At 73.6% G+C, this 56,528-nt stretch carries 50 protein-coding genes and 1 tRNA gene (1 of these 51 only partly in view); 21 read left to right on the forward strand and 30 right to left on the reverse strand.

Going from position 1 to position 56,528, the window contains the following annotated elements:
• Positions 1-369 precede the first annotated feature (369 nt).
• The 14 genes from PV410_RS10315 to PV410_RS10380 form a co-directional block, all read right to left on the reverse strand.
• A complete protein-coding gene (locus PV410_RS10315) occupies positions 370-3,234 on the reverse strand; it encodes an NHLP bacteriocin export ABC transporter permease/ATPase subunit (RefSeq protein WP_500323769.1) in 2,865 nt (954 codons plus the stop codon).
• A gap of 1 nt (position 3,235) precedes the next feature.
• The gene (locus PV410_RS10320; RefSeq protein ID WP_500323770.1) at positions 3,236-5,491 is read right to left on the reverse strand and encodes an NHLP family bacteriocin export ABC transporter peptidase/permease/ATPase subunit; all 2,256 of its coding nucleotides are present in this window, start codon (positions 5,489-5,491) and stop codon (positions 3,236-3,238) included.
• Entirely contained in the window at positions 5,488-6,294 is an 807-nt protein-coding gene (locus tag PV410_RS10325; protein ID WP_500323771.1) for a hypothetical protein, read from the reverse strand. Before PV410_RS10325 ends, PV410_RS10320 begins: the two co-directional genes overlap by 4 nt.
• Before the next feature lie 104 nt (positions 6,295-6,398).
• Positions 6,399-6,626 (reverse strand): type A2 lantipeptide, encoded by a 228-nt coding sequence (locus tag PV410_RS10330; protein ID WP_500323772.1) that lies wholly within the window; start codon positions 6,624-6,626, stop codon positions 6,399-6,401.
• Positions 6,627-7,042: 416 nt separating this feature from the next.
• Positions 7,043-7,741: a TetR family transcriptional regulator gene (locus PV410_RS10335; RefSeq protein WP_500323773.1), complete on the reverse strand. Its 699-nt coding sequence runs from the start codon at positions 7,739-7,741 to the stop codon at positions 7,043-7,045.
• Positions 7,742-7,820: 79 nt separating this feature from the next.
• The gene (locus PV410_RS10340; RefSeq protein WP_500323774.1) at positions 7,821-9,137 is read right to left on the reverse strand and encodes an ABC transporter substrate-binding protein; all 1,317 of its coding nucleotides are present in this window, start codon (positions 9,135-9,137) and stop codon (positions 7,821-7,823) included.
• 88 nt (positions 9,138-9,225) lie between these two features.
• The gene (locus PV410_RS10345; RefSeq protein ID WP_500323775.1) at positions 9,226-10,317 is read right to left on the reverse strand and encodes a branched-chain amino acid ABC transporter permease; all 1,092 of its coding nucleotides are present in this window, start codon (positions 10,315-10,317) and stop codon (positions 9,226-9,228) included.
• A gap of 7 nt (positions 10,318-10,324) precedes the next feature.
• A complete protein-coding gene (locus PV410_RS10350; RefSeq protein ID WP_500323776.1) occupies positions 10,325-11,170 on the reverse strand; it encodes a branched-chain amino acid ABC transporter permease in 846 nt (281 codons plus the stop codon).
• Positions 11,171-11,200: 30 nt separating this feature from the next.
• Positions 11,201-11,917, reverse strand: coding sequence for an ABC transporter ATP-binding protein (locus PV410_RS10355; protein WP_500323777.1), 717 nt, complete (start codon positions 11,915-11,917; stop codon positions 11,201-11,203).
• Positions 11,910-12,749, reverse strand: coding sequence for an ABC transporter ATP-binding protein (locus tag PV410_RS10360; RefSeq protein ID WP_500323778.1), 840 nt, complete (start codon positions 12,747-12,749; stop codon positions 11,910-11,912). Before PV410_RS10360 ends, PV410_RS10355 begins: the two co-directional genes overlap by 8 nt.
• 259 nt (positions 12,750-13,008) lie before the next feature.
• Positions 13,009-14,634 carry a sodium/solute symporter gene (locus PV410_RS10365; protein WP_499515121.1) on the reverse strand — a complete coding sequence of 542 codons (1,626 nt, stop codon included), beginning with the start codon at positions 14,632-14,634 and terminating at the stop codon, positions 13,009-13,011.
• Positions 14,631-14,999 (reverse strand): DUF485 domain-containing protein, encoded by a 369-nt coding sequence (locus tag PV410_RS10370; protein WP_500323779.1) that lies wholly within the window; start codon positions 14,997-14,999, stop codon positions 14,631-14,633. The genes PV410_RS10365 and PV410_RS10370 overlap by 4 nt, the downstream gene beginning before the upstream one ends.
• Positions 15,000-15,995: 996 nt before the next feature.
• Entirely contained in the window at positions 15,996-18,494 is a 2,499-nt protein-coding gene (locus tag PV410_RS10375) for a SpoIIE family protein phosphatase (protein WP_500323780.1), read from the reverse strand.
• A gap of 157 nt (positions 18,495-18,651) precedes the next feature.
• A complete protein-coding gene (locus PV410_RS10380) occupies positions 18,652-19,689 on the reverse strand; it encodes a polysaccharide deacetylase family protein (protein ID WP_500323781.1) in 1,038 nt (345 codons plus the stop codon).
• Between the two features lie 198 nt (positions 19,690-19,887).
• Here PV410_RS10380 and PV410_RS10385 point away from each other — a divergent pair, with 198 nt between their 5' ends.
• Together PV410_RS10385 and lpdA are read left to right on the forward strand one after the other, a co-directional pair.
• Positions 19,888-20,592 (forward strand): glycoside hydrolase family 75 protein, encoded by a 705-nt coding sequence (locus PV410_RS10385; RefSeq protein ID WP_500323782.1) that lies wholly within the window; start codon positions 19,888-19,890, stop codon positions 20,590-20,592.
• A 153-nt stretch (positions 20,593-20,745) separates the two neighbouring features.
• Positions 20,746-22,146: a dihydrolipoyl dehydrogenase gene (gene lpdA / locus PV410_RS10390; protein ID WP_500323783.1), complete on the forward strand. Its 1,401-nt coding sequence runs from the start codon at positions 20,746-20,748 to the stop codon at positions 22,144-22,146.
• 104 nt (positions 22,147-22,250) lie between these two features.
• On the opposite strand, the gene PV410_RS10395 is transcribed toward lpdA, so the two are convergent.
• From PV410_RS10395 to PV410_RS10425, 7 genes are read right to left on the reverse strand one after another with little or no spacing between them, the layout of a single operon-like run.
• Positions 22,251-22,883 (reverse strand): SRPBCC family protein, encoded by a 633-nt coding sequence (locus PV410_RS10395; RefSeq protein ID WP_500323784.1) that lies wholly within the window; start codon positions 22,881-22,883, stop codon positions 22,251-22,253.
• 14 nt (positions 22,884-22,897) lie between these two features.
• On the reverse strand, positions 22,898-24,010 hold the full coding sequence (locus PV410_RS10400) for an XdhC family protein (RefSeq protein ID WP_500323785.1): 1,113 nt from the start codon (positions 24,008-24,010) through the stop codon (positions 22,898-22,900).
• On the reverse strand, positions 24,003-25,139 hold the full coding sequence (locus tag PV410_RS10405; RefSeq protein WP_500323786.1) for a vWA domain-containing protein: 1,137 nt from the start codon (positions 25,137-25,139) through the stop codon (positions 24,003-24,005). Before PV410_RS10405 ends, PV410_RS10400 begins: the two co-directional genes overlap by 8 nt.
• 5 nt (positions 25,140-25,144) lie before the next feature.
• A complete protein-coding gene (locus PV410_RS10410) occupies positions 25,145-26,272 on the reverse strand; it encodes an AAA family ATPase (protein WP_500323787.1) in 1,128 nt (375 codons plus the stop codon).
• 16 nt (positions 26,273-26,288) lie between these two features.
• Complete coding sequence (locus tag PV410_RS10415; protein WP_500323788.1) at positions 26,289-27,146, reverse strand: FAD binding domain-containing protein; 858 nt, start codon at positions 27,144-27,146, stop codon at positions 26,289-26,291.
• Positions 27,143-29,536 carry a xanthine dehydrogenase family protein molybdopterin-binding subunit gene (locus PV410_RS10420; protein ID WP_500323789.1) on the reverse strand — a complete coding sequence of 798 codons (2,394 nt, stop codon included), beginning with the start codon at positions 29,534-29,536 and terminating at the stop codon, positions 27,143-27,145. The genes PV410_RS10415 and PV410_RS10420 overlap by 4 nt, the downstream gene beginning before the upstream one ends.
• Positions 29,533-30,075 (reverse strand): (2Fe-2S)-binding protein, encoded by a 543-nt coding sequence (locus tag PV410_RS10425; protein WP_500323790.1) that lies wholly within the window; start codon positions 30,073-30,075, stop codon positions 29,533-29,535. The genes PV410_RS10420 and PV410_RS10425 overlap by 4 nt, the downstream gene beginning before the upstream one ends.
• Positions 30,076-30,222: 147 nt before the next feature.
• On the opposite strand from PV410_RS10425, the gene abmR reads away from it, so the two are divergent.
• Positions 30,223-30,771 (forward strand): ATP-binding transcription factor AbmR, encoded by a 549-nt coding sequence (gene abmR / locus PV410_RS10430; RefSeq protein ID WP_500323791.1) that lies wholly within the window; start codon positions 30,223-30,225, stop codon positions 30,769-30,771.
• Between the two features lie 35 nt (positions 30,772-30,806).
• Here abmR and PV410_RS10435 read toward each other — a convergent pair whose 3' ends face one another.
• Together PV410_RS10435 and PV410_RS10440 are read right to left on the reverse strand one after the other, a co-directional pair.
• A complete protein-coding gene (locus PV410_RS10435; protein ID WP_500323792.1) occupies positions 30,807-31,781 on the reverse strand; it encodes a helix-turn-helix domain-containing protein in 975 nt (324 codons plus the stop codon).
• 83 nt (positions 31,782-31,864) lie between these two features.
• A complete protein-coding gene (locus PV410_RS10440; protein ID WP_500323793.1) occupies positions 31,865-35,629 on the reverse strand; it encodes a S8 family serine peptidase in 3,765 nt (1,254 codons plus the stop codon).
• Between the two features lie 335 nt (positions 35,630-35,964).
• Between PV410_RS10440 and PV410_RS10445 the strand changes: the two genes are divergently transcribed.
• A complete protein-coding gene (locus PV410_RS10445; RefSeq protein WP_500323794.1) occupies positions 35,965-36,687 on the forward strand; it encodes a hypothetical protein in 723 nt (240 codons plus the stop codon).
• Positions 36,684-37,214: a SixA phosphatase family protein gene (locus tag PV410_RS10450; RefSeq protein WP_500323795.1), complete on the forward strand. Its 531-nt coding sequence runs from the start codon at positions 36,684-36,686 to the stop codon at positions 37,212-37,214. Before PV410_RS10445 ends, PV410_RS10450 begins: the two co-directional genes overlap by 4 nt.
• 36 nt (positions 37,215-37,250) lie before the next feature.
• Here the strand turns inward: PV410_RS10450 and PV410_RS10455 are convergent, their stop codons facing one another.
• Positions 37,251-38,180: a helix-turn-helix transcriptional regulator gene (locus tag PV410_RS10455; protein WP_500323796.1), complete on the reverse strand. Its 930-nt coding sequence runs from the start codon at positions 38,178-38,180 to the stop codon at positions 37,251-37,253.
• A 288-nt stretch (positions 38,181-38,468) separates the two neighbouring features.
• Between PV410_RS10455 and PV410_RS10460 the strand changes: the two genes are divergently transcribed.
• Both PV410_RS10460 and PV410_RS10465 read left to right on the forward strand, forming a co-directional pair.
• On the forward strand, positions 38,469-39,515 hold the full coding sequence (locus tag PV410_RS10460) for an NAD(P)-dependent alcohol dehydrogenase (protein WP_500323797.1): 1,047 nt from the start codon (positions 38,469-38,471) through the stop codon (positions 39,513-39,515).
• 122 nt (positions 39,516-39,637) lie between these two features.
• Complete coding sequence (locus PV410_RS10465) at positions 39,638-40,000, forward strand: hypothetical protein (protein ID WP_500323798.1); 363 nt, start codon at positions 39,638-39,640, stop codon at positions 39,998-40,000.
• Here the strand turns inward: PV410_RS10465 and PV410_RS10470 are convergent.
• On the reverse strand, positions 39,946-40,557 hold the full coding sequence (locus tag PV410_RS10470; RefSeq protein ID WP_499515141.1) for a TetR/AcrR family transcriptional regulator: 612 nt from the start codon (positions 40,555-40,557) through the stop codon (positions 39,946-39,948). The genes PV410_RS10465 and PV410_RS10470 overlap by 55 nt on opposite strands.
• Before the next feature lie 146 nt (positions 40,558-40,703).
• Between PV410_RS10470 and PV410_RS10475 the strand changes: the two genes are divergently transcribed.
• The 4 genes from PV410_RS10475 (at position 40,704) to PV410_RS10490 (ending at position 44,149) form a co-directional block, all read left to right on the forward strand.
• The gene (locus tag PV410_RS10475) at positions 40,704-41,621 is read left to right on the forward strand and encodes an ABC transporter permease (RefSeq protein WP_500323799.1); all 918 of its coding nucleotides are present in this window, start codon (positions 40,704-40,706) and stop codon (positions 41,619-41,621) included.
• Positions 41,614-42,384 (forward strand): ABC transporter ATP-binding protein, encoded by a 771-nt coding sequence (locus PV410_RS10480; RefSeq protein WP_500323800.1) that lies wholly within the window; start codon positions 41,614-41,616, stop codon positions 42,382-42,384. Before PV410_RS10475 ends, PV410_RS10480 begins: the two co-directional genes overlap by 8 nt.
• Before the next feature lie 95 nt (positions 42,385-42,479).
• The gene (locus PV410_RS10485; RefSeq protein WP_500323801.1) at positions 42,480-43,271 is read left to right on the forward strand and encodes a VOC family protein; all 792 of its coding nucleotides are present in this window, start codon (positions 42,480-42,482) and stop codon (positions 43,269-43,271) included.
• An 83-nt stretch (positions 43,272-43,354) separates the two neighbouring features.
• Complete coding sequence (locus PV410_RS10490) at positions 43,355-44,149, forward strand: VOC family protein (protein WP_500323802.1); 795 nt, start codon at positions 43,355-43,357, stop codon at positions 44,147-44,149.
• A gap of 15 nt (positions 44,150-44,164) precedes the next feature.
• Here PV410_RS10490 and PV410_RS10495 read toward each other — a convergent pair whose 3' ends face one another.
• Together PV410_RS10495 and PV410_RS10500 are read right to left on the reverse strand one after the other, a co-directional pair.
• Positions 44,165-45,076: a YceI family protein gene (locus tag PV410_RS10495; protein WP_500323803.1), complete on the reverse strand. Its 912-nt coding sequence runs from the start codon at positions 45,074-45,076 to the stop codon at positions 44,165-44,167.
• 44 nt (positions 45,077-45,120) lie between these two features.
• Positions 45,121-45,750: a TetR family transcriptional regulator gene (locus tag PV410_RS10500; RefSeq protein WP_500323804.1), complete on the reverse strand. Its 630-nt coding sequence runs from the start codon at positions 45,748-45,750 to the stop codon at positions 45,121-45,123.
• Between the two features lie 142 nt (positions 45,751-45,892).
• Here PV410_RS10500 and PV410_RS10505 point away from each other — a divergent pair, with 142 nt between their 5' ends.
• Positions 45,893-46,051, forward strand: a complete 159-nt coding sequence (locus tag PV410_RS10505; protein ID WP_500323805.1) for a hypothetical protein — start codon at positions 45,893-45,895, stop codon at positions 46,049-46,051.
• Positions 46,052-46,080: 29 nt separating this feature from the next.
• A complete protein-coding gene (locus PV410_RS10510) occupies positions 46,081-46,377 on the forward strand; it encodes a DUF4190 domain-containing protein (protein WP_499515149.1) in 297 nt (98 codons plus the stop codon).
• A gap of 130 nt (positions 46,378-46,507) precedes the next feature.
• On the opposite strand, the gene PV410_RS10515 is transcribed toward PV410_RS10510, so the two are convergent.
• Complete coding sequence (locus PV410_RS10515; RefSeq protein WP_500323806.1) at positions 46,508-47,911, reverse strand: helix-turn-helix domain-containing protein; 1,404 nt, start codon at positions 47,909-47,911, stop codon at positions 46,508-46,510.
• 208 nt (positions 47,912-48,119) lie between these two features.
• Between PV410_RS10515 and PV410_RS10520 the strand changes: the two genes are divergently transcribed.
• Positions 48,120-48,746: a hypothetical protein gene (locus tag PV410_RS10520; protein WP_500323807.1), complete on the forward strand. Its 627-nt coding sequence runs from the start codon at positions 48,120-48,122 to the stop codon at positions 48,744-48,746.
• Between the two features lie 85 nt (positions 48,747-48,831).
• Here PV410_RS10520 and PV410_RS10525 read toward each other — a convergent pair whose 3' ends face one another.
• Complete coding sequence (locus PV410_RS10525; RefSeq protein WP_500323808.1) at positions 48,832-50,445, reverse strand: ABC-F family ATP-binding cassette domain-containing protein; 1,614 nt, start codon at positions 50,443-50,445, stop codon at positions 48,832-48,834.
• 270 nt (positions 50,446-50,715) lie between these two features.
• On the opposite strand from PV410_RS10525, the gene PV410_RS10530 reads away from it, so the two are divergent.
• Together PV410_RS10530 and PV410_RS10535 are read left to right on the forward strand one after the other, a co-directional pair.
• Complete coding sequence (locus PV410_RS10530) at positions 50,716-51,105, forward strand: hypothetical protein (protein WP_500323809.1); 390 nt, start codon at positions 50,716-50,718, stop codon at positions 51,103-51,105.
• A 15-nt stretch (positions 51,106-51,120) separates the two neighbouring features.
• Positions 51,121-51,194 (forward strand) — tRNA-Met (locus PV410_RS10535).
• A gap of 73 nt (positions 51,195-51,267) precedes the next feature.
• Here PV410_RS10535 and PV410_RS10540 read toward each other — a convergent pair.
• The gene (locus tag PV410_RS10540; RefSeq protein ID WP_500323810.1) at positions 51,268-51,537 is read right to left on the reverse strand and encodes a DUF6343 family protein; all 270 of its coding nucleotides are present in this window, start codon (positions 51,535-51,537) and stop codon (positions 51,268-51,270) included.
• 138 nt (positions 51,538-51,675) lie between these two features.
• Here PV410_RS10540 and PV410_RS10545 point away from each other — a divergent pair, with 138 nt between their 5' ends.
• The 5 genes from PV410_RS10545 to PV410_RS10565 form a co-directional block, all read left to right on the forward strand.
• The gene (locus tag PV410_RS10545) at positions 51,676-52,776 is read left to right on the forward strand and encodes an MFS transporter (RefSeq protein ID WP_500323811.1); all 1,101 of its coding nucleotides are present in this window, start codon (positions 51,676-51,678) and stop codon (positions 52,774-52,776) included.
• A gap of 35 nt (positions 52,777-52,811) precedes the next feature.
• Entirely contained in the window at positions 52,812-53,336 is a 525-nt protein-coding gene (locus tag PV410_RS10550; RefSeq protein WP_500323812.1) for a SigE family RNA polymerase sigma factor, read from the forward strand.
• 62 nt (positions 53,337-53,398) lie between these two features.
• Positions 53,399-54,616, forward strand: a complete 1,218-nt coding sequence (locus PV410_RS10555; RefSeq protein ID WP_500323813.1) for a hypothetical protein — start codon at positions 53,399-53,401, stop codon at positions 54,614-54,616.
• 157 nt (positions 54,617-54,773) lie between these two features.
• Positions 54,774-56,246 carry an FAD-binding protein gene (locus PV410_RS10560; RefSeq protein WP_500323814.1) on the forward strand — a complete coding sequence of 491 codons (1,473 nt, stop codon included), beginning with the start codon at positions 54,774-54,776 and terminating at the stop codon, positions 56,244-56,246.
• Between the two features lie 29 nt (positions 56,247-56,275).
• Positions 56,276-56,528, forward strand: the start of a protein-coding gene (locus PV410_RS10565; protein WP_500323815.1) for a tyrosine-protein phosphatase. It continues 479 nt past the right edge of the window; 253 of the gene's 732 nt are visible here — the first part of the coding sequence; it begins with the start codon at positions 56,276-56,278; the stop codon falls past the right edge of the window.

A 56,528-nucleotide genomic window follows, 5' to 3' on the forward strand; every position in this document is an offset into this window, starting at 1 on the left:
GACCGATTACGAGAAGATCACGTTCGAATGACGATCCGTCCCGCCCGGCGTTGCCACGCCCGCCTGTTGGGGGCATTTCACCGCCGCGGGCGCGGTGGGTTCCCCGCGACGGGAACGGCGCCCGGTCGCTCGCCGAAGTGCGGGTGACCGAGCCTCGCAAAGCCCTGAGCAGCGCGAACTCGGATACGGGTGGTGGCGGTTCGGTCCGCGCTCCTGGGTGCTGATCGCGGGGTTCCCGGGAGGCGGCACGTTGCCGCGGCCCTGAGCGACGTCCGCACCCAACTGCCTGTCGTTTTGCAGACAGGTGTCGGGATGCCGACACCGCGAGCACCTTCACGGGTGACCGAGTGAACCAGCAGAGCGCCTGATCTAGCTCATCTGACGCCGGACCAGCTCGTGCAGCCGGCCGCCGGGGTCCGCCAGCAGGTCGGAGGGGCGGCCCTCCTCGACGACGCGGCCGTCCTCCATGACGACGACGCGGTCGGCGTCCATGACGGTGGAGAGCCGGTGGGCGATCACGACACGGCTGGCGCGCAGCCGCCGGGTGCTGTCGATGACGGTGCGCTGGGTCTCGTTGTCGAGGGCGCTGGTGGCCTCGTCGAGGAAGAGGATGCGGGGCCGCCGGATCAGGGCCTGGGCGATCATCAGGCGCTGGCGCTGGCCGCCGGAGATGGTGCTGCCGCCCGCGATCATGGTGTGCAGGCCCATGGGCATGCGCTTGATGTCCTCGGCGAGACCGGCCATGGCGGCGGCCTCCATCGCCTCCTCCTGGGTGTGGACCTCGGCGCCGCAGATGCAGTCGAGGATCGAGCCGGTGAACGGCTGGGCGTTCTGCAGCACCACGCCGCACTGCCGGCGGACCGCGCCCTGGTCGAGCGCGGCCAGGTCCTGGCCGTCGTAGAGGACGCTGCCGGACGCGGGTCGGTCGAAGCCGATGAGCAGGCGCAGCAGGGTGGACTTGCCGCAGCCGCTGGGGCCGACGATCGCCACGAACTCGCCGGGCCCGACCCGCAGGGAGACGTCGTCGAGGACGAGCGGGCCGTCGCCGGAGTAGCGGAAGGAGAGGTTGCGGGCCTCGATCGCGCCGGACAGGACGCCCGGCTGGGTGCTGCCGCCGCGCACCTCGGGGGTCTCGTCGAGGATCGGTTTGACCTGCTCGTACATCGGCAGCACCGCCGCGGCCGACAGCAGCGCCCCGGTGAGCTGGGTGACCGAGGTCAGCAGCATCGTCATGGCGGTGCTGAAGGTGAGGAAGCCGGACGCGGACAGCGAGCCCCGGGCCGGGCCGGCCAGCAGCATGAACATGATGAGGGAGCACAGCGGCAGGTAGACCGCGTTGAGCACGGTGGTGATGTTCTTGATGCGGCCCGCGCGCTGCTGGAGTTCGCGGCTGCGGGCGAAGCGGCGGGCCCAGGCGGCGTAGGCGAAGCTCTCGGCGGCGGCGACGCGGAGCTTGGGCAGGCCGCGCAGGGTCTGGAAGGCCTCGTTGTTCAGCTTGTTGCCGAGCACCACCAGCCGTCGCTGCCAGCGCAGTTCCCACAGCCCGAGGCCGAGGAGCAGGGCCCCGATGACGACGAGCATGCCGAGGGCGGCGAGCGCGAGCGGGACGCTGTACAGGAGCAGGAGGACGAGGTTCATCGCGCCGACCGTCGTCGCCTGGACGGCGACCGGGCCCACCCCGGCGAGCACCCGGCGGATGGCGCTGATGCCCATCGCGGCACTGGCGAGCTCGCCGGTCGAGCGGCCGGCGAAGAACCCGGTCGGCAGGCGCAGCAGACGGTCCCACACGGCGGGCTGCAAGGTGGCCTCGATGCGGCCCTCGATGCGCAGCACGGTGAGGTTCTGCATCAGCATGAAGACGGCGCAGACCAGGCCGGTGACGACGACGGCCAGGGCGGCCTGGACGATCAGCCCGGTCTCCGCGTCGGGTACGTACGTGCCCAGCACCTGCCCGGTCGCGATGGGCACGAACGCACCGAGGCCCACGGTGACCAGACTGCTCAGGACGAGGTTGCGCAGATCGCCCGCCGAGCCCCGAAGGCTGAAGCGCAGCAGCCGCGTCAGCCCGGTGCCCCGTTCGGGGAGCGGCCGGTAGAGCATGACCGCGCGCTCATCGAAGTCCTCCGCGTTGTGGTCGGCGACCCGCACGCGGCTGCTGCCGCCGGGCCCCACCGCCTCGTAGCCGCCGCGCCGCCACAGCAGGGCCACCGGCGCGCCGGACGCGGCGCGCCGGCCGACCAGGGGGCCGGTGTTCTCCCGCCACCAGGCGCCGTCGAGGCGTACCGGGCGGGTGCGGATGCCGGAGGTGACGGCGACCCGCTCGACCGGGTCCATGCGGTCGCTGACCGCGCCGCTGCGCGACGGCGGGGTGAGGGTGATCCCGGCGGCCTCGGCGACCTGCCGGCAGACGGCGTACGTCGTGTCGTCGGAGGCCTCGGCGGTACGCGCGGGGGCCTTGCGGGAGGTGGCGATGGAGGCCAGCAGATCGCGGTCGGCCTGCTCGCGGACGGCCTCCCCGGCCCTGATGCCCGCGGCCGTGCGGTCCTCGTGGGCGCGCTCCAGGCCCTCGATCCAGCCGTCCAGCGTCGACAGCAGCCGGTACTGCTGGTTGACCATGCTCTGCCACATCGCGCCGTCGAGGAGCAGGTCGCCCGCCGCCTCCGCGGAGTACGCGGCGCCGTACTGCACGCTGCCCGGCAGGACCGGCAGCCACAGGATGTCGTCGTCGGCGACGTGCTCGCCGTCCGTGGTGCGGCCGGTCAGCGGGGCCTCGTAGAGCACCCGCTGGCTGCGCCCGACACCGAGTGCGAAGGCGTGCTCGAGGAGGCTGAGGGCGAGCTCCTGGGTGTCGTGGCCGGCGCCGTACGGGCCCTGCTGCGCCCAGCCGTCGCCGTGCGCCGTGTGGTGCGGGTGGGGCGGCCGGTACAGCTCGCGCAGCGGGACGCGGCGCAGGAAGCAGCCCTGCAGCGGGCGTCCGACGAGGGTGTGCCGGGGCCCCTCGACCGGGCCGAGGAGGAGGGTGCCGGGTTCCAGGCGGCCCAGGTAGTGCCAGTGGCCCTGCTGGGCGGCGTCGACCGCGAACAGGTCGAGGGCGCCGGCCACCACGAGCCACAGCACGTGCGGGCCCTCCAGGGGCAGGCTGCGCAGGCCGGTGCAGTCGACGGGGCCGCCGAGCCCGCCGAGGGCGGTCAGGACCGGATCGCCGGCGGCGGTGCCGGGCTGTACGGGGATCACCTCAGTGCTCCTTGACCAGGGCGGCGTACGCGCCGCCCGCCGCTATCAGCTCCTCGTGACGTCCGCGCTCGACGACCGTGCCGTGGTCGAGGACCACGATCTCGTCGCTGTCGCGGACCGTGCTGAGCCGGTGCGCGATCACCACGCAGGCGCAGCCGCGGCGCCGCAGGTTGTCGATGATGACCTGCTCGGTCTCCGCGTCGAGGGCGCTGGTCACCTCGTCGAGCACCAGCACGCTGGGCCGCCGGACCAGGGCCCGGGCGATCTCCAGCCGCTGCCGCTGCCCGCCGGAGAAGTTGCGGCCGTCCTGCTCGACGTGGCTGTGGACGCCGCCGGGGCGGCGGGCGACGACCTCGTACAGGCAGGCGTCGCGCAGCGCGGCCTCGACGTCCCCGTCGGGGATGGAGGGGTCCCACAGCGCGACGTTGTCGCGCACCGTGCCCTCGAAGAGGAAGACGTCCTGGTCGACGAAGGAGACGGAGGCGGCCAGGGACCCGCGCGGGATGTCCTCCAGGCGCTGCCCGTCGATGCGGATCGTGCCCTCCCAGGGGCTGTAGAGACCTGCGATCAGCCGGGAGACGGTGGACTTGCCGCTGCCGGAGCCGCCGACGAGCGCGACCTGGCGGCCGGGCGCGACGGACAGTGAGAACCCGGACAGCAGCGGCTTGTCGAGGGGGCTGTAGCCGAAGGTGACGTCCTCCAGCGTGACGTGGCCCTTCAGCCGGCGGGTGCTCGCCCCGGACTCGGGGCGCGCGTACAGCGAGTCGACGGGGAAGTTCTCGACGTCCTTGAGCCGCACCACGTCGGCGGCGAAGTCCTGGATGCGGCCGGCGACGCCGTTGAGCCGGGTGATGGGCGCGGTGAACCGGACGACCAGGGACTGGAAGGCGACGAGCAGGCCGATCGAGATGTGCCCCTCCACCGCCCGCAGCCCGCCGATCCACAGGATGAGCGCGCTGTTGAGCGTCGCGAGGGTCGGGGCGACGACCGACAGCCAGGCGCTGGGCACGCCGAGGCGCTGCTGCTCCTCCAGCGTGGCGGCGTGCTGCCCGGCCCAGCGGCGGAAGTAGCCGTTCTCGCCGCCGGTGGCCTTCATCGTCTCGATCAACTGCAGGCCGGTGTACGAGGTGTTGGTGAGCCGGGCGCTGTCGGCGCGCAGCTTCTGCGTCCGGGTGGCCCGCAGCCGTGTCACCACGCGCATGGCGACGGCGTTGAGCAGGGCGATCCCCACCCCGAGGACGGTGAGTTGCGGGTCGTACGTCCACATCAGCAGCGCGTAGAGCACGACGACGACGCCGTCGACGGCCGCGGCGGCCAGGTCGCGGGCGAGGGTCTCGGCGACCGCGTCGTTGGACTGCAGGCGCTGTACGAGGTCGGCCGGATTGCGCTGGGTGAAGAAGGTGACCGGCAGCCGCAGCAGGTGGCGCAGGAAGCGGGCGCTGCCGAGGGTGGAGGAGATGATGCGGCCGCGCAGCAGGTTGGACTGCTGGACCGCGGTGAGCGCGGCGGTGAGCGCCACCATCGCGGCCATCGACGCGAACAGCGTGCCCAGCAATGAGGTCTGGTCGCCGATCAGGAACAGGTCGATGTACGTGCGGCTGAGCGCGGGCAGCGCGGCCCCGACCGCGACCAGCAGGAGGCTGGCCACCAGCGCGGCGAGCATGGTGCCGCTGGTCCCGCGCAGCCGGGCCGGGAGGGCGCCGAGCACGCCGGGCCTGCGGCCGCCGCGGTGGAAGTCCTGGCCCGGCTCGAAGGTCAGCACGACTCCGGTGAAGCTGGTGTCGAAGTCCTCCAGGGGCACGAACCGCCGTCCCTTGTCGGGGTCGTTGACGTGGACGCCGCGCCGGCCGAGGCGGCGGCCCATGCCGTCGTAGACGACGTAGTGGTTGAACTCCCAGAAGAGGACGGCCGGGGCGCGCACCTCGGCGAGGGCCGCGGTCTCCATCTGCATGCCCTTGGCCTGCAGGCCGTAGCCGCGGGCCGCCTTCAGCAGGTTGCTGGCGCGGGAGCCGTCGCGGGAGACGCCGCAGGCGATGCGCAGTTCCTCCAGCGGTACGTGCCGGCCGTAGTGGCCCAGCACCATCGCCAGGGAGGCCGCGCCGCACTCCACGGCCTCCATCTGCAGCACGGTGGGGGTGCGGACGCTCCGGGGCCTGCGGCCCGGCCGCTGCCGGCGGGTGCGTGCGGGCTCGGGGCGGTGTCTGCGGCGGCCGGCGGGCGGCAGCGGCCGCTGCTGGGGCCGGGCGGGCGCGGTCAAGGGAGCAGCCAATCGATCGGGCGCTGTGCGGCCAGGTGGACGGCGCCGGTGGCCAGGGTCATGGAGTCCAGCTCGTACGAGGGGCCGTCGCCCTTGGACCAGCGGAAGCCGGTCGGAGTGCGGGAGGAGGCGTCGAGCGTCACGACGACGGCCACCGGGCGTCCCGCTCGGGTGAGTTGCGCGGCGAGTTGCGGGTCGCCGAGGTCGGCGGCGATCTGCCGGGTGGTGCGCGAGGTGCGGCCGACGGCCCGCACATGGCCGCGCAGCACCCCGTACCGGGCCTGGGGCGCGGACTCCACGGCGAGGTCCACCGCGGCGCCCACCGGCACCGAGGAGGCGCCGGTCGCCGGGACGTAGAGGGTCGCCACGAGCGGGTCGCCGGTGCGGGCGGCGCGTTCGACGGTCGCCACGTCCGCGCCGACGGTGACGACGGTGCCGATGGAGGCCACCAGGGCGCTGACCCGGCCCGCGGCCACGGTGCGGACGACGGTGTCGCCGCGCGGGGTGCGCACGCTGAGCAACGGGGCGTCGGCGGGCAGGCGCTCCCCTTCCTCGGCGAGGACCCGGGTGACCTGTCCGGCGACCGGACTCTGCAGGACGTAACTGCCCTGCCCGTAGCCGATGATTCCGGGTGCGCTCAATTTCGAGGACACGGAACCGTTTACCGCCCAGGAACTCGCGGCGGCCATCACGAGAATGGCGACGGAGAGCACGAGACGGCCCTGCGGGCGCGCGAATCGCACCGGGAGATCGAGTTCTTCCGGTGACTGGAGCTTGGCAAGGGCCTTTTGGCGAAACTGCATGGAACTCTTCCCTCAGCCGCATCCCTCGCCATTGGGACACAAGGCCGCAATGGCGTCCGCGGGTCCCGGAAGGGAGGCCTCCGGGACCCGCGGATCCATCAGTCTCAGAGACCCGCGATCAGGCCGGTGGCCAGGCCGGTCACGGCGCCGGTGTTGACGCCGGAGATGCCCTCGACGGTGCCGACGACACCGGACACGGTGCCGGCGACCGGGGCGATCGACTCGACGGTGCCGGTGGCGTTGGCCACGAGGCCGCCCACGAGACCGCCGGAGACGTTGTCCAGGTCCGCGTCGGAGATCTCGCGGGTCTCAACCTGGGGGGTGAAGTCCATGGGGGGTTTCCCTTCGTGTGAACACATTTCATGTGGCGAATCATCAGGGGGGCAACCTCTTCGCCACGGCACGGGATACAAGCATGGGGGCAGGTGGGACGGCCAATTGGAGATTGCCGCGTTCGAATTTGGTTCGGATCCGCGGCTTCACCGGTGTACCGTATTTCCCACGCCCCGGTGGCAATTCCTTCACAGACGCGCTTCCCGTCGGGGCTGCGGAACCGGGCACTCCGGATCAAACCGTGCGCACCGGCGGGGGATGTCCCGTGCGTACGTGCGGGCGTATGTCGCTCGCGTGTGCGGTGTGCAGATTTACCGAAGGTAATGTTCAGCCCTGCGCTTGAGCCGCTCCGCCGAGCCCGTGACCAGGGCGGATCCACGGCGCGCGGAGCGTCGGGGCCGGTGGCCGGAAGGACTCAGCCGGTGGCGTCGCCGGTGGCGGCCGACAGGCCGAAGTCGCAGAGCCTGCCGATGAGTTCCAGGGCGGTGTCCGTGAGGCCGGCGGCCTCGCGCGGGTCGTCGCAGGCGACGAGTTCCCGTCCGATCTCGGCGATCGTCGTCGTGAGCGAGATCAGCAGGGCGCGGTCGCCCGGCCGCTCCTGCGTGATGCCGAGCAGGGTCGCGTTGTGGCTGATCCAGGTCCGGAGGTTCTGCCGGCCCAGCAGGTCGAAGCCCGGCGGGGTGTCCCCGGTGTAGAAGAGCCTGGCCATCTCCCGCCGCGCCCAGGTGTGCTCCAGGTACGCACGGGTGCCGGTGAGGAAGAGCGCGCGGGGCCGGCTCTCCCCGCTCTCGCGGAGCCGGGCCACCGCGCGGGCCGTGGTGTGGACCTGGGCGGTGCGGAACTCCTCCCACAGGGCCAGGAAGAGGTCCACCTTGCCGTCGAAGTGGTGGTAGAGCCCGCCGACGCTGGCGTCCGCGCGGCGGACCACCTCGGCGATGCCGGCCGCCGCGTACCCCGACTCCCCGAAGACCTCGCGGGCCGCCGTGAGCAGCGCCTGCCGGGTGGTCGCCGCCCGGCCGGGCGGCCGGGCCGGGGCCGGCCCGGACGCCCCACCGGTGGTGGGGAGGTCCGCGGGATCGCCGATGAGCAGCTCGTCACCGCGTCTGTCGCCCATCCCGGGACCTTCCGTCCGTCACGGTCGCGTCGCGCCGTGGACCCACTGCCTGGCGGGGCAGCACACTACCCCTCGCCCCTCAGGACGCCGGGATGCCGTCGGCCGGGGCCTGCGGCTGTGCCGTGGTGTACGGCGTGATGGCGCCCTGCTCGTCGTCCGTCACCAGCGGCGTGCCCTGCAGGGTGACCTCGGTGCTGCCCTTCAGGATGCCGATCTGGACCCCGGTGTAGCCCGCGTGCGAGTCCGCGCTGAACCGGAACGGCACCAGTCCGGGCCCGGTGAAGCCGCCCTTCTCCACGGCCTTCACCAGCGACTCCCGCGTCGGGTTCTCCCCGGCGCCCTGCAGTGCCTGGACGAAGGTGTAGGCCATGGACATCCCGAACTCGACGTTGCCGTCGAAGGGCAGCTTGGGGATGTACTTGTCGTGGACCTCGCGGAACAGCTTGATCCAGCTGTTGGACGTGTCGGTCGTCGGCGGCATGTAGGTGTCGGTGATGATGCCGTTCATCAGCGCGGCGGGGTCGGCCGTGCCGCCCGCCTGCTTCGCGAAGGACTCCAGCAGGCCCGCCAGGGTGGTCGGGTCGGAACCGACGTTGGTCACCACCATCTGCGGGTTGTACTGGAGCTTGAGCGAGGTGAGCTTGAACAGCGCGGTGTACGTCGGGATGGTGAACAGCACCACCACGTCCGCCTTGGACTGGGCGATGGCCGTGACCTGCGGGGCGATGTCGGTGCCGCCGGGCTGGTAGCTCTGCCGGGTGACCACCGACTCCTTGGGGATGTACTGGTCCAGGCCCTCGACGCCGTCCTTGCCGAAGTCGTCGCCCTGGTAGAAGTAGGCGACCTTCTTGCCGGCGAAGTTCTCCTTGATGTACTGGCCGAGGATCTTGCCCTCGACGAGGTAGTCCGGCTGCCAGCCGAAGGTCTGCGGGTGCTTGTCGGGCTCGTCCCAGCAGCGGCAGCCGGAGGAGACGAACAGGTCCGGCACGCGGCGGCTGTTGAGGTAGTCGACCACCTTGGTGTGGGTCGGCGTGCCGAGACCGCCCACCATCGCGAAGATCTTGTCCTCCAGGACGAGTTCCTTGGTGACCTTCACCGTCTGGGTCGGGTTGTACGCGTCGTCCTTGTACTTGAACTCGATCTTCCGGCCGTTGACCCCGCCCTTGGCGTTGACGTGGTCGAAGTACGCCTTCGCGCCCGCCGAGACGTTGCTGTACCCCGGCGCCGCCGGGCCGGTGAGCGGCTGGTGGCTGCCGATGACGATGCTGTCCTTGGTGACGCCCGGCGCGGCGGAACCGCTGCCGGAGCCGTCGGAACAGGCGGTGAGCACCAAGGCCAGCACGGCCAGCGCGGCGCCGCCGCGAAGGCGCAGGCCGTGTCGGTGACTTCTTCTCATGACCCCTCCTGGAACCGAATCGGATTCGGTGGGTGTTGGACGGATTTCAGGTGACGTGCCGGTGGCCGGGGGAACGGGATACCGGCGGTCAGGTACCGGAGCCCCGCGTTCGGAGCCGCCGGACCAGACGGATGAGGGCCCCGTGGATCCCCTGCGGGAACAGGAGCATCGACAGGACGAGGGCGAGGCCGTACAGGGCGAGCGGCAGGTTCGCGTAGAAGCCCCGGGACAGGTGCAGGGCGTCCGCCACGTCGCCCGTCCAGTTGGGCAGCAGGACCAGGAGCACCGAGCCGTACACGGCGCCCGCCAGGCTGCCGAGCCCGCCGAGCACCGCCGCCGTCAGCAGGGACAGGGAGAGCGCCAGCGGGAACGCCCCGGGCGCGGCCAGCGAGCTGACCACCGCGAGGAGCCCGCCGCCCAGCCCCGCGCAGGCCGCGCTGACCACGAAGGCGAGCACCCGCAGGCGCGCCACGTGGATGCCGGCCAGCGCCGCGGAGACCTCGTCGTCCCGGATCGCCCGCCACGACCGGCCGACGCGGCTGCGCCCGAGGTCGGCGAGGAGCACCAGCACGACCACCGCGCACAGCACGCAGACCCAGGCCTGCCAGCGCTCCAGCGGGAAGTACGGGCCCAGTGCCTCGGGCGGCGGGGGCGAGGCCACCACGAGCCCGTTCTCGCCGCCCAGCAGATCGGTCAGATGACGGTAGTTCGCGAGCGCCGGCAGCCCGACGGCCAGGGTGAGGGTCGCGCCCGCGAGGTACGGGCCCTGCAGCCGCGCCGCCGCGGCGCCCACCAGCGCGCCCAGGGCGGCCGTCACCGCCGTGCCCGCCAGCAGCGAGACGGCCAGCGACCACCCCAGTTCGGTGAGGAACAGACCGGTCCCGTAGGCGCCGACCGCCATCAGCGCGCCGTGCCCCAGCGAGATCTGGCCGTTGGTCCCGGTCAGGACGGTCAGCCCGGCGACCGCGCACACATAGGTGGCGACGCCGGCGACCTCCAGGTTCTGGTACGGCGACAGCAGGGCGCTGACGGCGCAGACCACCAGCAGCCCGAGCAGCGCGGGCACCAGGTGCCGCACCGCGGTGCGGTCCATCGGACCCCTCAGCCGGGCGCTCAGGCCGGTCGCGGCCGGGCCCCCGAGCGGGGACCGCAGGTCCTTCGTGTCGGTCGTCTCGGTCATGAGCCCCTCACACCCGTCGCACGGAGGTCCGCGAGAACAGGCCGTTGGGCCTGATCATCAGCACCGTCATCAACACCGCCAGCGCGCCCAGCAGCGCGACCTCGGACCCCAGGTACCCCGAGACGTAGGAGAGGGTGAGCCCGACCACGAGCCCGCCGACCACCGCACCCGGCGGGCTGTCCAGCCCCCCGACGACGGCTGCGGCGAAGCCGAACACCAGTACCGCGTCGAACTGGTTGGGCCCGACGAACGTCGCCGGCGCCACGAGGACCCCGGCGAGCGCCCCGACCGCCCCCGCCAGCGCCCAGCCCAGCGTGAGCACCCGCCCGACCCGCACCCCGAACATCCGGGCCACCTCGGGGGAGAACGCCGCCGCCCGCATCCGCAGCCCCACCGGGGTGACCCGGAAGAGCAGCACGAGCAACGCCATCACCACGAGCACGGCCCCGATGACGAACAGGTCCGAGGGCGACAGCAGCAGCCTCGCACCGCCCACCGTGAAGCCCTTGATGCCGAGCAGCGGCGGGAAGGAGCGCGGCGAGCCGCCCCACACCATCCCGGCCACCGCCTGCAGGAACAGCAGGAGTCCGAGCGTGACGATGACCGCGTTCATCGGCGGCCCGTTCTCGACCGGCCGGACCAGCACCCGTTCCACGACCGCCCCCAGGACGAACCCCGAGGCGAGGGCGGCCAGCAGGCCGAGCCAGTACGAACCGGTCGCGTGGATCACGCCGAGGGCGACGAAGGTCGTGATCATCAGCATGCCGCCCTGGGCGAAGTTGACGATCCGGGTCGCCCGCCAGATGAGCACCAGGGCCAGCGCGACCGCCGCGTAGACGATGCCGCTGCTCACCCCGCCCAGTGTCAGATTGATGAAGTACATTCAGAACCCCAGGTAGGCGTGGCGGAGGTCTTCCGCAGTGGCGAGGCGCGCGGCCGCGTCGGCCGCGACCACCCGCCCCAGGTTCAGCACGACGCCGTGGTCCGCGACGGACAGGGCGCTGCGCGCGTTCTGCTCCACCAGGAGCACGGTGAGCCCCTGCCGCTCCCGCAGGTCCCGCAGGACGGCCAGGATCTGGGCGGTGACCCGGGGCGCGAGCCCCAGCGACGGTTCGTCGAGCAGCAACAGCCGCGGCCGGGTCATCAGCGCCCTGCCGATGGCGAGCATCTGCCGCTCGCCGCCGGAGAGGGTCTCCGCGGGCCGCGCGCGCCGCTCGGCCAGGGCGGGGAAGAGGGCGTAGACCTCCTCCAGGCCGGCGGACTGCAGCGCCCTGCGCTCGCGCCGGCCCCGCCACAGCCCGCCCAGCCGGAGGTTGTCGTGGACGGTCAGCTCGGTGATGACCCCACGGCCCTCGGGTACGTGGGACAGGCCCAGCCGCACGACCTCTTCGACGGGCAGCCGGGAGATGTCGGTGCCGTCGAGCAGGACGCTGCCGGAGCGCGGCCGGACGAGTCCGTTGACCGTGCGCAGCAGCGTGGTCTTGCCGGCGCCGTTGGCCCCGAGCACGGCGGTGATGCTGCCCTGGTCCACGGTGAGGGACACCTCGTCCAGGGCCCGCACCATGCCGTAGGAGACGACGAGTTCGCGGACCTCAAGCACGGGAGGACTCCTCTCGGGACCCGGGTGCCCCCGGCGCGGCGGTGTCGGCAGGCGCCGCGGCCGCTCCCGCGGTGACCTCGTCGCCGAGGTACGCCTCCGTCACCAGCGGGTCGTCGCGCACCTCGTCCGGGGTGCCGTGGGCGATGACCTTGCCGAAGTCCAGGACGAGGACCCGGTCGCAGACCCTCATGACCAGGTCCATGTGGTGCTCGACGAGGATGACCGCCATCCGTTCGCGCAGTCCCGAGATGACCTCGCCCAGGTCGCGCATGCCGTCCTCGGACAGCCCCGAGGCCGGTTCGTCGAGCAGCAGCAGCCGCGGTTCACCGGCGAGCGCCCGGGCGAGCGCCACCTGCTTCTGCACCCCGTAGGGGAGTTCGCCGGGGAGCCGGCCGGCGGCGTCCTCCGCGCCGAGCTCGCGCAGGACGGCCAGCGAACGGTGGCGCAGCAGCCGCTCGTCGCGGTCCGAACGCGGCAGGCCCAGCAGCGCGGAGGTGAAGCCCGCCCGCGCGTGCCGGGTCGCCCCGACCATGACGTTCTCCAGCACGGTCAGCCGGGGGAACAGCCCCAGACCCTGCAGGGTCCTGGCGATGCCGAGCCGGGCCAGCTGGTGCGGCCGGGGCCAGGGCCGTGCCCGGTCCTGCCAGTGCAGCGTCCCGGCGGCCGGGGGTACGAAGCCGCACACCGCGTTGAACAGGGTCGTCTTTCCGGCCCCGTTGGGCCCGATGACGCCGAGCACTTCGCCCGGCCGGACCGACAGGGACACCGCATCGAGCGCGGACAGGCCTCCGAAGGAGACCTCGAGTCCGTCGATGCGCAGGAGGCTTTCCACCAGTCACCCTTCCTTGGGAGTTCGGCGGGGTGGTACGGGACGAGGGGGCGGGGGTCGGGGGAACGGGGGTCGGGGAACGGGGGTCGGGGAACGGGGATCGTGGATCGGATCGCGCGGTCGGCCCGGCCCTCCGGCGGCGGGGCGGCCTGCCGTCCGGGAGGGCTCCTCCCGGCCCGACCGAATCAGAATCGGATTCGGTTCCGACTGAGGGTGACCCCTGTCCGAAGCGCTGACAAGCCCCCGGTGACGGGGAGTTGGACTAGCCGGCGCCCGCCAGCAGCCGTGCCTCGCCCGCCTCGTAGCGCCGCCTGCTCTCGGCGGCCGTCCCGTCGCGGCGCCGCCGGTCGTAGCGGCTGCCGAGCCAGCCGGCGAGGAAGCCGAAGGGGATGGACACCAATCCGGCGGTCTGCAGCGGGAACCAGTGGAAGTCACGGTCCGGGAAGAGCGCCGTGGGGCCGCCGGACACCGCCGTGGAGAACACCGTCAGCAGCAGGACGCACCCTGTGCCGCCGTACAGCGCGGCCAGCAGGCCGGTGCGGCCGAAGCCCCGCCAGAACAACGAGTACGTGAGGGCCGGCGCCACCGCGGAGGCGCCGATCGCCAGCGCGGTCGTCGTCATGACGGCGACGTTCCAGTCCTGGACCAGCGCGGCCAGGGCCACCGCCGCCGCGCCGACACCCACGGCCGCCCAGCGGGCCACCGCCAGTTCGGTGCGCGGGGCGGCCCGTCCGTCGCGCATCGCGTGCCCGAACAGGTCGTGCGCCAGTGACGAGGCCGCGGCGAGGGTAAGTCCCGACACCGACGACAACAGCGTCACGAACACCGTCCCGCAGACGGCGGCGTACAGCAGCGTCTCGCCGATCGACGGCGCGGCCTCCCCGAACGCCCGGGCCAGCATCAGCACCGACGTACGGCCCTCGGGGTCGGCCCCCGTGATCAGCCGGGCGCCGACCATGGCGGCCGCGCCCGCCCCCATGACCGTGCCCAGCAGGCAGAACGTGGTGACCGCGCCGACCGCCCAGGACATCGAGCGGCGCACGGCAGGGGCGTCGGGCGCCGAGTACAGACGCATCGTCACGTGCGGCAGGCAGGCCACCCCGAGGACGACCGTGAGCTGCAGCCCGATGAAGTCGAGCTTCCCCTCGGTGGTCCGCCCCAGCTCCAGGCCCTGCCGCAGGTACGCCTCGCCGGCCCCGCTGCCCGCCTGCGCGGCGCGCAGCAGGGCGTCCGCGCTCCAGCCGAAGCGGCTCATGACGAGCGCGGCGACCACGGCGCTGCTGCCCAGCAGCATCACGATCTTGATGATCTGGATCAGCGCCGTGCCCCGCATCCCGCCCATCGCCGCGTAGACGACCATCAGGGTGCCGATCATGGCGATGGAGACCGTGCGTGCACCGTCGAGGTGGATGTCCAGGATGGCGGTGAGCAGCGAACCCGCCCCCGAAAGCTGCACGATGAGGAACGGCAGGCACGCGGCCAGGGTGACCACGCTGGCGGCGATCCGCACGGACCGGCCGCGCATCGTACGGGCGAGGACGTCGCCCATGGTGAACCGCCCCGCGTTGCGCAGGGGTTCGGCGAGCAGGAACATCAGCACCACCAGCGACATGCCGGTGCTGGTCGCCAGCACGAAGCCGTCGTAGCCGAAGAGCGCGATGATGCCGGTGGTGCTGAGGACGGTCGCGGCGGAGATGTAGTCGCCCGCGATGGCCAGGCCGTTCTTGAACGGGGTGAGGGTGCGGTAGCCCGTGTAGAACTCCGCGAGGTCGTCCCGTTCCGGCCCGGCGAAGACGCTGAGCAGCAGCGTGCAGGTCACCAGGAACGTGAAGAAGAGCAGGACGACGGTCTGCGTCCCCGAGTCGTATGCGGCCGCGAACCGGTTCACCGGGCGGCCCCGTCGGCCGTCTCCCGCTGCCGCACGCGCAGCGCCAGCGGGTCCACCGACCGCCGCGCGCTGCGCTCGTACCAGCGGATCGCCGCGAACGTGACGGCGAGCTGCGACAGCCCCATCAGCGTGCCGAGCGTCAGCTGTCCGGCGACCCTCGTGCCCATCGTGTCCCGCGCGAGCACGGAGAGCAGGAGGAAGGCCAGGAAGTAGCCGAGCGCGGTGAGCGCCGAGACCCGCCGCAGCAGCCGGTAGGCCGAACGCAGCCGCCTGAGCTCGACGGGCCGCACGGGTGGTCGCGGTGGTGGTGCCGGTGCGGGCGGCGGTGGTTGCCGGTGGTGCCAGGTGTCGCCGTAGTACGTCATCGCGCGGTCTCCAAGCGGCTTGCGTGGCGAGGGTGTGCGGGCGCGGTGGGGGGACGGGCAGGTTCGACCGGTACGCCCCTGGGCGTCGGTGCCCCGGGGTGGCCGCACGATACCGACTGGTCGGCATGTCGGGAAGAGGTGCTGCAGGTCACGGTTGGAGCACCAAGCCGACCGGCCCCTCGCGGACCCGCTGCCGGTGCCCGGCCAGGCGGCAACGTGCCTGCGTGCGGGGCGGGTTCGGAGCGATGGTGTGGTGCCCGCGTGAGGGCGCGGGTGCTTCTCGGTGTGGCGGCGCGGGGCCCTGTGCCCGGGCGGGCGAAGGACCGGCGTGACGGGGTTGCCGCGGCTGGGCCGTCGCGCGGACCGGCAGGGGCACCTCGCGGCGCGGGCGCGCGCCCGCCCGTCCGGGCCTGTGTGCCGGAAGCGACTCCCGCCCGGCGCCGTGCTGCCTCAGCGTGGACGGTCGGAGGGGCCCGTGCGACCGCCACGCCGGGGTCCGGGCGTTGCCTTCGCGACACCCGGGCCGCCGGAACTGTTCCTTGCCCCAGCGGAGTTCACGGTGCCGGCCGGCGCGGGCACCGCCTCGCCGGTGGGACCCCGCCGGGCGCGGGAACAGCGCGCGGCGCGGGCGCGCGCCGCCCAGCCAGGGCTGCGCCGCATGTTCGCGCGGACGCAACTGCACCCGGCGAGCCGGGGACTGCTGCACTCGGCAGGCTCCCCACGCTCGTGTCCGGCGCGCGGGCCCACACGGACGGCCTGAGGGGTCCGGGCGAAGGGGCACGCCAGGCGTGGCATCGAGTCCTTTGACCCGCAGCAGAGGCTGCTCGCGCAGGCGGCGACTGCGCGTCACCAGCGTCCCGTGCGCGAGGACCCACGGGATCCGGCCGGCGGCGCCTCGTGGCGGGGACGCGTGCCGTCGCCCCAGGCCGCGTCAGGCGCCGGGCGCAACTGCCGCCCGTGCAACCGGTCCCTCGCGCGCACCCCCGGCAGCTCGCGTCAGCTGCCGCTGCCCGGCTCGACGTGCGGGGGGTGGACGGGGATCTCGCACCACACCTGCTTGCCGCCGCTGAGCGGCATCGTGCCCCAGGCCGCCGACATCGCCTCGACGAGGAGGATGCCGCGGCCGCCGGTGTCGTGCCAGTTGATGATCGCCGGCTTGACCGGCGTCCGCGGCGAGCCGTCGCCCACGGCGATCCGCAGCCGGTCGCCGGTGAGCGTGATGTCCAGGCGGACCTGGCCCTCGGTGTGCACCAGGGCGTTGGTGACCAGCTCGGAGACGACCAGCAGCACCGTGTCGGCCGCCTCGCCGAGCCCCCACGCACGCAGGGTGCGGGCGGTGAACCGGCGGGCGTGCGAGGCGGCGTCGGGGAGCCGCCACACCGTCCAGCTCTCGCGCACGGGCTTGACGGCCATGCCGTCGTAACGCATCAGCAGCAGTGCGATGTCGTCGCTGCGGGTGGCGTTGCTCAGCAGGGCGTCCGCCATGCGGCCCAGGTGGGAGGGGTCGGCCTCGGACAGCTCGCGCGACATCCGCGCGATGCCGTCGTCCATCGGGAGCTCGGCGGACTCGACCAGGCCGTCGGTGGTCAGGGCGAGGACGGTGCCGATCTGCAGCCGCAGCGGGATCAGCGGGAAGTCCGCGTCGTCGACGACGCCCAGCGGGGGCCCGCCGTCGCCCTCCACGGTCAGGGTGGTGCCGTCCGGGAGCCGTAGCACCGGGGGCAGGTGACCGGCGCGCACGCACCAGGCACTGCCCTCCTCCATGTCGATGCTGACGTAGCAGCAGGTTGCGAAGAGGTCGGTCTCCATGCCCATGAGCAGGCGGTTGGCGTGCGACACCACGACGTCGGGGGAGTGGCCCTCCACGGCGTAGGCGCGGATCGCGGTGCGCATCTGGCCCATGAGCGTGGCGGCCCCGGCGTTGTGCCCCTGGACGTCGCCGATGACGAGGGCGACGTGGTGGTCGTGCAGGGGTATGACGTCGTACCAGTCGCCGCCGACCTCCAGCCCGCCGGTCGTCGGCAGGTACCGGGCGATCGCGACCCCGCCCGGAAGCACCGGGAGCCGGCGCGGCAGCAGGGTGCGCTGGAGGGTGCCGACCAGTTCGTGCTCGGCGTCGAAGGCCCGTACGCGGACCAGCGCCTGGCCGACCAGCCCGGCCGCGGCGGTCAGCACGGCGCGTTCGTCCGCGCCGAACTCGTGGGGCTCGTCCCAGCCGATGAGGCAGCAGCCGACGACCCGTCCGGCCGCGGGGAGCGGCAGCACCGCGAGTCCGCCGGGGCCCACCCCGGCCAGCGTGGACTCCAGCGGTGCCCCGGCCGGCCAGAAGGCGACCCGGCCCTCGCGCAGCGCGGTCGCCAGCGTGGGCATGGCCCGGGTCGGTGCGTCCGGCCATTCCGAACGCCATTCGGTGCGCCACACCTCGGGCCACGCGGAGGGGTCCGCAGGGTCGAGGACGGTGACCACCAGCCGGTCGTTCTCCAGTTCGGCGAGCGCGACCCGGTCGGCGTTCAGCGGGCGGCGCAGCGCCGCCACCACCACCGCGCTGACGTCCCGTACCGTCGCGGCGTTGGCCAGGTCGGCGGCGAGTTGCTGCACCCGGCCCACGTCGTTGACCCCGGCGCGCATCCGTGAGGCGTCCCCGACCGTGCCCAGCAGCCGTACGGGGCGGCCGTCCGGGGCGAAGAGCACCCGCCCGCGCAGCCGTAGCCAGCGCAGCTCCCCGGAGGGCCGGCGGATGCGGAACTCCAGCTCGCGGTCGCCGGTGGCCATGTGCCCGGCCTCCACCACCGACATCAGCGCGGGCAGGTCCTCGGGGAGGGTCAGCGCGAGCAGGGTCTCCACCCGGCCGTCGAACCCCGAGGGCTCCAGGCCGAACAGGGCGAGCACGTCGTCGCCCACGTTGATCCAGCCGGTGTCCATGTCGAGGGTGAACCCGGTGCCCCGGGACTCCGCCCCGGCCATCGGGTCGGCGTCGCCGCACGCGTCGCCGGGCGTCGGGCCGGGGTGGCCGATCGCGGTGGCGAACAGTTCGAGGCGCTGCCGGTCCTCCGTGTCGAAGCCGCCGGGCTGGTCCGTGACCGCCACCAGGCAGCCGACGCTCACATGGTCCGCCCGCAGCGGCAGGGCGGTCAGCGAGACCTCCAGCGGCTCCGGGGTCCCGTTCCCCGTCAGCCGGGCGACCTCCGCGGGCCCCGCGGACACCACGCGGTCCTGGCGCACGGAGACGGCCATGGGGGAACCGCCGTCCGTCGCGTAGCTCTGGCGCAGCCCGTGCAGGGCGCGCGGCACCCCGGCCGAGGCGACCAGGCACAACTCCCCGCCGGTCTCCGAGGGTGCGTACACGGCGACGTGGGTCGCACCGGTGAAGACCAGCGCCTGTTCGATGACGGATCGCAGGCGGGCGGACTGGCCAAGGTCGGATCGGAGCGTTTTGAGCGCGAGCTCGGCGGACAGCGCCCGAACTCTGCGTCCTTTCGCGCCGTCGCTGACCACGTGGTCATTACACCGCCTCCGGGGCCCCGGCGCAGCCCGTGTGCAGGGAATCGTCACGGGGTGTGAGAAGAACGCGGGTCGTGTCCTCCGTTTCCCCCATCCTCGACCAGCTCCGCACGCGGGCGCGCCCCGGCGGGGCCGGGCCCGGGCCGTGGATCTAGCGCTGGGGGAAGGTGTAGGTGTAGCCGGCCGCGTCGAGCCGGTCGAGCAGGGTCTCCAGCGCCTGCACGGTCTGGCTGCGGTCGCCGCCGCCGTCGTGCATGAGCACGATGGCGCCCGGCTTCAGTTCGGAGTTCACGGTCGCGAGGATGGCCTCCGCGCCGGGGCGGCGCCAGTCGTCGGAGTCGACGGTCCAGCCGAGCGGGCGCAGTCCGTGGTCGGCGGCGATGGCGCGGATCGCGGGGGAGAAGTCGCCGCCGGGGGCCCGGTAGTACCACAGCGCGGTGTCGCCGGAGCCTGCGGCGCGGGATATCTCGCTCTGGGCGTCGAGTATCTCGTGGCGGTTGTACTCCTGCGACTTGCGGCTCTGCGCCTCGTCGTGGTGGACGGAGTGGTCGCACAGCCGGTGTCCCGCGGCGGCGATCCGCCGCACCAGGTCGGGGTGGGCCCTGGCGTTGGGGCCTATCTCGCAGAAGGTGGCCTTGGCGTGGTGCCGGGCGAGCACGTCCAGGACCTTGGGGGTCCACACCGGGTCCGGGCCGTCGTCGAAGGTGAGGGCCACCGACCTGCCCGGGGCCTCCACGCCGTGCTGGATCGAGCGCGCGGTCACTGACGTGCCATGGGCGGGGGCCTGGACCGCGGTGCCGTGGGCCCCAGTGCCGCCGCGCTGCGGGTCCGCGCCGTGCGCGGGGGCCTGCGACCGGGCGGTCCCCGGGGCGGCGGCGTCGTGGTGCGCGGTCTCGTGGTGCGGGGCGTCGTGGTGCGCGGTGCCCGCCGGGGGGCGGGCCGCGCCCGGCGTGCCGGACGGAGCCCCGGGTGCCGTGGACGGCGTCGCAGCGGGGGCCGACGAGGACGCGGACGGCGCGGAAGGCGAGGCGGGCGCGGAGGGCGAGGCGGCACGGACGGAGGGCGCCGAGGCGGCGCTGCCCGCGGCCTGCATCATGTGCTCCGTGCCGCAGGCGGCGAGCGTGGCTCCGGCGAGCGTCACCGCCGCGACTGCTCCGAGGGCTCGGGTCGCGCGGGTCGTCAGTGCCACGGTGGTACCTCCTGGGGCCGCTGCGTGCATGCCGGGCATGCGGATCAGCCCCCCACCGTAGGCGGCGCGCGGCGGCGTGCCCTCGGTCTTTCGGTCATCTTCGGGTCCTTCGCCGGCGGGACCTTCGTCCTCTTGGCATGGCCCAGACAAGATGCCAAGCTGTGGGTTAGGAAAGTTTCCTAACGGAAGGAGTCCCTCGTGCGCAAGCGCCTCGCACTGGCCACCGCCGGGGCCGGAGCCACCCTGCTGGCCGCCCTCCTCACCCCCGCCGCCGGCGCCGCCGGTACCGCCGGGTCGTCCCCCCGCAGTCCCCAGGAGGGCTCGGTCACGGCCGCCCAGTTACTGGCCAAGGTCAACGGCTGTACGCAGATCTCCAGCGGCAGGTACCGCACCGACGAGGAGACCTCCGCCACCGTCCCGGTCTGCGGTGCCAACGGCGCCGTGTTCTGGAAGGCCGACATGGACATCGACTGCGACGGCCAGGTCACCGCCCGCTGCAACTGGGACACCGACCCCTGGTTCCAGGACGACACGGCCTTCCACCAGTCGGACGGCCGCCCGCTCAACGCCGAGACGCTCCCCTACGTCGTCGTCCCCAGCCCCAGCGGCACCTGGGACTACCGCGGCGCCGGCATCAAGGGCGGCGGCGTGGTGGCCATCGTGTACGGCGGGCAGGTCGAGTACGCCGTCGTCGGCGACACCGGCCCCACCGCGATCATCGGCGAGGCCTCCTACGCCACCGCGCAGGCCCTCGGGATCGACCCCGACCCGGAGACCGGCGGGACGGAGTCCGGCGTGACGTACATCCTCTTCAAGAACTCCTCCGTCGCGCCGATCGAGAGCCACACCAAGGCGGTCTCCGTCGGCGACGCGCTCGCCCGCCAGTTCGTCGCGAACAACTGATCCGCCCAGGACCCGGACGTACGCCGGGCGGCCGACGTGACGCGGCGGACGCCACCCCCGTGTTGCGCGGCCGCCCCCGGCGCGTGATCGTGGGCGACGGGACCGTCCGGCCCGCTCGAGCTTCCGCACCGTGGTCCACACAGGGGTCGCCGCATGAGCACACACGTTGACGTCGTCGTCCTGGGCGCGGGTCCCGGGGGGTACGTCGCCGCCATCCGGGCCGCCCAGCTGGGCCTGCGCACGGCGATCGTCGAGGAGCGCTACTGGGGCGGGGTGTGCCTCAACGTGGGGTGCATCCCCTCCAAGGCCCTGCTGCGCAACGCCGAACTGGCACACATCTTCACCAAGGAGGCCAGGACCTTCGGCATCCGGGTGAACGGCGAGGTCAGCTTCGACTACCGCGAGGCCTTCGCGCGCAGCCGCAAGGTCGCGGACGGCCGGGTCAAGGGCGTCCACTTCCTGATGAAGAAGAACGACATCACGAAGTTCGAGGGCCACGGCACCTTCACCGACGACCACACCCTCCACGTCGCGCTGGGCTCCGGCGGCAGCGAGACCGTCACCTTCGACCACTGCATCATCGCCACCGGCGCGACCACCAGACTGCTCCCCGGCACCTCGCTCAGCGAGCGGGTCGTGACGTACGAGGAGCAGATCATGACGGACACGCTCCCGCGGAGCATCCTCATCGCGGGCGCCGGCGCGATCGGCGTGGAGTTCGCGTACGTCCTGCACAACTACGGGGTGAAGGTGACCCTCGTGGAGTTCCTCGACCGGATCGTGCCGCTGGAGGACGAGGAGGTGTCGGCCGAACTCGCCCGCCAGTACCGCAAGCTGGGCATCGACGTGCTCACCTCGACCCGGGTGGAGGCGATCAACGACGCCGGCGACTCGGTCAAGGTCATGGTGACCACCGGCGGCCAGCGGCAGACGCTCGAGGCGGACAAGGTGCTCCAGGCGATCGGCTTCCAGCCGCGCATCTCCGGCTACGGCCTGGAGCAGACCGGGGTCCGGCTCACCGAGCGCGGTGCCATCGACATCGACGAGTTCTGCCGCACCAGCGTCCCGCACATCTACGCCATCGGCGACGTCACGGCGAAACTGATGCTCGCCCACGCCGCCGAGGCCATGGGCGTGGTCGCCGCCGAGACCATCGCGGAGGCCGAGACCATGTCCCTGGACTACGTGATGATCCCGCGCGTCACCTTCTGCCAGCCGCAGATCGCCAGCTTCGGGTGGACGGAGGCGCAGGTCCGTGAGCGCGGCCTCGACGTGCGCGTGGCCAAGTTCCCCTTCACCGCCAACGGCAAGGCGCACGGCCTCGGCGACGCGAGCGGCTTCGTGAAGCTCATCAGCGACGCGAAGTACGGCGAACTCCTCGGCGGGCACCTGATCGGCCCCGAGGTCACCGAGCTGCTGCCCGAGCTGACGCTCGCCCAGAAGTGGGACCTCACGGCGGCCGAACTGGCCCGCAACGTCCACGGCCACCCCACCCTCAGCGAGGCCGTCCAGGAAGCGCTCCACGGCCTCGCCGGCCACATGATCAACTTCTGAGCCCGCCCGCACCACGGCCAACGCCCTGCTGCCCAACGGCACCGGCTAGGCGTCGGCCGGGCGCCTCGCCCGCATCCGCATCCGCATCCGCATCCGCATCCGCGTCAGCGGCGGCGGCGGCGTAGCAGGAAGACGACGAGCGCACCGACGGCCGCGGCCAGCAGACCGGCTGCCGCGGCGCGTTTGGCGACCGGGGCGCCGGCGATGCGGAGGAGGTCGATGGGTTCGTCCTCGCGGTTCGCCGGTGCGGCAGGCGCGTCCTCGGCGGCGTCCTCGCCCCCGGCAGGGGGCTGCGGGGCGGCCAGCCGGCCGGCGAGGCAGTCGGCGAACTGGCCGATGATGCGGTCGCCGACCTCCGCCATCACGCCGCGCCCGAACTGCGCGGGCCGGCCGGTCACGGCGAGGTCGGTCGTCACCGAGACGACCGTCGCGCCGTCCTTCTCCGCCAGGGTGCCGGTCACCGTCGCCCGCGCCGTGCCCTGGCCGCGGACCTCCTTGCCCCGGGCGGCCAGCACGACGCGGTGCGCGGTCCCGTCCCGCTCCTCGAAGACCGCCGTGCCGCGGTAGGTCACCGTCACCGGGCCCACCTTGACCTTCACCGCGCCCCTCACGGTCTCGCCGTCGTACTCCTCCACCGTCGCGCCCGGCATGCACGGCGCGACGCGCTCGATGTCCAGCAGCGCCCGCCAGGCGTCCGCCACCGGGACGGGGACCTCGAACTCGTGGTGCAGTTCCATTGATCTCCTCCTCGTCACACCGGCCTGAGCACCGGAGGGTGGATCGCGCCGGCCGTGCCCGACAGCGGGGTGCCGCTGCCGCCCCAGCGCAGCGCGATGATCTCGGCGGCGATCGACACGGCGACCTCCTCGGGGGTGCGCGCGCCCAGGTCCAGCCCGATCGGCGAGCGCAGCCGGGTCAGTTCGGCCGGAGCCAGCGTCGTGTCGCGCAGCCGCTTGAGCCGGTCGTCGTGCGTCCGCCGGCTGCCCATGACGCCGATGTACGCGGCCGGGCGGCGCAGCGCGACCTCCAGGAGCGGCACGTCGAACTTGGGGTCGTGGGTGAGGACGCACACCACCGTGCGGTCGTCGGTCTCCGTGCCGCCCAGGTAGCGGTGCGGCCAGTCCACGACGACCTCCACGCCCTCGGGGAAGCGCTTGGGGGTCGCGAACACCGGACGGGCGTCGCAGACGGTCACCCGGTAGCCCAGGAACAGCCCGATCCGCGCCACCGCCGCCGCGAAGTCGATCGCGCCGAACACCAGCATCCGCGGCGGCGGGGCGAAGGACTGCAGGAACACCGTCACGTCGTCCTCGCGCCGTTCGCCGTGCCGCCCGTAGTGGCGCTGCCCGGTCGCGCCCTGGGCCAGCTCACCGCGGGCGTCGTCGGTGACCGCCGCGTCCAGGCCCTCCGCTCCGAGGGTGCCCGCGACCCGGTCCGGCCACACCGTGAGCGTGGCGCCGCGCGGCGCGGGACCGTCCAGCACCGTCGCGGTGACCACGGGGCGGTGCGCGGCGACGGAGGCCGCCACCTCGCCGAAGCCCGGGTCCGTGGCCGGGGACACCGGACGGACCAGCAGGGTGATCTCACCGCCGCAGGTCAGGCCGACCTCGAAGGCGTCGGCGTCGCTGTAGCCGAAGGTGTGCAGCCGGGCCTCGCCCGACTCGACGACCTCCTTGGCCAGTTCGAAGACCGCGCCCTCCACGCAGCCCCCGGAGACGCTGCCGACGACCTCGTCGTCCGGTCCCACCGCCATGGCCGCGCCCGGTCCGCGCGGCGCGCTGCGGCTCACCGCCACGACCGTGGCCAGCCCGAAGGGGGTTCCCGAGGCGTACCAGTCGTTCAGCGCCGGAAGGATCTCACGCACCGTCGGCTCCTCTCACCACGGCGGCCAGACGTTCCAGCGCGCCCAGACTGTGCCCCTCCACGAAGGCGTCGACGCTCGGCAGCGCCGCCGCCATCCCCGCCGCCAGCGGCGCGTACCCGGGCCTGGCCTTGCGCGGGTTGGCCCACACCACGCGGTGCGCCAGCCGTGCCAGCCGCTGCATCTGCGCGGCCAGCAGGTCGGGGTCGCCGCGCTCCCAGCCGTCCGACAGCAGCACGACGACCGCGCCGCGCGCCGTACCCCGTGCCCCCCAGCGGTCCAGGAACGCCCGCAGCGTCTCCCCGAGCCGGGTCCCGCCGCTCCAGTCGGGCACCGCCGCCCCGACAGCGGCCATCGCGGCGTCCGGGTCCCGGCGCGCCATCTCGCGGGTGACCCGGGTGAGCCGGGTGCCGAGGGTGAAGACCTCGGTGGGCGTGCGGCCGCGCGAACCGTGCGCGGCGGCGTGCGCGAACCGCAGCAGCGCGTCCGCGTACGGGGCCATCGACCCGCTGACGTCCAGCAGCAGCACCACCCGGCGCGGCTTGCGGGCCGGGGCCCGCCGCGGGAGCGCGGCAGGCTCGCCGCCCCGGCGCAGCAACTCCCGTACGGTACGCCGCGGATCCACGTCCCCGCGGCGCGCCGGACGGCGCCGGGGGGTACGGCGCGGTTCGCCGTCCAGGGCGAACACCGCCAGCAGCCGGTGCAGTTGGGCCCGCTCCGGTGCGGTCATGGCGGCGACGTCACGGTGCCGCAGCACCTCCGTCGCGCTGGCGAGCGCGGTCGCGGTGGGCCCGTCACCCGCCTCCTCACCGGTGGTGCGGTCCCCGGGCACGGCACGCGGCACCGCCGGCGGGCGCACCGGGCGGACCGCCGGCCGCACCCGGCGGTGCGGCGGCCGCCCGCCGTCGAAGAAGGCCGCGAAGACCCGGTCGTAGCGCTCCAGGTCGTCCGGGCCGCCGCAGAGCGTCAGCCGTCCCGCCCAGTACACGTCGCGGCGCCGCGACGGGTCGAGCCGGCCGAGCGCGGCCAGGAACGCCGCCACCCGGTCCGGGCCGGCCGGCACCCCGGCGGCCCGCAGGGCGCGCGCGAAGCCCACCACCCCCGCCGTGCCGTCCGCCGTGACCGTGCGCATGGTGCTCACCGCGACCCGCCCGCCCGCGCGGCGAGGATCTCCGACAGGTCGAGCGAACGCGCCCGCTCCGCGTCCTCGCGGTACTTCAGCACCGAGCCGAGGGTGGTCATCGCCAGGTCCGCGTCGAGTTCCGTCGCCCCCAGCGCGGCCAGTGCCTCCGCCCAGTCGATGGTCTCCGCCACCCCGGGCGGCCGCACCAGGTCCTGCTCCCGCAGGCACTGCACCACGGCCGTCACCTGCGCCGCGAGCCGGGCCGCCACGTGCGGCTGCCTGCGCCGTACGATCGCCAGCTCCCGCTCGAAGCCGGGATGGTCGAACCAGTGGTAGAGGCAGCGCCGCTTGAGGGCGTCGTGCACCTCGCGCGTGCGGTTGGAGGTGAGCACCACCACGGGCGGCGACTGCGCGCGCAGGGTGCCCAGTTCGGGGACGGTGACGGAGTACTCCGACAGCAGTTCCAGCAGGAAGGCCTCGAACTCGTCGTCCGCGCGGTCGATCTCGTCGACCAGCAGCACCGAGGGGCTGGTCTCCAGGGCCCGCAGCAGCGGCCGCGCCAGCAGGAACCGCCGGCTGTAGAGCTCGCCCTCCAGGGTCTCCGGATCGCTGACGCCCGCCGCCTCGGCCGCCCGCAGGTGCAGCAGCTGCCGGGGGAAGTCCCAGTCGTACAGCGCCTGCGACGCGTCGATGCCCTCGTAGCACTGCAGCCGGATCAGCGGCGCGCCGAGCGCCTCGGCGAGCGCGTGCGCCAGTGCGGTCTTGCCGACGCCCGCGTCACCCTCGCAGAAGATCGGGCGGTGCAGCGTCAGCGCCAGGTAGCAGGCGACGGCGAGGCCGTCGTCGACCAGGTAGCCGGTCTCCTCCAGCCGGGCCCGCATCTGCTCGGGGCCCGCGATCCCCGGGAGCGGGCCGGTCGTGTGCGCCGGGGGCCCGGCGGTGGCGGCGAAGGGAGGGCGGGCATCGCGGGGCGCGGCGGCGGGCGGCGCGGCGGCGAACGGGCCTGGCGCGCCGGGGCCTGGGGCGCCGGGGCCGTGGGGCCCCACCGCCCCGGCGCGTGCCGTCGTCGCGGCAAGCGGCCCGCAGGAGGATCCCGCCGGGGCGGTCCACCCCGGCGGAATCCCGTGCGCCGGCCAGGTCATGCGCTGCGTCCGCTCCTCATGTCAGGTCCGCCGCGGCGAGGACGGCCCTGCGGGTCAGCACCCTCACCAGGTGCTCCCGGTAGTCCGCGGACGCCGACAGGTCGGACGCCGGACGGGTGCCCTCCGCCGCGCTGTCGGCGGCCGAGGCCACCGCCTCCGGTACGGCGTCGGCACCGGCGAGGGCCGCCTCGCAGGCGGTGGCGCGCACCGGGGTGGGCCCCATGTTCGACAGCCCGACACGGGACTCGACGATGCGGCCGTCGTCCCTCCGCACCAGCGCGGCCACCCCCACCACCGCCCAGGCCTGGGCGCTGAGCTGGAACTTCTCGTAGTGGAAGCCCCAGGCGTCCGTCTTGGGCACCCGTACCTCCACCAGCAGTTCGTCGGGCCGCAGCACCGTCTGCAGGTAGTCGGTGAAGAACTCCCGCGCCGGGACGGTCCGCCGCCCGTCCGGCCCCTGGACGACCAGCTCGGCGTCCAGGGCGAGGACGGCCGCGGGCACGTCCCCCGCGGGGTCGGCATGGGCGAGGGCGCCGCCGATCGTGCCGCGGTGACGCACGGCCGGATCGGCCACCGTGGCCGTGGCGGCGGCCAGCAGCCCGGCGTGCCGCCGCACCAGCGGGTCGTGCACGACGTCGTGGTGCGAGGTCAGGGCGCCGATGACGAGGGTGTCCCCGTCGGCCCGCACCCCGCGCAGGCCGGGGATCCGGCCGACGTCCACGAGGAGTTCGGGGAAGGCGAGCCGCATCCGCAGGATCGGCAGCAGGCTCTGACCGCCCGCCAGCACCTTCGCCTCCTCCCCGGCGAGCGCGAGCTGCCCCACCGCCTCCTCCACGGAGCGGGGCCTGGCATAGTCGAACGACGCGGGAATCATGAGCCGTCCTCCTCCGGCCGGGCGGACCGCGCGTCCCGCAGGGCCCGCCAGACCCGTTCCGGTGTGCACGGCATCGGCACGTCCATGACGCCCAGCGGCCGCAGGGCGTCGACCACGGCGTTGACCACCGCGGGGGTCGAGGCGATCGTCCCGGCCTCGCCGACGCCCTTGACGCCCAGCGGGTTGGTGGTCGCCGGCGTCTCGGTGCGGTCGGTGAGGAAGTCGGGCAGGTCGGCCGCGCAGGGCACCAGGTAGTCGGCCATGGTGCCCGAGACCAGGTTGCCCTCCGCGTCGTACACGGCCTCTTCGAACAGGGCCTGGGCGATGCCCTGGGCGAGACCGCCGTGCACCTGGCCCTCCACGATCATCGGGTTGACGACCTTTCCGACGTCGTCCACGCACACGTAACTGCGGATCCGGACCCGGCCGGTCTCGGTGTCGACCTCCACCGCGCACAGGTGCGTGCCGTGCGGGTAGGAGAAGGCCTCCGGGTCCTCCACGTGCTCGGCGTTGATCGTCGGTTCCAGCCCGTCGGGCAGGTCGTGCGAGGTGAACGTCGCGAACGCCACCTCCTGGATGGTCCTGCGCGCCTCCGGCGAGCCCTTCACCGAGAAGACGCCGTTCGTGAAGTCCAGGTCGTCCTCGCTCGCCTCCAGCAGGTGCGCGGCGACCTTGCGGGCCTTGTCCACCACCTTCCGCGCGGCGCGGTGCACGGCCACGCCGCCGACGACCAGCGAGCGCGAGCCGTAGGTGTCCATGCCCTGCGGCACCGTGCGCGTGTCGCCGTGCAGCACCTCGACGTCCTCGAAGGGCACGCCCAGCACGTCCGCCGCGATCTGGCTCCAGCTCGTCACATGGCCCTGCCCGTGCGGGCTGGTGCCGGTCAGCACCTCCACCTTGCCGGTGGGCAGCATGCGGATCGACGCCGCCTCCCAGCCGCCCGCGCCGTAGCGCAGGTCGCGCAGGATCCGGCTGGGCGCGAGCCCGCACATCTCCGTGTACGTCGACACCCCGATGCCGAGCCGCGTCCGGTCGCCGCGCTCCTCCCGCTTGCGCTGCTCGGAACGCAGGTCGTCGTAGCCGAAGAGGGCGAGCGCCTTGTCCGTCGCCGACTCGTAGTTGCCGCTGTCGTAGGTCAGTCCGCCGATGGTGGTGTACGGGAACTCGTCGTGACCGATCCAGTTGCGGCGGCGCACCTCGACCGGGTCCATGCCGAGTTCGGCGGCGAGCTCGTCCATCATGCGCTCGATGGCGAAGGTGGCCTCGGGGCGGCCCGCGCCGCGGTACGCGTCGGTGGGGGTCTTGGTGGTGAAGACGCCCGTGCAGGTGAAGTCGTAGGCGTCCATCTTGTAGATGCCGGGGAACATGAACGCCCCGAGCAGCGGGACGCCCGGCGTCACGATCATCAGGTACGCGCCCATGTCGGCGAGCAGGTCGACCTTCAGGCCGAGCAGCTTCCCCTCGCGCGTCGCGGCGAGTTCGAGGTCCTGGATCTGGTCGCGGCCGTGGTGGGTGGCCAGGTAGCCCTCCGAGCGGGACTCCGTCCACTTCACGGGGCGGCCCAGCTTGCGGGCGACGGCCAGGCCGAGCGCCTCCTCGCCGTACACCTGGAGCTTGGAGCCGAAGCCGCCGCCGACGTCCGGCGCGACCACCCGGAGCCGGTGCTCGGGGATGCCGGTGACGACGGCCATCATCACGCGCACGATGTGCGGGATCTGCGTCGCGGAGTACAGGGTGTACTGGTCCGAGGTGTCCGGCGGCACCGCCACGACGGCCCGCGGTTCCATGGCGTTGGGGATGAGCCGCTGCTGGACGAAGCGCCGGCGCAGCACGACGTCGGCCCGCTCGCGCACGGTCGCGTAGTCCTCGCCGGTGGCCAGCGGCCAGGTGTAGCAGCGGTTGGTGCCCTTGTCGGCGTGGACCAGCGGGGAGCCCTCGGCGAGCGCCGCCTCCATGTCCAGGACCGGAGGCAGCGGCTCGTAGTCGACGTCGATCGCCTCCAGCGCGTCGGCGGCCGCGTAGCGGTCCCGGGCGACGACGACGGCGACCGGGTCGCCGGTGTGGCGGACCTCGTCGACGGCGACGGGCGGGTGCTCGGGCAGCACGATGTCCTCGGTGACGGGCCAGGCGCACGGCAGCGACCCGAGCCCCTCGGCCAGGTCGCGGCCGCTGTACGCGGCGACGACCCCCGGCCGCTCCAGGGCGGGTGTGACGTCGATCCGCTCGATGCGGGCGTGCGCCATGGGGCTGCGCAGGATCGCCATGTGCAGCAGGCCCGGGACGGTGATGTTGTCGGTCCAGTTGGTCCGGCCGGTCACCAGCCGGGCGTCCTCCTTGCGGACCCGGGCGCGGCCGACCTCGGGCTCGCGTCCGGTGAGCTGGTCGGTCATACCGGTGCCCCGCTTCCCGCCGTGCTGGGCTGGGCGTGCTCGGCCACGGCGCCGGGCTCGGGCGCCTGGTGCCGGCGTTCCTCTGCGGCGGCGGCCAGCACGGCGCGCACGATGTTCATGTAGCCCGTGCACCGGCAGAGGTTGCCCTCCAGGCCCTCGCGGACCTCCTCGGGCGTGGGGTCGGGGTTCTCCCGCAGCAGGTCGCGGGCGGCCATGATCATGCCCGGCGTGCAGAACCCGCACTGCAGGGCGTGCTGCTCGTGGAACGCCCTCTGCAGCGGGTGCCACTCGCCGTCGGCGGAGGCCAGCCCCTGGATCGTCGTCACCTCGCCGCCGTCGGCCTGGACGGCGAGCACCGAGCAGCTCTTCACGCTCTTCCCGTCGAGGTCCACCGTGCAGGCACCGCAGTTCGTGGTGTCGCACCCGACGGGGGTACCGGTCAGACCGAGCCGGTCCCGCAGGTAATGGACGAGCAGGAGGCGGGGCTCCACCTCGTCCTCGTAGGCCGTGCCGTCCACCTTCACCGAGATGCGGGTCATATGCCCTCCCAGAGGCGCCGCGTGGCGAATCCCCCGTTCTGCTCCGATACGCGCAACTGTAAGTCGCGCCCGGGGACAACGCGACGCCTCGGACGCGAGTTTCAGGGGGCTCTTGCGCTCGGAAATCCGAGGCGTAATGTTGATTACATGATTACCAGCGAACAGAAGGAAGCGCTGCGCGGCTGGCTCGCCGGGCGGCTCCCCGACGGACTGTTCGAGGCGCTCGTGGACGTGGCCGTCGACCGCGAGGAGATCACCGTCGTCGGCCGCATCCCCGAACCCGCGGTCGGCGCCGGCGCGTCACCGGTGGAACGCGAGGCCGCGCTCGACGGACGGATCGCCGAGTTCCGGGAACGCACCCGCGAGGACCGCGTCGCCGTCGCCCGCGAGGCGGAGCACCGCTTCGGCCGCAAGGTCTCCTGGGGCGTGGAGTGCGGCGGGCGCCGGGCCATGTACACCACCGTCTCCGTGCCCGTCATGACCCGGCTCCGCCAGCCCGAGCGCCAGGTCCTCGACACCCTCGTCGCGGGCGGCGTCGCCCGCAGCCGCAGCGAGGCCCTCGCCTGGTGCGTCCGCCTCGTCCGCGGCAACACCGACACTTGGCTCGGCGACCTGCGCGCATCCCTGGAACACGTCCAGCGCGTCCGCGCGCAGGGACCCGACCGCGACACCCCGGCGTCCGCCGAGGACGACTGACGGTCCCCGCTCGCCCGGCCCGGGTGCCCCGGCGCTCAGGCCCAGCCGCGGCGGGCGGCGTGCCAGCCGAGCTGGATGCGGCTGTCGACGCCGGCCTTGGTCATGAGTTCGGCGATGCGGCGCTGGACGGTGCGCCGGGAGACCCCGAGGCGGCTCGCGGCCGCCTCGTCGGTGAGCCCGGCGAGCACCAGCGCGAGCAGGCGGGCGTCGAACTCCTCGATGCCGTCCGGGCGCTCCTCGGCGACGCCGTCCCCCGCCGCCCGCGGCGACAGCGGATAGGCCTGTTCCCAGGCCAGTTCGAAGTATGCGACCAGTGCGTCGAGCAGCCCGCCCGCGTGCACCAGCACCGACGCCGCGGCGGTGTTCCGGCCGCTGAGCAGCGGCAGCATCGCCAGGTCCCGGTCGGCGATCATGAATTTCACCGGGACGACGTCGGTGACGCCGATCCGCTGGCCCGCCGCGAGGTCCGCGAGCGCCCGCGTGACCATGCCCGGCTCGTTGAGGGCGTCACGTTGCACGATCGTGCGGTAGAGGACCCCGCGGCGGACCCCGGCGCTCTCGGCCGCGTTGTCGTCCGGCCGCACCACGGCGAGCTCGGGCACCATCATCGACCGCACCTCGTGCCGGGCGGACTCCTGGAGCTGCCGGAACCGGTGCCGTACGGCGCCGACCTCGCTGATCACCTCGACGACGCCGCTCCCGGCGGAGGTCCGGTGCTGCTCGGCCAGTGCCAGCACCGCGTGCTCCGCCGCGCCGAGCTCGTCGCGCCGTCGCCGCAGTTCGCCGCCGAGGGCGACCGTGGGGGGTGCCGCCGTGAACCTGGCCGCCGTGCCCGTCACGGCCTCGTGCACGGCGAGGCCGCGCCCGGTCAGGGCCGTCAGCAGTTCCCGTACCTCCCCGGTGGCCCGGCCGCTTTCGGCCGCGAGTTCGTGGACGGCGGCACGGCCGCGCGCCACCAGGAGACGGTAGATCTCCTCTTCGGCCGGGCTGAGACCGAGCGCGGCGAGCATGGGACTCCTCGGAGCGGTGGGGGCACCGGGCGGGCCCCGGCCTGTGGATGCCCGGGGCCCGCCGTTGACGCGGATGCGGAAAGTTACTTCAGTCCGTAGGCCCGCGTCACCTCCTGCGTGAGGCTGTTGCCCGCGTCGTCCCAGGTCCGGGCCTTCAGCGACACGAACCCGCGGTGCGGGGCGTCGAAACGGGCCGTCCAGTGGCCCGTCGCCGTACGGTCCAGGCGGACCGGACGCCAGTGGCGCCCGTCGTCGTAACTGACGGCCAGCGTCGCGCCCGTGACCCGGCCCGCCCCCGCCGCGTGCGGCAGGTGGCTGCCGGTCAGGCGCAGGGTCTGCCGGCCGCCGCGCGCGTTCCCCGAGAGGTCGGTGGCGATCCCGTAGTCCAGTTGCATGAGCGCCATCCGGTCGATCCCCAGTGGGTCGGTGACCGGCTCGGACCTGACCCGCCACACGCTGTGCGTCCGGGGGGAGAGGCGGTAGGCGGCCGCGTCGCGCTCCGCGCGCAGGTCCAGGGTGTACGTGGAGGGCACGGTCGGGATCGGCCAGAGCGTCGCCGACGCGTACGCCGAGGTCTTCACCAGCTCACCGTCCTGGTACACCTTGAGGTCCAGGCCGGCGGTGCCGTCCTGCATGGTGCCGCCATGGCCGCTCCCGCTGTCCGTCCAGGGCTGGACGTTGAAGGACAGGAAGCCCTGCTGACGCTCGGACCACCAGTAGCCGCCGCCGTTGCGCGGATGCGCGACGGGGGCGAACCAGTCGCTCGCCACCCGGGTGCCCGCCCGGTACGTGGTGAGGGCGCCGTTCGACTCGAGGGCCAGACCGGGCCCCGTGATCGCGTCCTCGGCCCACGACGTGCCGGGCTGCGCGGAGAGGTAGTCGGTCCGCGTCCCGGGCATGTCCATCCTCAGCGGGAACCCGACCGCGTAGGTGCGGTAGGGCCGGTAGTCCCAGCGGTACTCGCCACTGGGGTACCCGGTGGTGCCGTGGAAGCGCATGTCCACGACGGCCAGTTCCGAGGCGCGCGGCCGGTAGGTCAGGCCCGTCGCCGGGATCCGGCCCGGGTGCGGGTCGACCAGGTCGTAGACGTACGGCGAGTCGGGCACGCCCTCCACGTCCAGGCGCAGCGTCCCGTGCCGGGCCCGTTCGATCAGCGGCCCGCCCTCGCGGGTGGTCACCGAGGCCACCGGGACGCTGCTGTAGCCGCCCTCGTCGGTGCCGACGTACTCCAGGAGCTTGCCCGGTCCGTCGTTGACGACGATCAGCAGGGCCGCGCCGGCGTCGGCCGCCGCCTCGGCCCGCTGCGAGCCGGTGAGCGCGTCCGAGCGGTCCACCAGCACGGCCTTGCCCTTGACGCGCAGCCCGGCGTAGTCGGCGGGTGCGCCGGAACCGGCGTACACCACGCCCATGCGCTGCCGGCCCTCGTAGAAGCCGGTCCCGGCCTGGCCCAGGACGGTGACGGGCCTGCCGTCCCGGGACACGGACAGCAGCGGGTAGGCCTTGCGCCAACGGGTCTCGTACTCGAAGGCGCCGCGGGTCACCTGCCGGGTGGGCAGGACGAACATGCTGTCGTACGTCGACGGCAGGAGGTACTGCGAGTCCACGGTGCTGGTACCGCCGTCCGAGCGGTACCAGTTCATGTAGAGCATCCGGTCCTCGGTCCTGCGCGGTACCTCGGCGGTGACCTCGCGGGTGCTGCTCGCGTCCAGGACGAGCGTGCGGCCCCGGTCCATGACGAGTTCCGGGTCACCCATCAGGGCCATGCCGAGGGAGTCGGGGCCGTGGCTGCCGGCCACGGCGAGGTAGCTCAGCGCGCTGTAGGTGCCGGCCCGCAGTCGCACGGTCGCGCGGCCGGTCCCGTCCACGGGGACGATCTGCGGGTCCGCGTCGGTGCCGAAGCGCTGCAACTGGACGAAGCCCGGGGCGGGCTTGCCTGACCGGTCCTTCAGCGTGACGTCGAGGGGGTGACGCTCCTCCTCCCGGTAGAGACCGACCTGGGTGCGCGCCCGCACGGCGCCGGACGCGTCGCTCGCGGAGATCTGCCCGAGGTAGCGGCGGCCGTCGGCGCCGAGCCCCGGCCGGGCGGTGGCGGTGACGGAGGCCGTCCCGTGCGCCGGGACGGTCACCGAGTCCGCGGAGAGGGTGAACATCCCCTCGGGTGCGGGGGTCCCGGCGTCGGCGCCCGGATCGACGTCGTACGGGCCGCCGGCCACGGATGCGGTCATGCCGAGGGAGAGGGTGACGGGGGAGTCGCCCGCGTTGCGGTAGGTGACCGTGCGGCCGACCGCGGCCGGGCCGCCGTGCGGCCAGGCGTCGAAGCCGAAGTACGCCGAGCCGGTGGCGGTGACCGTGGCCGCGGTGGAGGCGGCCAGGTCGGCCCGGCCCGCCCCGACCTGATAGGCCGTCAGGTCAGGGAGCGGCTTGGCCGTGCTCATCAGTGCGTCCTTGAGCTGCGGGGCACTCCAGTCGGGGTGCTCCTGGGCCAGGATCGCCGCGGCGCCCGCGACGTGCGGCGTGGCCATCGAGGTGCCGCTCATCGTCTGGTACCAGCCGCCGTCGGCGCTGCCCCCGGCCTTCGCGGCCAGGATGTCCACGCCGGGGGCGGCGATGTCCGGCTTGAGCGCGTAGTCGCCGTACCGCGGGCCCGTGGTCGAGAAGTACGCGAGCTCGTCCTCGGAGTCCACCGCGGCCACGGTCAGCGCGGAGCCCGCGGTTCCCGGGGCGCTCATCGACGCCTCGTGGCCGGTGTTGCCGGCGGCCACGACGAACAGCGCGCCGCTGTTCTCGCTGAGCCGGTCCAGGGCCTGACTCATCGGGTCCGTGCCGTCCGTGGGCTCGGACCCGCCGAGGCTCATGCTGACCACCTTGGCGCCCTGACCGACCGCCCACTCCATGCCCGCGATGACCCAGGAGTCCTCGCCGTACCCCTCGTCGGCGAGCACCTTGCCGATCAGCAGGTCGGCGCCGGGGGCCACGCCCTTCTCGGCGCCTTCGGAAGCGGCGCCGCTGCCGCCCACGGTGGAGGCGGTGTGCGTGCCGTGCCCGTTGCCGTCCTCGGCGGACTCGCCGGGCACGAAGCTGACCGCGGCCCTCACCCGGCCCGCCAGGTCGGGGTGGTGGGTGTCGGCCCCGGTGTCCAGCACGGCGACCTTGACGCCCTTGCCGTCGAGGCCGGAGCGCCAGGCGGCGGGCGCGCCGATCTGCGTGGTGCTGTCGTGGAGCGTGGCGCGGACCCGGCCGTCCAGCCAGATCCTGGACAGGCCGCCGCGCAGGGCGGGCCGGTCGGCGGGGGCGTCCGTGGCCACCGAGGTCCACAATTTCCTGACCTGCTTCTTGGCCGCCCTGACGGAGGCCCCGTTGACGCTCCTGAGCGACCGCACCTTGGTGGTGCCTGCGGGTGCCGTGGCCGCGACCTCGCCGCGGTAGCCGAGGATCAGCGGGATGCCGGTGCTGTGCTGGTCGTCGTAGCCCTGCTCGATCAACGAGGTGACGTCGAACAGCCTCCGGTCCAGGCGGTTCGCGGCGAGGTAGGGCAGGGCCTCGTCCGGGTAGACGTACAGGTCGCCGCCGACGGTCTCGGTCCGTACGCCTCCGGTGGAGCCGTGCGGGCGCCGCACGTCGACGGACTTCTTGCCGCCTCCGACGTCCGTCACCCGGACGACATGGCCGGTGATCAGCGTGACCGTGCGGGTGGCTGCGGAGGGACGGGGCGCGGCCGGTGCCGGCGGCGTGCCGTTCGCCGCCGCGGGCCCGGCCGGGCCGGTCAGGGTCGTGAGGACGGCGACGACGCCGACGGCGGCCGCGAGGGCCCGTCCGCCTCGTGGGCGACGGGGTATGAGGGAGATCATGGCCCGGTCCTACCGGCCCCGCCCGGACCGGGGGAACGGCCGGCGACTGGCGTCAAAGCGCCACGTCTCACATGTGCCAGCGGCCCGGCCCCGCACCGGCGACACCGTCCGGGCCCGCCCGGCGGACGGCACGCCGCCGTCGCACCGGGGCGCACCGCGCCAGGCGGCCGGAAGTCCTCCGGCCCGCACGGCACTTCGCGTACGTCCGCGTGCCGGCGGTCCGGCCGGGCCCGCCGGGCGGCGCGTCGTCCCCCTTGCGCCCGAGCGCCCTGCGAGACCCCGTCACCCGGTGCGGGCACCTGCGCCGGTGAGCCGTACGGGTTAGATTCGGAGGCGTGTTGCGCATCGTGGACGGCAGGAGCGGCGAGTTTGTGGAACTGGACCCGGGGCGGCGCTTTCCGCTGCGGGTGCTGGCCCACACAGGTGCCGTGGGCGGGACGACCGCGCTGCGGGTGCTGCTGCTGGCGGACGTCCTGGCGCGTACGGCGGAGACCCACGGCGGGCAGGTGCTGGTGGCCTCGGTGGGCCCGGCCGACCCCGCCCTGGACGCGGCCGCGGCGGCACTGGGCATCAAGCCCGGCGCGGCACGCGGCGACGACGTGCGCGAGGCCGAGGAGGCGCTCGCCGGACCCGTCCGGGTGCACGTCGCACCGGCGGGCACCGAGACCGGCGGCCCCCGCCTGGACGTCGGACCGGTTCACCCGGACGAGGTAACCGCGGGGCCCGGCGTACGGCTGGCGCTGCTCCGCCTGGACCGCCGGGCCCCGGCGCAACTGACCCCGCGGACCCTTGAGGCGGCGGACGCGGGGCTCCGGCACTGGCGCGGTGCCGTGGCCCGCTGGGCCGAATCGCCGTCCAGACCGATGTGCGCCGCGTACGTGGAGCGCCTCCAGGCGGCCCTGAGCGCGGACCTCGACACCGCCGCCTACCTGGCCGCCCTCGACCGGCTGGAGACGGAGACCACCCTGCCGGACGGCTCCCGCTTCGAGACCTTCGCCCAGGCGGACCGCGTGCTCGCCCTCGAACTGACCGGCGAGGTCGGCGGGGTGAGGTCGTGAGGCGCCGCACGGAAGGACCGCGTCGGCTCGTCGTGCTGCGGCACGCCAAGTCCGCCTGGCCGCCGGACGTCCCCGACCACGACCGGCCGCTCGGCCCCCGCGGCCGGCGTGACGCCCCGGCCGTCGGCCGCTGGCTGCGCGAGGGCAAGCACACCCCCGACCTGGTGATCTGCTCGACCTCCCGGCGCACCCGGGAGACCTGGGAACTCGCCGCCGAGGCCCTGGGCGCCACGCCGCCCCCGCCGGTGCGCCTCGACGAGCGGGTCTACGCGGCCACCGCCCGCGCCCTCCTCGACGTCCTGCGCGAGGCCCCCGACGACGCCGCGTCGCTCCTGCTGGTCGGCCACAACCCGGGGGTCCAGGACCTCGTCCTGCGCCTGACGGGCGAGGCCCGCGCCGACGCCCTGCTCCGCGCCGCCGACAAGTTCCCGACCTCCGCCCTAGCCGTCCTCACCTGGCCCGGCCCCTGGTCCGCCCTCACCCCGGAACGCGCCCGCCTCGACGACTTCGCCGTGCCCCGGGGCTGAAGCGCGGCACCGGCACCGGCACCGGCGCCGCCCGCGTCAGGCCGAACGCCGGTCGAACCCCGGGGTGTTGTCGGCGCGCGCGGGAGCGCCACCGCGGCCGCCGGCGTCCCGCCGTGCCGCCGGTTCCCGGGCGCTCCAGCTGGCGAGGAGCTTCCAGGCGTCCTGCGAGGCCTGTTCCTGCGCCGGCAGGTACATGAACAGGGTCTGGTCGGGCTCGCCCGGCATCGTGAACGCCTGGTAGTCGACGGTCAGATCGCCGATGACGGGGTGGTGGTGACGCTTGGTCCCGTGGGTGCGGTCGTAGACCTTGTGGTCGGCCCACCAGCGGCGGAAGTGCTCGCTCTTCATGGCCAGTTCGCCCACCAGCTCGGCGGTGCGGGTGTCCTCGGGGTGACGGCCGGCGTCGAGACGCAAGGTGGCGGTCATCTCGGCGGCGACCTGCTCCCAGTCCGGGTACAGGGCGTGGGCGGCCTCGTCCAGCAGGATCCAGCGGGTGAGGTTGCGCTCGCGTACCGGCATGGCGTCGAAATCGGCCATCAGCGCGCGGGCCAGGTGGTTGGTGGCCAGCACGTCGGTGCGGCGCCCGAGGACGAAGGCGGCCTGGTCGACGAAGGAGTCCATGAGCCGCCGCATCCCGGGCCTGACGCGCTGGACGGTCGGCGCCGAGCGGCGGCGGGCGGTGCCGGGCTTGGGCCCGGCGAGGTCGAACAGGTGGGCACGTTCCGCGTCGTCGAGCCGCAGCGCGGCGGCCACCGCCTCCAGCACACCGGCCGAGGGGCTGATCTGCCGCCCCTGCTCCAGCCGCGTGTAGTAGTCGGTGCTCACTCCGGCCAGTTGGGCGACCTCCTCACGGCGCAGCCCCGGCACCCGCCGGTAGGCACCCCGTTCGGGCAGCCCGGCCGATTCGGGGCAGATGCGGGCGCGTGATCGACGCAGGAACTCGCTGAGCTCGACGTTTCGGGCCATGCGTCCATTCTCGCTCGCCAGGTGGCGCGGGCGACCCGGGAAGGGGGGTCGCCGAGTCCTACGCAACCGGTTCCCCGGCAGGTCAGGGCCGGGAAGCGGCCCCTGCGGCCCGGTTCCCGCGTGGTGTCCTGGATTGCGGAGGCCCACCGGGCAGGCACGGATCCAGCCGAGCCCCCGTTCCCGGTCCTCCTCCCCTCCCGCAGACGGCATCCCCGAGCGCATCGAGGCTGCCGCCACCTGCCGCGATCACCGAACGTGATGGCACCGATCCTTGAGGAGACCACGGACATGACCAGCACCACCCACGCGTACGCCGCTCACGCTCCCAAGTCCCCGCTGGAGCGCACCACCATCGAGCGTCGCGAGGTCGGCGAGTTCGACGTCCTGATCGACGTCAAGTACGCCGGCATCTGTCACTCCGACATCCACCAGGTCGACGAGGGCTGGGGAGAGGCGATCTTCCCGATGGTCCCCGGCCACGAGATCGCCGGCGTCGTTTCCGAAATCGGCCCCGGCGTCACGAGGTTCCAGGTCGGCGACCGGGTGGGCGTCGGCTGCATGGTCGACTCGTGCCGCACCTGCGACAACTGCAAGGCGGGCCTGGAGCAGTACTGCACGGGCGGCGGCATGATCTTCACGTACAACGCGGTCGGCAGGGACGGCGAGCCCACCTACGGCGGCTACTCCCGGGCCATCGTCGTCGACGAGAACTACGTCCTGCGCATCCCCGACGGCCTCTCCCTGGAGGTGGCCGCGCCCCTGCTCTGCGCCGGCATCACCACCTACTCCCCGCTCCGGCACTTCGGCGCCGGACCGGGCAGGAAGGTGGCGGTCCTGGGCATGGGCGGCCTCGGTCACCTGGCCGTGAAGATCGCCCATGCGCTCGGCGCCGAGGTGACGGTGCTCTCGCAGTCCCTGCGCAAGAAGGAGGACGGACTGCGGCTGGGCGCCGACCACTACCGCGCCACCGGCGACCCGAGGACGTTCGAGGAGCTCGAGGGCACCTTCGACATCATCCTGTCCACCGTCTCGGCCCCGCTCGACTTCGGCGCCTACCTCAAGCTGCTGAAGACCGACGGCGCCCTGGTGAACGTCGGCCTGCCCGAGGAGCCGATCTCCCTGGACCTCTTCTCCGTGATCACCGGCCGCAGGACCATCGCCGGTTCCCTGATCGGCGGCATCGCGGAGACGCAGGAAATGCTGGACTTCTGCGCGGAGCACGGCTTCGGCGCGGAGATCGAGCTGATCCCCGCCGACCGGATCAACGAGGCCTTCCGGCGCATCCTCGCCAGCGACGTGCGCTACCGCTTCGTGATCGACGCGTCCACGATCTGACCGGGCCGCGGCCCGCACGGGACGCGACCGCCACGGGGCCGCCCGCCGACCGCACCGGACCGGCGGGCGGCCCCGGCCGGTCACCACCCCCGGTGGCCGACCGATCCAGGGGAGCAGAAGGCATGCACACCACCATCGACCGGCAGCACCCGGCCGGCCCCGCGACCTGCGCGGACCAGTGGCTCGTGGGCCTGCGCCGCCACGCTGCCCGCAGCGGCGAGACCTGGCACTACTACCTCGTCGACGACACCCAGGAAGGAGCCGACGCCGCCGTGGCCGCCGCAATGGGGCGAGCCGCGGCCCGCGACCGGGCCGACCGGGCCGACCGGGCCGACCAGGATCCGGCCGCGTCGATCACGGACCTCGAGGTCCGGCGGCTGCGCCACAGCCCCCTGGGCCAGGTCTACCTGGAGCCCGGCACGCGCGGGCGTCAGGCCGACGCCGCCAGGGCCGCGGCCGTGGCGGCGGCGAGACGGTCGAGGTAGCGGGGGGTGAGGGGGGAGCGGAGGACCGCGAGGCGCCAGTAGAGGGGGCCGGCCATGAGGTCGAGCGCGAGGTCGCAGTCCGTGCCGGCGGGGAGCTCGCCGCGTTCGACCGCGGCCTCGACGATGGCGGTGGCGATGCCGCGCTGGGTGTCGCGCAGCGCCGTCTGCAGGGTCTCGGCGATCTCCGGGTTGCGCGAGGCCTCCGCCAGCAGGTCGGGGATGATCTGCGAGGCGACGGGGTGCCGCAGCGCCCGCGCCGTCACCTCCAGCAGCATCCGGATGTCACCCGGCAGGCTGCCCGTGGCGGGCGCCGGCACGCCGAGCGCGGCGACGGCGGAGACCACGTCGAGGACGAGCGGCAGCTTGGAACGCCAGCGCCGGTAGACCGCGGCCTTGCCCACGCCCGCACGCCGTGCGATGCCCTCGATGGACATCCGGCCGTACCCGACCGCGGCGAGCTCCTCGAAGACGGCCGCCCGGATCGCCTCCGTGACATCGTCTCGGAGCACAGCCGCCCCGGCGGGGGCGCGTCGTGGGGGTGCGGTGTCCGGTGCCATGTCCGGCAGCCTACGCGACGACGGGACGGAACGGTTGCGTTCCAACGCTCGTGTGGTCTAACGTCCTGGTAACGACGATACGGTCTCGTTCCGTCGGCGCACAACCACCCCCTGCGCCTCACCCCCCGAACGGAAGCGCCCCCCTCGTGAGCCTTGACATCGAGTCCTCCTCAGCGGCGCCCGCGCCGCCCGGCGCTCCGGCGCCGTCCCCCGCACAGCTGGCGGCCACGTACGGCCTCACGGTGAGCGGGGCCCGTCCCGGTCTGGGCGCCTACGTGCGGCAGCTGTGGGGACGCCGGCACTTCATCACCTCGTACGCCACCGCCCGCGTGGCGGCGCAGTACACGCGGGCGCGCCTGGGTCAACTGTGGCAGGTGCTGACCCCGCTGCTCAATGCGGCGGTGTACTACCTGATCTTCGGCCTGCTCCTGGGCACCGACCGCGGCGTGGACAACTACATCGCGTTCCTGGTCACCGGCATCTTCGTCTACACCTTCACCCAGTCCTCGGTGATGGCGGGCGTGCGGGCGATCTCGGGCAACCTCGGCCTGGTACGGGCCCTGCACTTCCCCCGTGCCAGCCTGCCGATCGCGCAGACGATCATGCAGCTGCAGCAGTTGCTGATGTCGATGCTCGTGCTCTTCGCCATCGTGCTGATGACCGGCGAGGTGCCGAGGCCGTCCTGGCTGCTCGCGATCCCGGCGCTGATCCTGCAGTCGGTGTTCAACGCGGGCCTGGCGCTGGTGATGGCGCGGCTCGGCAGCAAGATGACCGACCTCGCGCAGCTGATGCCGTTCATCCTGCGGACCTGGATGTACACCTCCGGCGTGATGTACAGCATCAGCCACGTGGCGGCGCACGCGCCGCAGGCCGTGAAGATCCTGCTCGGACTGAACCCCGCGGCGGTCTACATCGACCTGATGCGCTTCGCGCTGATCGACAGCTTCACCTCCGAGCAGCTGCCGCCGCACGTGTGGGCGGTCGCCCTGGGCTGGGCCCTGGTCATGGGCATCGGGGGCTTCGTGTGGTTCTGGAAGGCTGAGGAGAGGTACGGCCGTGGCTGAGCGCATCCCCACCGTGATCGTGGACGACCTGCACATCGTGTACCGGGTGCACGGCGCGGGGTCGGGCCGCGGCACCGCGGTCAACGCCCTGTCGCGGCTGGTCCGCCGCAAGGGAGGCAACCCGAACGTCCGCAAGGTGCACGCCGTGCGCGGCGTCAGCTTCACCGCCTACCGGGGCGAGTCGATCGGGCTGATCGGCTCCAACGGCTCGGGCAAGTCGACCCTCCTCAAGGCGGTCGCGGGGCTGCTGCCCGCGGAGAGCGGCAAGGTGTACACCCAGGGGCAGCCCTCCCTGCTCGGCGTGAACGCCGCCCTGATGAACGACCTGACCGGCGAGCGCAACGTCATCCTCGGCGGTCTCGCGATGGGGATGTCGCAGGACGAGGTGCGGGAGCGCTACGAGTCGATCGTGGAGTTCTCCGGCATCAACGAGAAGGGTGACTTCATCTCCCTCCCGATGCGGACCTACTCCTCCGGCATGGCGGCCCGGCTGCGCTTCTCGATCGCCGCGGCCAGGAGCCACGACGTGCTGATGATCGACGAGGCGCTCGCCACCGGCGACAACCGGTTCCGCAAGCGCTCCGAGGCGCGGATCCGCGAGCTGCGCAAGGAGGCCGGCACCGTCTTCCTGGTCAGCCACAACAACAAGTCGATCCGGGACACCTGCGACCGCGCCATCTGGCTGGAGCACGGCACGCTGCGGATGGACGGCCCCACGGACGACGTGCTCAAGGCCTACGACGCGTTCACCCAGGGGAAGTGACGCCGCCCGGCGCGAGCCGGGCACCGGTGCCAGACTGAGGACGGACACCGGGACCACGGCAGCACCGGGCACGCACGCAGGCCAAGGAGACCGCCATGCTCACCACCCAGTACGTCAACGGCGCCCCGAACTGGATCGACCTGGGCAGCCCGGACCTCGGGGCGGCGGTCTCCTTCTACACCGGGCTCTTCGCCTGGGACGCGCAGTCGCTCGGGCCCGAGGCCGGCGGCTACGGCTTCTTCCGTCTCGGCGGGAAGACCGTGGCCGCGTTCGGGCCGCTCAGCGAGGAGGGCATGCGGTCCTCCTGGACGCTGTACTTCCAGACGGCCGACGCCGACGCCACCGCCAAGGCGGTCGAGCAGGCCGGCGGCACGGTCCGCTTCGCGCCCTTCGACGTCTTCAGCAACGGCCGGATGGCCGGCTTCACCGACCCCGGGGGAGCGGAGTTCGCCGTGTGGCAGCCCCGCGACATCAAGGGCCTCGACGTGGTCACCGAGCCGGGCAGCCTCGGGTGGGCTGAGCTGTACGCGCCGGACGCCGCCGCAGCCGGCGCCTTCTACGGCGCGGTCTTCGAGTGGCAGGCGCAGGACGTGCCGCTGGGCACCACCCGCTACGCCGTGCTGTCGACCTCGGGCGGCGGCCGGGAGGCGTCCCTGGGCGGCATCGTGGAGATCACCGAGGAGATGAGGGCCGCCGGCGTCACCCCGCGGTGGCTGCCCTACTTCGAGGTCGAGGACGCCGACGCGGTCGTCGCCAAGGCCGGGCAGCTCGGCGGGACGGTCGTCATGGCGCCGCAGCACGCCGAGGGCGTCGGGCGCTTCGCGCACCTAGCGGACCCCTTCGGCGCGCTGTTCGCGGTCATCGCCAGCCAGCCGGGGCAGGGCTGACGGAGCGGTACGGGGCCACTGTCAGTGCCCGCTGCAAGACTGTGAGCGACCAGGGCACAGCACCCCCGTCAAAGGAGCACACCATGCTCAGCACCAACTACGTTCCCGGCGCCCCCAACTGGCTCGACCTGGGGACCCCCGACGTCGAGGCCTCGGTGGCCTACTACCGCGAGGTCTTCGGCTGGGACTTCCTCTCGGCCGGACCGGAGGCCGGCGGCTACGGCATGTTCCGCACCGGTGACCGGACCGTCGCGGGCATCGGCCCCAACAACGAACCCGGCGTCACCACCGCGGCCTGGGAGCCGTTCTTCCAGACGGCCGACGCCGACGCCACCACCAAGTCCGTCGAACAGGCGGGCGGCGGCGTGCGGTTCTCCCCCATGGACGTCTTCGACCTCGGGCGGATGGCGGCGTACGCCGACCCGACCGGGGCCCGGTTCTGCGTGTGGCAGCCGGGCGCCAACAAGGGCCTGGACGTCGTCAACGAGCCCGGCTCCCTGTACTGGACCGAGCTCTACACCACCGACGCGCCCGCGGCGCTGGCCTTCTACCGCTCGGTCTTCGAGTGGAAGACCGAGGACTCCCAGATGCCCGGCAACGTCTACACCATGGTCTCCCCGGCGGGCGGCGGCGAGAGCGACGCCCACGGCGGCGTCATGCAGCTCGACGAGGAGATGCTGGCCGCGGGCGCCGGCGGGCACTGGCTGCCGTACTTCGCGGTGGCCGACTGCGACGCCACGCTCGCCAAGGCCGTCCAGGCCGGCGGCACGATCCGCGTCCCCGCGATGGACATGCCGCAGGTCGGGCGCTTCGGCCAGGTCGTCGACCCGCAGGGCGCGGCCTTCGCCGTCATCACACCGGTGCCCTCCGCGGGCTGAGGGCGCGCGCGGCGGCTACTCCGGTGGCGTCGGGGTGTCGTGGCTGGAGAACATGGCCTGGACGTCGAGTTCCAGCTTGACGGTCGGGCCCACCACCGCGATGCCCCGCGCCAGCATGCTCCGCCAGTTGAGGGTGTAGTCGTCGCGGTGCAGTTCGGCGGTGGCGAGGGCGGCGCAGCGCAGCTCCTCGCCGTAGCCGCCGGTCGCCATGCCCAGGTAGTCGGTGTCCAGGGTCACCGAGCGGCTGGTGCCGTGCATGCTGAGGTGGCCGTGGACGGCCCACCGCGAACCGCCCTGGTGCACGAAGCGGTCGCTCGCGAACCGGATCCAGGGATGGGCGGCCACGTCCAGGAAGTCACCGGAGCGCAGGTGGTCGTCCCGGGTCCGGTTGCCGGTGTTGATGCTCGCGGCGTCGATAGTGATCTCGACATGGGAGTCCTCCATGCGTTCCGCGACGCGTATGCCGCCCTCGAAGCGGTCGAACCGGCCGTGCACATGGGCCATGCCGACGTGCTTGGCGATGAACCGGACGGCCGTGTGCGGCGGGTCGAAGAACCAGGTGCCCGGCGGCGGCAGTTCGAGCCCCGGTGCGGGGGCCAACCGCACCGTGCCGATGGGGGACTGGAGTCCCGCCGCGATCTCCACCGTGCCCCGGTAGGGCCGCATGCCGTCCGCGCTGATCATCACCGAGTGGTGCCCGGGCGGCAGGGTGGCGAGGAACGTCCCGTACGGGTCGCTGATCGCCCTCACCTGCGTGCGCTGGGTGCGGGCGTCGGACACGGTGACCTCGGCTCCGCCCATCGGCCGGCCCGCGGGGTCGAGCACCTGACAGCTGATCAGTCCCGCGCCCCTGGCGATCGGTGGCAACAGAGCGGGATCCGCGGTGCCGTTGGCCGTCCGATTGCGCCGAAAGAGTGCGAAAGCCATGCGACCACCCTAGATGGTGGATCCACGCAAGTGTCAATTCGCCCTCAGGCGTCCAGCCAGTGCCGACGTCCCAGGTGGATCAGGTAGAGCTCCTTGCGGGCCCGCTCCGCGATGTGCTCCTCGGTCGCGGCGTCATCGGCCGGCGCCTCCATGAAGGCGATCGCCGTCATCAGCATGCGGTCCACGTACAACTCGGCGAGCATGCGCACGTCCTCGGCCGTCCAGCCCTGTGAGACGGGCTGCGCGCCGAGCGCCTCGGCCACTTCGTCTGCGAAGAGCGAGAGTTCGGCGGCGATGGCCTCGCGGACGGCCTGCACCCCGCCGTGCCGCTCGCGGGCGATGAAGCGGATGTGCGACCGGTGGTCGCGCACGTGCAGGGTGATGACGCGGACGGAGCGGGCGATGACCTCCTCGGCGTCGTCCTGCTCGGCCAGGATCGCCCGGATCATCGCGTGCAGACTGCCCAGCGACTCGGCGACCAGGGCCACTCCGAGATCGCCCATGTCGCGGAAGTGCCGGTAGAACCCGGCGGGCGCGACGCCCACTTCACGGGTGACCTCGCGCAGCCCCAGGCTGCTCAAGCTCTGGTTCTCCAGCAGGCGCAGGCCCGCGTCGAGGAGGGCCCGCCGGGTCTGCTGCTTCTGGGCCTCACGGACCCCGAGGGTGTGACTCATGTCATCCAGTAAACAGCCGTTCGCCGAGTTGCGCGAGAGTAGAGTACCGACTCAGTGAACGACTGTTATTCCAGTTGTTCACTGAGCTGTGACGTCGTCCGCAGCCCGCAGTGCCATCCGGTAACCGAGAAAGGCACACGCCGTGACCCTCCTCGTCGTCCTGGTCGCCATGGGGATCCTCCTGGGCACCGTCTCGTACACCTCGTCCTCCGTCTTCTTCGTCGCCGCGGGCGTGGTCGGTGTCTGGCTGCTCACGTTCTACGTCCGCGAGCGCGTCGGGCACCACCGCCACCACCGCTGACCCCACGTCTCCCAGGGGGGAACCCACCCATGGACTCCTACGTACCTGCCCGTGAGCGCGAACTGCGCGCCATGGAAGCCCGGTCGGGCTCGGACGGCTCCGACGGCATGGCCGTCGCCTCGTTCGTGCTGGGCCTGGTCGGCCTGCTGGCCTTCAACATCGTGCTCGGCCCCTTCGCCCTGATCCTCGGCGGCGTCGCGCTCGTCCGGGGCACCCGGCGTCCGGTCCGGGCGATCCTCGGCCTGGTGCTCGGCGCGGCCGACCTGATGGTGCTGGTCGTGCTCATCACCATGAACAAGGGCCTCATCTGGCCGTTCGGCCTCTGACCGCGAGGGACGCGGCCGACGGGAAACGGGGGAGCGGGTCCCCACCCTTCACGGGGGGGTGGGGACCTTCCGCACGTCCCGGCGCGGGCGACGCGGCACGGGGACGGGGCGTCGGGACGGGGCGCGGAGCCTAGTTGCGGGTCCAGCCCCCGGAGGACCAGTAACCGTACTCGGGGCGGCCCTTGACGCCGCTGGTGCGGAAGGGGCGCCCGCCGTCGTCGATGCGGACCGTGTCCGTCAGGCCGCCGGCGCTCCACTCCAGTTCGAGGAACCAGTCGCAGTCGCAGCGCACCGTGCGGGCGTGCACCCTGAGCACCAGCGGATCCTGTGCGGAGACCTGGTACGGGAGGCGGACCGCGGGAAGGACGTGCTCGCTGTCGGAGCCGTCCCGCGGCCGCGGCTGCGGACGCGCGGCGTCGAGGTCCACCGCGTACTCCGCGGGGGTCAGCGCTCCACCGCAGCCGTTGTCCATCGAGTACGACGACCAGCGCAGCGGGTCGCGTCGTTCGACGACGCGGACGTGCAGGGCCTGCACCACCACCGGCGTCGACCCGCGCCCCCGGATCGTGGCCTCGACGATGGTCGTACCGCCGTGCACGGCGCCGAGCGCGGCGGCCCAGGCGCGCGCGTCCTGGGAGACCGGCGGGGGAGGGACGTCCGCGGGGGGCCGGTCGATGAGGTAGTCGTGACCGCAGCCGTTCTCCCAGACGTGCGAGCGCACGCTCCAGACCAGAGGCCGCGCGGGCACCGGGGCGTGGGAAGCCGTGCTGCCGCCGGGGGAGCGCGCAGCGGTGTCGGTGCCGTTCGCCGACGGCGTCGTGGACGAGGCCTGCCCGGAGGGGGACGTGCCGGGCGAGGCCGGGACCGTGCCCGTCCCACCCGGCGAGGGGGGTGTGCCTCCCGCCCCGCCGGGGCGCGCGGAGGGCGAGGACGCGGCGTGGGCCGGCGGACCCTCGCCGCCCGTGCCGTCGGTCATCGCCAGTGCGGCGCCGGTGAGCACGAGCGCCGCCACCGATCCGGCGACGGCGGGCCGCGACAGACGCCGGCGCCAGGAGCGCGGCGGGCGCGGCGCCGGGACGGTGCCGATCGGGTCGAGTTCGACGGGCGCCTGCGGGGCCGCCTCGGGGCCGGGTGGAGGCGCGTTTCCGACGGGGGCGTTCCCGGCGGCGTTCCCGGCGGCGTCGTCGTCGCCGTTCGCGTCGGCCTCTCCGTCTCCGCTCCCGTTGCCGCTCTCGTCGCGCTCGGCCACCGCACCGCCGCCGCCGCCGCGGTTGCCGACCCGCCGGACGGCGTCCGCGAGCACCCATCGGCGGTGCAGCTCGACCAGTTCCTCCGGTCCCGCGCCGCACAACCGCGCCAGGCGCTCCACGACCGCGTAGTCGGCCGGTACGGCGTCGCCGTTGCAATAGCGGTGCAGGGTCGACGTGCTGACGTGGAGCCGGGTCGCCAGCTGCCCGTAGCTCAGCCCCGAACGGTCCTTCAGGTCACGTAAATACCGGGCGAAGTGCTCGCTGCCCGCTGCCGTACCACCCATGTCCCGCGCCCCCGACGTCTTCCCGTGTCCCGGCCGCCCGTTCCAGGGCGCTCACGTCTCCCCAGGCCAGGGTACGCGCAACCGTTCCGGCGTCCCGGAACCGGCCGCTGCTGTTGCCGGGTCGTGACGGCGCCGCGCAGGCTGAGGTGCAGTACCGGCGCCGTTCGGCGACGGTCCTCGTCCACGACCTGACCACGGGGGAAGCACCTTGAACCGCACACCCACCCGCCGCGCCGCCGTGACCGCGCTGGCCGCGGTCGCCGCCACCTCTCTGCTCGCCGCCGGCTCCGCCGAGGCCGGGGCCGCCGCGCCCACCGCGGCGCCGAGGTTCCTCGCGCCGAAGGAACTGCCGCCGTACCCCCTCTCGCCCTGGTACGCCGACCGGGTCACCGGCGGCCTGCCCGAGGGCGGCACCGCCTGCGCCCTGCGCGGCCTGCCCCGCAAGGGCGTCTCGCACCGCTCGTTCTGGACCGAACTGGACACCAACGCGCAGCAGGTCACCTTCACGACCAAGAACACCAAGGCGGCGCGTGACCTGGCCGCCAAGCTCCGCGCGTCCGTGCGGGGCTGCGCCGGCCGCTTCCTGGAGCAGAACCCGGGCTCGGAGGCCGACTGGAAGGACTTCGGCGCCCTCGACGTGGAGGAGGGCGCGCACGTCTACGGCGTGCACGTCGCGCCCCCCGAGTCCGAGCACAACGTCCGGCTCTACGGGATCGGCCGCGACGGCCGCACCGTCACCGTCGTCGAGTGGGGCCAGATGGGGACCCTCGACCAGATCCCGCTGAAGGCCTTCAAGAAGACCACGCGGACCGCCGTGAACAAGCTGTACCGCTGACGACCGCTGACGCGGAAGCGCGGCCCACGGACACCGGCGGCGGGGCCCCGGGGGGAGCCCCGCCGCCGGAGCGGCACCATGTCCGTCACAGCGGCTCGACGCGGGTGAGCCCGCAGGCGTCGAGCCGCAGCCAGCGCGTGACGCCGATGCCCCGCAGGAACGGCAGGTCGTGGCTCGCCACGACCAGTGCCCCCTCGTAGGAGGCCAGCGCCGTCGTCAACTGCCGTACGCTCGCCATGTCCAGGCTGTTCGTCGGCTCGTCGAGCAGCAGCAGCTGCGGCGAGGGCTGGGCGAGCATCAGCGCCGCGAGCGAGGCCCGGAACCGCTCCCCGCCCGACAGCGAACCGGCCGCCTGGTCGGCCCGTCCGCCACGGAAGAGGAAGCGGGCCAGCGACGCGCGGATGCGGTTGCCCGTCGCCTCCGGGGCGAACCGCGCCACGTTGGCCACGACCGACAGCTCGTCGTCCAGGACGTCCAGCCGCTGCGGCAGGAAGCGCAGCGGCACATGCACCTGCGCCTCGCCCGCCGCCGGCGGCAGTTCGCCGGTGATCGTCCGCAGCAGCGTCGTCTTCCCGGCGCCGTTCCGGCCGACCAGCGCGATCCGTTCCGGGCCGCGCAGCTCCAGGTCCCCGGCAGGCGCCCCGTACGCCGTCCGCAGGGAACGCAGCGTCAGCACGTTCCGGCCGGCGGGCACCGCGGTGTGCGGCAGGTCGACGCGGATCTCGTCGTCGTCCCGCACCGCCTCCACGGCCTCGTCCAGCCGCTCCTTCGCCTCCGCCAGCCGCTCGGTGTGCAGCACGCGGTGCTTGCCCGCCGACACCTGGGCGCTGCGCTTGCGCAGTTTCATCACGGCGCGCGGCTCCCGCTTGTTGTCGTACATCTTCTGCCCGTACCGCACACGGCGGGCCAGTTTGACGTTGGCGTCGGCCAACTCCCGCTTCTGGCGCCGCACATCGGACTCCGCGACGCGCAGCATGCGCTCGGCGGCCTCCTGCTCGACGGCCAGGGCCTCCTCGTAGACGGCGATGTCGCCCCCGTACCAGCGGACCCCGCCGTCGCGCAGCTCGGCGATCCGGTCCACGTGCCGGAGCAGTTCGCGGTCGTGGGAGACGACCACCAGCACGCCGTTCCAGGCCGCGACCGCCTCGTGGAGCCGCTGCCTGGCCGCCAGGTCCAGGTTGTTGGTCGGCTCGTCGAGCAGCAGCACGTCCGGACGGCGCAGCAGCAGGGCCGCCAGCCGCAGCAGGACGCACTCGCCGCCCGACAGTTCGCCGACGACCCGGTCGAGGCCGACGTGGCCCAGTCCGAGGCCGTCCAGTCCGGCGCGGGCCCGCTCCTCCACGTCCCAGTCGTCGCCGACCGCCGCGAAGTTCTCCTCGCGTACGTCGCCGGCCTCGACGGCGTGCAGCGCGGCCCGCGCGTCCGCGATGCCCAGGGCCTCGTCCACCCGCAGCGCGGTGTCCAGGACGACGTCCTGCGGCAGGTAGCCGACCTCGCCGACGACGCGAACCGTCCCTTCGGCGGGGGTCAGTTCGCCCGCGAGGAGCCGCAACAGGGTGGACTTCCCGGAGCCGTTGAGCCCGATGAGGCCGGTGCGGCCGGGGCCGACGGCGAGCTGGAAACCGTCCAGGACGGGAGTGCCGTCCGGCCAGGCGAAGGAGAGGTCGGTGCAGGTGATGGAGATCGTGGGATGTCCCATGTGGTCCTCCGGGGTGCTCGTGAATGACGACGGGTCGGCACACGGGGACACCGGAAGGCGGGCGCTGCACACAGGCGGCTGCTCACGGCCGAGGTCGCACACGGGCCCGCGCGGACGCCGGTTCGGCGAGCCGCGGACACGGTGTCCCTGACCTCAGAAGAGCAACGGCCTTCTCCAATCGGACGGTGGCAGGCCGGAGCAGAAGCTACGCCGGTGCCCGGGCCCCGGCAACGCATTTACCGGGCGCCCGGTCCGTGGGAGTGTGACGCCGTGACCTCCCGGACCACCGCGCCCGACGGCCGCGTCGCCTCCGTCCTCCGCTTCACCACCGAGCTCGTGGCCTGGGTCGCGACCCCGTGGGCCCTGGCCGGGCACTCCTGGCCGCTCGCCGCGCTCTCGGTGGTCGTGCTCGCCGGCCTGCCGACGGTGTTCGCCACCCCCGGGGACAAGGCGCAGGTGATCGTCCCCGTCCCCGGCGCGGTGACCGTCGCGCTGGTGCTGCTGCAGCTCGGAGCGGCCGTCGTCTCCTCCTGGGCGGCCTGGCCCGCCCCGGTCGCGGTGCTGGTCGGGGTCCTCGCGGCCGCCACCGTCGTGGCCGAGATCCCCCGCTGGCGGTGGCTGACCGGGAATGGATTTGGTCCTGGCGCCGACACCCCGTAAGGTTGCGTTCAACGACGCGGGGTGGAGCAGCTCGGTAGCTCGCTGGGCTCATAACCCAGAGGTCGCAGGTTCAAATCCTGTCCCCGCTACTGAAGCCGAGGGCCCGGTGCATCAGCACCGGGCCCTCGGTCTTTGCCTGCCCGTGCGTGTCCGGCCGTGCGCTCAGCGTTTGCGGAGCGGTTCGTAGGGCGGGACGTCGCGCCCCGGCTGCCAGTGCGCGCCCTGGCGGATGTGCCGGACGATCAGCACCAGGTCGGTGCCGGCGGCGAGCGCCAGCAGACCGAAGAAGACGGCCCACCCGGTACGCCCCAGGTCGGCGAAGAGCACCGTTCCCGCGATCGCCCAGACCAGCCCGAAGGCCGCGAGTGCGAGCCGCATCCGCAGTGCGCTGCGAGCCCGCAGGGGCTCGTTCCCGCTCCGTCCCATACGCATGGAAAACGCCTCCTCATCCGGTTCGTACCCGGCTACGCTCGTCCCATGACATGGCGACATTGATCCGCACCGGAGTCCCCACTGGCGCGCAGGCTCTACGCCTACGCCTTCCTCGAGGACCTGATCCCGCTCTACCCGGTGTACGCGGTGCTCTTCGCGGGCGCCGGGCTGTCCGAGGCGGGGATCTCCTCGCTCTTCGCCGTCTGGTCCCTCACGGCGTTCCTGCTCGAGGTGCCCTCGGGCGTGTGGGCCGACCGCTTCTCCCGGCGCGCCCTGCTCACCCTCGCGCCGCTGCTGGCCGGGGCGGGCTTCACGCTGTGGACCCTGTGGCCGTGCTACGCGTCCTTCGCCGCCGGGTTCGTCCTGTGGGGCGCCGGGTCCGCGCTGCGGTCCGGGGCACTGCAGGCCCTGGTGCACGAGGAGCTGACCCGTGTCGGCGCGGCCCACGCGTACGCCCGCCTCACCGGCCGGGCGCAGGCAATCGGCACCACGGCGGCCCTGGCCGCGACCGCGCTGGCGGGACCGCTCCTCGCGGCCGGCGGCGACCGCGCGGTCGGGCTGGTCAGCGTCGCGGTGACCGTGCTGACCGCGCTGGCCGCCCTCGCGCTGCCCGAACCCCGGGCACGCGGCGCCGGTGCCGACGAGGGCGGCGGCGCGGCCTCGTACGCCGGGCTGCTGCGCGAGGCCCTCGACCAGGCCCGGCACACCCCCGGCGCCGGGCGCATGGTGGCCGTCGTCTCCCTGGTGGCCGGCGCGACCGCGCTGGACGAGTACGTCCCGCTGCTCGCGCAGGCGACGGGCGTGCGGCCGTCCTTCGTCCCGCTGCTCGTACTCCTGGTGACCGCGGGGGCCACGGCCGGCGGCTGGCTCGCCGGCCGCGGTACCCGCTGGGCCCCGCTCGCACCGGCCGCCGCCGTGGTGTGCCTGACCGCGGGCGCGGCCGGCACGCATCCGGCCGGCCTGGCACTGGTGGCCGTCGCCTTCGGCCTCCTCGACTGGGCGACGACGGCCGCCGACGCCCGCCTCCAGGACCGCATCACCGACCGCACCCGTGCGACGGTCACCTCCTTGGCGGGCCTGGGCTCCGAGGCCGGAGCGCTCCTGCTCTTCGGCTGCTGGGCCCTGGGCTCCCACTGGTCCGGGCCGGGTCCGCTGTTCGCCCTGGCGGCGCTGCCGCTGCTGCTTCCTGTGCTCCTGCTGTGGAGATGCAACATTTCCCCACCCCCACGACGTCAGTGAGGTGAGGGCGACGCCGGACGACGACGGGGTGGGACATGCACGAGGACCGTACGAAGGACTTCCTGGACTTCGCGAGGACCCGCGCTGCACATCTCTTCCGGTCGGCCTGCCTGCTCACCGGCGGTGACACCCATCTCGCCGAGGACCTCGTGCAGGAGACCCTCGGCAAGCTGTACGTCACCTGGTGGCGGGTGTCCCGCGTGGGCAACCCCGCCGGGTACGCCCAGACCGTGCTCGTCCGCACCTTCCTCAGCCACAGGCGGCGGCGCAGCAGCGGCGAGTCCCCCACGGGCGAGCTCCCCGACGTGCCCGCGGACGCCGGCGGCTCCGACAGCGACACGGCCCTGCTGCGGCTGACCCTCCTGGACGCGCTCGCCCGGCTGGCGCCCAAGGACCGCGCGGTCGTCGTCCTGCGCTACTGGGAGGACCGGAGCATCGAGGAGACCGCCGACGCGATGCGGGTCAGCTCGAGCGCTGTGCGCAGCCGGTCGGTGCGTGCCCTCGCCAGGCTCCGCGAACTGCTCGGCGACAGCCTCGCGGAACTCGTCTCCTCCCACTGACTCCCCCCCACCGGCTTCCCTTCCCCTTACGACCTCTCCTCTCCTCCGGACGGTGGTTCACCATGCCCTTCGAAGACGACCTCGGCGCCGCTCTGCGGAGCACCGGCGACAGTTTCAGCACCGACAACCGCGCCCTCGTCGCGGCCGGCCTCGCGCAGGGCCGCAGCCTCCACCGCCGCCGTACGGCCGCCGTCGCGGGCACCGTCGCCGCCGTGGCGGCCGCGGGGGTGACCGCCGCCCTGGTCGTCCCCCGCGGCGGCGCCCAGGACGTGGGCCCGGCGACGACGGGCACGATCGCGAACTTCGGATGGGGCCCCGAGACGGCCTCCGACCGGAAGATGCTCGCGCTCTTCGAGGACCTGCTCCCCGCGGGCAGGATCCTGGCCGGGCACGCCACGGACACGCGGCCCTCGGCGCACATGGTCCCCAGGGCCCAGGTCGTCTGGGACGACGGTCACGGCGCGTCGACGATCGCCGTCGCCCTCAGTCGCGCCACGCCCGGCCAGGAGCGCACCCGTTGCCCCGACCTCACGCTCATGAGGGAGGGCAGCACCTGCACGCGCACGGAACTCCAGGACGGGTCGGTGCTGGTGGTCATCAGGACCTGGGAGTACCAGGACGAACGCACGGGGCCCAAGAACTGGCGGGCCGTCCTGACCACCCGTGAGGGCCACCAGATCGAGGCCGACGAGTGGAACGCCACCGAGCAGAAGTCCGAGCACACCACCCGGGACGACCCGCCGCTCAGCGCGGCGCAGCTCGGTGCCCTGGTGCGTGCGACGGAGTGGAAGCGCCTGTTCGCCGTGTTCCCGGAGGCTTCGGCCTCGTCCGGGGAGCCCCGCCCCGGATCCGGCGAGGTGAGCGGCACGGAGATCCTGAAGCGCCTCAAGGCCGTCATGCCGGCGGGCCTGAAGATCACCGCACCGGTGGGGGAGGACGGCTACGCCCACGTCACGGTGGACGACGGTCACGGGCCCACGCTCGTCGAGGTCAACGTCCAGCACTGGGCCGAGGAGGACTTCGGGGACCTGAACTTCTCCGACCCCCAGACCCTGCCCGACGGCACCAAGGTGCAGACCACTCAAGGGGCGGGGGACAAGGGCGGGGCCGGGATCCAGCAGTGGACCGCCGACACCCTGCGGCCCGACGGGCTGCGGGTCGTCATCTCGGAACTCAACTCCGGTGGCTACCACCGGCCTCCCACGCGCACCACGCCCGCCCTCGGCATGGACGCCCTCGTGAAGGCGGCGACCGACCCCCGGTGGGAGTCGCTCGGATGATCACCCGGGCGGCCCGCCCGGCGGGCCGCCCGCCATGGGGTCGGTTAGCGTCGCCGGTGGCCCCACGGGATTCCACGAGTCGCTGTTGACGGGGGGACAGCAGGCCTAGAATCCGGGACTGTTGCAGTGTCCACCGACCCGTTCAGGGGGAGCGCGCATGTCCCACCTCGCGTCCAGACGTGCGATGTTGCGGACGGCGGCGACGGCCGCGGGCGCCGTGGTCGTCGGATTCGACCCCCTGGGCCGCAGTTGGGCCGTGGCCGCGACGGCCGCGGACCGGGCGGACGGCACGCTGGCGGGGCTGCCCCACCTGGACGGGACGCTGTTCACCGACGACGCCTCCCTCGGCGCCGCCGCGGACGACTTCGGGCACATCGTGCACCGCAGGCCGGTCGCGGTGCTGCGTCCGGGGTCGGTGGACGACGTCGTCGCCATGGTGCGCTTCTGCAACCGGCACGGGCTGAAGGTGGCGCCGCGCGGCCAGGGCCACGGCACCTACGGTCAGGCGCAGGTCGACGGCGGGCTGGTCATCGAGACCACGCCCCTGGCGGGGATCGGCCCGGTCGGAGCGCACAGCCGTACCGTCACGGTCGGCGCCGGGGCCACATGGAGCGAGGTCACCAGGGCCACCCTGGCGCACGGGCTCACGCCGCCCGTCTTCACCGACTACCTCGAACTCTCCGTCGGCGGCACCCTGTCCGTGGGCGGACTCGGCGGGCAGAGCCACCACCACGGCGCCCAGGTCGACAACGTCACCGAGCTGCACGTCGTCACCGGGGCGGGCGAGTCGCTGCGCTGCTCCCCGTCGCGGCACCGGGACCTGTTCGAGGCGGTGCTGGCGGGCCTGGGGCAGTGCGCCGTCATCGTGTCGGCCACGCTGCGCCTGGTGAAGGCCCCGACGACGGTCCGGCACTACCTGCTGCCGTACCACGACCTCGGCACCTTCCTCGCCGACCAGCGACTGCTGGTCACCGACGGCCGGTTCGGCTACGTCGAGGGCCAGGTCGTCCCGGACGCGAACGGCGCCTTCCGCGGCTACGTCCTGGAGGCGGTCTCGTACGACGCCGCGCCCGACGACGCCGCGCTGCTGGCGGGGCTGCACCACGACACCGCGGGCGTGCAGACCGAGGACCTCGGCTACTTCGCCTTCCTCGACCGGCTCGCGGCCTCGGTGGCGGCGCTCAAGGCCGCCGGCCTGTGGGACTTCGCCCACCCCTGGCTCAACCTGCTCATCCCCGGGGACAAGGCCGCCGCCGTGGCCGGCGGCATCCTCGACGCGCTCACGCCCGCCGACCTGGGTCCCGGTGTCGTGCTGCTCTACCCGCTGCTGCGCGAGCGCCTGCACCGCCCCCTGCTGCGGGCCGGCCAGGACCCGGTCCCGTACCTGCTCGCCGTGCTGCGCACCACCCCGCCGCAGGACACCGCGACGGTCGACCGCCTCCTGGCCGCCAACCGGGCCGCGTACGAGGCCACCCGGGCGGCCGGCGGCACCCAGTACCCGGTCGGCTCCATCCCCTTCGGCCGCGCCGACTGGCGCGCCCACTTCGGCTCCGCGTGGCCCGCCCTGGCGGCGGCCAGGCGCCGGTACGACCCCCGGGGGATCCTCGTCCCCGGTCAGGGGATCTTCTGAGCGGGCGGCCCGCCCCGTAAGGTCCCCCCATGGGGAGACACATCGCGTTCGACCGACTGCACAACTTCCGCGACCTGGGCGGCTACCGCACGGCCGGCGGCCGCACGGTCCGCTGGGGGCGGCTCTACCGTTCCGACGCGCTCTCGAAGCTCGGGGGCACGGATCTGGAGCGCTTCGCCGCCCTCGGGGTGCGCACGGTCATCGACCTGCGCTACCCGTTCGAGATCGAGGCCAAGGGGCGCGTCCCGGAGGCCACCGGGGTCGCCTACCACAACCTCAGCA

Origin of the sequence: Streptomyces sp. PA03-5A (genome assembly GCF_033792725.1) — a bacterium.
In the GTDB taxonomy this organism is placed as follows: domain Bacteria; phylum Actinomycetota; class Actinomycetes; order Streptomycetales; family Streptomycetaceae; genus Actinacidiphila.

Excerpts from the sequence above, each read along its gene's own strand:
- PV410_RS10460 (WP_500323797.1), top strand. The coding sequence starts at position 38,469 with ATGACCAGCACCACCCACGCGTACGCCGCTCACGCTCCCAAGTCCCCG.
- PV410_RS10550 (WP_500323812.1), top strand. The coding sequence starts at position 52,812 with ATGCACGAGGACCGTACGAAGGACTTCCTGGACTTCGCGAGGACCCGC.
- abmR (WP_500323791.1), top strand. The coding sequence starts at position 30,223 with ATGATTACCAGCGAACAGAAGGAAGCGCTGCGCGGCTGGCTCGCCGGG.
- PV410_RS10410 (WP_500323787.1), bottom strand. The coding sequence starts at position 26,272 with ATGACCTGGCCGGCGCACGGGATTCCGCCGGGGTGGACCGCCCCGGCG.
- PV410_RS10345 (WP_500323775.1), bottom strand. The coding sequence starts at position 10,317 with ATGACCGAGACGACCGACACGAAGGACCTGCGGTCCCCGCTCGGGGGC.
- lpdA (WP_500323783.1), top strand. The coding sequence starts at position 20,746 with ATGAGCACACACGTTGACGTCGTCGTCCTGGGCGCGGGTCCCGGGGGG.
- PV410_RS10405 (WP_500323786.1), bottom strand. The coding sequence starts at position 25,139 with ATGCGCACGGTCACGGCGGACGGCACGGCGGGGGTGGTGGGCTTCGCG.
- PV410_RS10455 (WP_500323796.1), bottom strand. The coding sequence starts at position 38,180 with ATGGCCCGAAACGTCGAGCTCAGCGAGTTCCTGCGTCGATCACGCGCC.
- PV410_RS10540 (WP_500323810.1), bottom strand. The coding sequence starts at position 51,537 with ATGCGTATGGGACGGAGCGGGAACGAGCCCCTGCGGGCTCGCAGCGCA.
- PV410_RS10560 (WP_500323814.1), top strand. The coding sequence starts at position 54,774 with ATGTCCCACCTCGCGTCCAGACGTGCGATGTTGCGGACGGCGGCGACG.
- PV410_RS10495 (WP_500323803.1), bottom strand. The coding sequence starts at position 45,076 with ATGGCTTTCGCACTCTTTCGGCGCAATCGGACGGCCAACGGCACCGCG.
- PV410_RS10370 (WP_500323779.1), bottom strand. The coding sequence starts at position 14,999 with ATGACGTACTACGGCGACACCTGGCACCACCGGCAACCACCGCCGCCC.
- PV410_RS10425 (WP_500323790.1), bottom strand. The coding sequence starts at position 30,075 with ATGACCCGCATCTCGGTGAAGGTGGACGGCACGGCCTACGAGGACGAG.
- PV410_RS10420 (WP_500323789.1), bottom strand. The coding sequence starts at position 29,536 with ATGACCGACCAGCTCACCGGACGCGAGCCCGAGGTCGGCCGCGCCCGG.
- PV410_RS10555 (WP_500323813.1), top strand. The coding sequence starts at position 53,399 with ATGCCCTTCGAAGACGACCTCGGCGCCGCTCTGCGGAGCACCGGCGAC.
- PV410_RS10435 (WP_500323792.1), bottom strand. The coding sequence starts at position 31,781 with ATGCTCGCCGCGCTCGGTCTCAGCCCGGCCGAAGAGGAGATCTACCGT.
- PV410_RS10340 (WP_500323774.1), bottom strand. The coding sequence starts at position 9,137 with ATGAGAAGAAGTCACCGACACGGCCTGCGCCTTCGCGGCGGCGCCGCG.
- PV410_RS10330 (WP_500323772.1), bottom strand. The coding sequence starts at position 6,626 with ATGGACTTCACCCCCCAGGTTGAGACCCGCGAGATCTCCGACGCGGAC.
- PV410_RS10500 (WP_500323804.1), bottom strand. The coding sequence starts at position 45,750 with ATGAGTCACACCCTCGGGGTCCGTGAGGCCCAGAAGCAGCAGACCCGG.
- PV410_RS10335 (WP_500323773.1), bottom strand. The coding sequence starts at position 7,741 with ATGGGCGACAGACGCGGTGACGAGCTGCTCATCGGCGATCCCGCGGAC.
- PV410_RS10440 (WP_500323793.1), bottom strand. The coding sequence starts at position 35,629 with ATGATCTCCCTCATACCCCGTCGCCCACGAGGCGGACGGGCCCTCGCG.
- PV410_RS10510 (WP_499515149.1), top strand. The coding sequence starts at position 46,081 with ATGGACTCCTACGTACCTGCCCGTGAGCGCGAACTGCGCGCCATGGAA.
- PV410_RS10485 (WP_500323801.1), top strand. The coding sequence starts at position 42,480 with ATGCTCACCACCCAGTACGTCAACGGCGCCCCGAACTGGATCGACCTG.
- PV410_RS10515 (WP_500323806.1), bottom strand. The coding sequence starts at position 47,911 with ATGGGTGGTACGGCAGCGGGCAGCGAGCACTTCGCCCGGTATTTACGT.
- PV410_RS10490 (WP_500323802.1), top strand. The coding sequence starts at position 43,355 with ATGCTCAGCACCAACTACGTTCCCGGCGCCCCCAACTGGCTCGACCTG.
- PV410_RS10470 (WP_499515141.1), bottom strand. The coding sequence starts at position 40,557 with ATGGCACCGGACACCGCACCCCCACGACGCGCCCCCGCCGGGGCGGCT.
- PV410_RS10465 (WP_500323798.1), top strand. The coding sequence starts at position 39,638 with ATGCACACCACCATCGACCGGCAGCACCCGGCCGGCCCCGCGACCTGC.
- PV410_RS10415 (WP_500323788.1), bottom strand. The coding sequence starts at position 27,146 with ATGATTCCCGCGTCGTTCGACTATGCCAGGCCCCGCTCCGTGGAGGAG.
- PV410_RS10325 (WP_500323771.1), bottom strand. The coding sequence starts at position 6,294 with ATGCAGTTTCGCCAAAAGGCCCTTGCCAAGCTCCAGTCACCGGAAGAA.
- PV410_RS10395 (WP_500323784.1), bottom strand. The coding sequence starts at position 22,883 with ATGGAACTGCACCACGAGTTCGAGGTCCCCGTCCCGGTGGCGGACGCC.
- PV410_RS10525 (WP_500323808.1), bottom strand. The coding sequence starts at position 50,445 with ATGGGACATCCCACGATCTCCATCACCTGCACCGACCTCTCCTTCGCC.